Consider the following 48,900-nt stretch of genomic DNA (forward strand, 5'->3'; position numbering starts at 1 on the left):
TTACGTGGGGTGGTGTCCTCTTCTCTCCCTAGTGACGGTCACCACTACCGCCGAACTGCCGGGGGGGAGAAAAAGAGCCCCCCCCCTTCCACCTTCCCCCGCACCTGTAGGAGCGCATGCGTCGGCTGTGCTCCCGTAAAATCTGTAGACCGGTCTGCATATTTTTCCCATGCCCCAGGAACCGCGCACAGGAAGTCGGCTGGGTCGACTTCTGGTGCGCGAGGGGCTCCCGGAATGGGCGAGTCTCCGGACCGGTCGGCCGGGTGTGTGCGCGAGAAGTCGGCCGGGCCGACTTCTCGCGCGGGCAGGGGGCGGGAGCCGCGGGTGGGCTCAGGTGCGCAGGAGTATGCCGGTGACGGCGGTGGCCTGGGTGAGGGCGGCGGGGCGGTGGGCGTCGGGGAGGCCGATGGCGATGGGGACGGCGAGGCCGTCGAGCAGGGCGCGGATCTGCAGGGCGCGGTCGGCGGCGGGGCCGGGGGTGAAGTGGCCGGCGGCGGCGCCCTCCTCGACGAGGGCGACCAGGTCGGCCTGCCAGGGGGCCTCGATCTCCTGCTGGCCCTGGCGGATCTCGGCGCTCGCGGGGGAGCGGCCCCACACCTCGACCCAGAGGATCCAGCGCGGGTCGCCAGCGCCCTCCGGCAGGTAGAGGCGCAGGTAGGCGTCGAGGCGCTGCCAGGGGTCGAGGGCGGGGTCGGCGAGGGCCTCGCGGCGGCGGGCGCCGAGCTGCTCCTCGCTCCAGCGGAGGGTTTCCAGCAGCAGCTGGTCCTTGCTGCCGAAGTAGTAGAGCAGGTGCCCGGCGCTCATCTGGAGCTGTTTGCCGAGACCGGCCATGGTGAGTTTGGCGAGCCCGTGTTCGGCGATCGCGGCCCGGGCGGTGGCGAAGACCTCCTCGCGGGGGCGGGCCGGCCGGCGCGGGCGGGGGTCGGCCATGTGCGGGTCTCCTCGGTGGAACGGGGCCTCGGAAGCCGTCCGGGCGGGGGCGCGGGGCCCCCGCCCGGACGGGGCGTCAGAGCGCCTTCGGCTGCTGCTGGGTGATGCAGTGGATGCCGCCGCCGTTCGCGAAGATCTCGCGGGCGTCGACGAGTTCGACGGTGCGGCCCGGGTAGGCCTCGGCGAGGATGGCGGCGGCCTCCTGGTCGCGCGGGTCGTCGAAGGCGCACAGCACGACCGCGCCGTTGGCCACGTAGTGGTTGATGTAGGAGTAGTCGACCGGCTCGCCGTCCTCGTCCAGCAGGACGGTGGGGGCGGGCAGTTCGACGACCTCCAGCGGCCGGCCCCGGGCGTCGGTCGAGGCGCGCAGCACGGCGACCAGTTCGCGGCAGACCTCGTGGTCCGGGTGCGAGGGGTCGGGCTGGACGTGGGCGACCACGACGCCGGGGCGCACGAAGGAGGCGACGATGTCGATGTGTCCGCGGGTGCCGAACTCGTCGTAGTCGCGGGTGAGTCCGCGCGGCAGCCAGATCGCCTTGGTGGTGCCGAGGAAGGCGTGCAGCTCGGCCTCGACCTCCTCCTTGGTCCAGTCGGCGTTGCGGCCCTCGCCGAGCTGGACGGTCTCGGTGACCAGCACCGTTCCGTCGCCGTCGACGTGGATGCCGCCGCCCTCGTTGATCAGCCGGGAGGCGAAGCGCTGCACCCCGGTCAGTTCGCCGATGTGCTCGGCGATGTGCTGGTCCTTGTCCCAGCGGGCCCAGGACTGCGCGCCCCAGCCGTTGAAGATCCAGTCGGCGGCGGCCAGCGAGCCCTTGCCGTCGATCAGGAAGGACGGGCCGATGTCGCGCATCCACGCGTCGTTCAGCGGGCGCTCGACGATGTCGACCCGCTCGGAGACGTACTTGCGGGCCTCCTCGGTCTCACCGGTGTTGACGATCAGCGTCACCGGCTCGTACCCGACGATGGTGTCGGCGACGGCGGCCCAGGCCTGGCGGGCGGCGTGCAGCTGCTCGGGGCCGTCGAAGGTGGGGTTGGTGGTGGGGAAGGCCATCCAGGTGCGCTCGTGCGGGTGCCACTCGGCGGGCATCCGGTAGCCGAGGGAGGCGGGCGTGGGGGTGGTCGTCATCGAGTCCTCAAGAGGTCCGGGGCCTTGGCGCGGGGGGTCGGAATGCGGGGGGTCAGAGGAAGTAGAGGCGGCTGAGCGAGACGCTGTCCGCGGGTTCGGAGCGCAGCGGCGAGCCGTCGAGCGAGACCAGCCCGGTCTCGGTGACCTCGACGTGGCCGACGCGGGCGTTGCGCACCATGTCGCGGGGTCCGATGCCGCGGGTGCCCCGGACGCCGACCCGGCGGCGGCGGGTGGGCAGTCCGTCGGCGGCCCGGTCGAGGTACGCGCCGTCGGCGGCGGCCTGGGCGACGAAGGCCACCGAGATGTCGGCGGCGGTCGCGCCGTGGGCGCCGAACTGCGGTCCCAGGACGAGCGGTTCGCAGCGGTCGGTGGAGGCGTTGGGGTCGCCGACCACGCCGTACGCGGGGAATCCGGCCTTGAGGACCAGCTGCGGCTTGGCGCCGAAGTGGTCCGGGCGCCACAGCACGATGTCGGCGAGCTTGCCGATCTCGATGGAGCCGACCTCGTGCGCGAGGCCGTGGGCGATGGCCGGGTTGATGGTGAGCTTGGCGATGTAGCGCAGCACGCGCTCGTTGTCGTCGCCGCTGTCCGTCGTGCCGTACGAGCCGGTGCCGTCGAGCGGGCCGAGTTCGGCCTTCATCTTGCCGGCCATGGCGAAGGTGCGGCGCACCGTCTCGCCGGCCCGGCCCATGCCCTGGGCGTCGGAGGAGGTGATGCCGATGACCCCGAGGTCGTGCAGGACGTCCTCGGCGCCCATGGTGCCGGCCCGGATGCGGTCGCGGGCCATCGCGGCGTCGCCGGGCAGGTCGACCTTGAGGTCGTGCGCGGAGACGATCATGCCGAAGTGTTCGCCGAGGGCGTCCCGGCCGAACGGCAGCGTCGGGTTGGTGGAGGAGCCGATGACGTTCGGCACGCCGGCCATCTTGAGCACGTTGGGGACGTGTCCGCCGCCGCAGCCCTCGATGTGGAAGGCGTGGATGGTCCGGCCCTCCAGCACCTTCAGGGTGTCCTCGACCGACAGGCACTCGTTCAACCCGTCGGTGTGCAGGGCGACCTGGACGTCGTACTCCTCGGCGACCCGCAGCGCGGTGTCCAGGGCGCGGGTGTGCGCGCCCATGTCCTCGTGCACCTTGAAGCCGGACGCCCCGCCCTCGGCCAGCGCCTCGATCAGCGGGGCCTCGTCGGAGGACGAACCCCGGCCCAGGAAGCCGATGTTGACGGGCCAGGCGTCGAACGCGTTGAAGGCGTGGCGCAGTGCCCAGGGCGAGTTGACGCCGACGCCCCAGACCGGGCCGAACTCCTGGCCGATGACGGTGGTGACGCCGGAGGCCAGCGAGGCCTCCATGATCCGTGGCGAGAGCAGGTGGACGTGGGTGTCGATGGAGCCGGCGGTGGCGATCATGCCCTCGCCGGAGACGATCGTGGTGCCGGTGCCGACGACCACGTCCACGCCGTCCAGGGTGTCCGGGTTGCCGGCCCGCCCGATCGAGGCGATCCGGCCGCCGATCAGGCCGATCGAGGTCTTGCGGATGCCCTGGATCGCGTCGATCACCAGCACGTTGCTGATCACGACGTCGCAGGTGTCCCGGACCGCGGCGGGCTTGAGGTGCAGGCCGTCGCGGGCGGTCTTGCCGAAGCCGGCCAGGAACTCGTCGCCGGGCGCCTGGGAGTCGGACTCCACGCGGACGATCAGTCCGCTGTCGCCGAGCCGGACCCGGTCCCCGGCGCGCGGGCCGTGCACCGAGATGTAGTCGTGCGGGGTGATGGACGTCACGACTCGACCTCCGCGTCGTCGAAGTGGGTGAGGTAGCCGGTGGCGCGGGCCTTCGCCAGGGCGGCCTCCTTCGCGCCGGGCGCGTCCAGCGGGCCGTCCACGAGCCCCGCGAAACCGATCGCGACCCGCCCGCCGCCGATCGGCACCAGGCCGACCTCGACGGTGGCGCCGGGGTCGAAGCGCACCGAGGAGCCGGCCGGGACGGCCAGGTGGGTGCCGTAGGCGGCGGCGCGGTCGAAGGCGAGCCGCGGGTTGGCCTCGAAGAAGTGGAAGTGCGAGGTGACCGAGATCGGCACCGCGGAGGTGTTGTGCACGGGGAGCAGCAGTGTCTCCTCGACCGGGTCGTAGCCGGCCCCGTCGCCGATCAGCGCGCCGCCGGGGGCCTCGTCGCCGAGCGAGCCGGCGCCCTTGAACGGGTCGTTGACGACGGCGAGGCGGGTGCCGTCCTCGAAGACGGCCTCGACCTGGACGACGGTGACCACGTCCGGCACGCCGGGCAGGACGTCGTCGGCGGTCAGCACGGAGCGGCCGGCCTCGATGGCCTCGGCCAGGCGCCGGCCGTCGCGGGCGGCCTCGCAGACGGCGTCCGCGATCAGGGCGGTGGCCTCGGGGATGTTGAGGCGCACGCCCCGGGCGCGGCGGGCGCGGGCCAGCTCGGCTGCTGTGAAGATCAGCAGCCGGTCCCGCTCGGTGGGGGTCAGTCGCACGGTTCCTCGCTCGCGGTCGCCGGGGACGGGGTCGGCTCGGGGCCCTGGGGGCTGTCGGGGGCGATGTTAGAACATCGTTCAAACATCTCGGGTCATTGAACCCGCACCGGGCCGCCCTGTCCAGCGTTGCCGCTCCGCGGGGGTTCGGCTTGCTGGGTGGGGGATGGGGGTGAGGGGCGGCACGGGGGCGGCGGGCCGGGAGGGTCCGCGGACCGCCGCCCGGACCCGCCGCGCAGGCCCGGAGTGCAGGCCCGGAGTGCAGACCCGCCGCCCGGGGCCGGCGCGCGGCGGGAGCGGGGCGGGGGCGCGCGGTCGGGCGCACGGTCCGTACGGGCGCCGGGTGTGCGCGGGATCGGGTGACGGCGCCCTAGAAAATCGCCTCTGCGCTTCGCAAACCTGTCCGGCGCGGGCAGTTGGATCACGCGAACCACCCCGTGCCCCTTTCACCCCACGTGATCGGACGCACACTGTTGCAAACGCCGTCAACTGGGCATGAGGATGAGTGGTCAGAACGAGGGGGCCACCCGGCCGGCGGGGGATCCGGAGGCGGGGGCCCGGATTTCAGGGCGGGGGCATGGGTTGATGGACGGTCAGTCGCGATTCCCGCGGCAGCGGACGAGTTCCGGCGACGCCTACCGGTCCGGGCCGGTCCAGGGGCCGACCGGCAGCACCGGGACGACCCTGCCGGGTGCACCGGCTCCGGGTTGTGCCCTGCACCGGCGGTTGCACCTCACGCTCGACCCGGCGGACCTGGTCGGGGTGGGCGCGGTCCGGCGGCGGCTGCGTTCGGCGCTGAGCCACTGGGGGGTGCCGGAGCTGTCCGACACCGCCGAGCTGCTCTCCTCCGAGCTGGTCACCAACGCGCTGCTGCACACGGGCAAGGGCGCGGTGTTCGACGCGGTGCTCGACCCGGACCACCGGCTGCGGATCGAGGTGCAGGACGGCACCAGCAGACTTCCCGGGCGCCGCCGCGATCCGGAGGCCGAGTACGCGACCTCGGGGCGCGGCCTGCTGCTGGTGGAGGCACTCGCGGACTCCTGGGGCGTACAGCTGCGCGGCGACGGCAAGGTCACCTGGTTCGAACTCGCCACGCCCTGATCCCGGCCCCGGCGCCGGCACAGTCTCTCGTCGCCGGGTCGCCGGGTCGCCGGGTCGCCGGGTCGTCGGGTCGCCGGGTCGCCGCCGGGCCCGCCATCGGGGTCGTACGATTGTTCGCCGTCGATTGATTCGCTGTCGAAGGAAGCCCGGAACAGAAGGCGGAACGGAAGGTTTCCGGCCCGTTGGCATTGCCGCTCGGCCGAACATTGGCCAGGATGGTGGGAATGTGTGTCCACGTGCGGGAAGCAGCGGGGAGACCGAACCTCGACTGGCCACCGTCCGTCGCACCGTCCTATCCAGCACGACCCATCACACCGCCATGCGGCCCGTCCGGACGGTCGGCGCGGTCCGCCACGGCAGCGGCAGGAGCAGCATGCCCACTGAGCCCGAGTCGCCGGGGCCGGCACTTCCTCCCGGCGCGGCGCCCGCCGTCGAGCCGCGAACCGTGGAACCGCGAAGCGTGGAGCCGCGCACCGCCGACCCGAGAGCCGCCGGGCCGCGAGCGGTCGGACAGCGGGCCGTCGAGCCGCGCGTCGCCGAGCAGCCGGGCGCCCCGGAGCCGCGCACTCCCGGGCAGCCCGTCGGCGCCACCACCACCGGGACCGGCCGGGCCCGGCCGCCCGCCCAGACCACGCGCCGCGGCTCCGCGGTGCGCCCGTCGCCGAGCCTCGCCGCCGCCCGCCTGGCGCCCGTGCTGTCGGGCGGACTGCCGCCGTCCTCCGCGGACACCATGCCGGACTGGCTGGAGCCCGCGATGGCGGCCAACGGCATCGGCTCCTTCGACTGGGACATCCGCCGCGACGTCCTGGAGGGCGACCAGCGGGCCTGCACGATCGTCGGACTGGACGCCCTGGAGCAGGGCCGCTTCGACCGCACCGCCGCCTCCTTCCTGGCCCTGCTGCACCCCGAGGACGCGCCCGTGGTGCGCCGCCGGGTCGAGCGCGCGGTGGCCGAGCTGGGCCAGTGCGGCGCCTACTACCGCACGGTCGGGGCGAGGGGCGGCATGCGCGCGGTGCGCTTCCGCGGCCGGGTGCTCGCCGACGCCTTCGGCCGGGCCTCCCGGATGGTCGGCTTCGTCTGGGACGCCACCGTCGAGCTGCACAAGCGGGACCACGCCGACCGGATGGCCCTGCTGCGCGAGGAGCGCTCCCGGTTCATCAAGGAGGCGGCGCGCGCCCTCTCCGAAGCCGTCACCGTGCGTGACGTGGCCCGGGTGTTCACCGAGCTGCCGCTGCCCGGGCTGCCGCCGGACGGCCTGGTGCTGGCCTCCTTCGAGGCCGGCCGGGCGCAGATCCTCGGGGCCTCCGGCTACCGCGCCGACACGCTGGCGGTCTGGGACCGCACCGTGCTGCCGCCCGGGCACCCGGCGGCCGAGGCGCTGCGCCACCGTACGCCGGTCTTCGTCTCGACCCGCGAGGAGTTCCGCGAGGGCTACCCCGAGGTGTGGGAGCCGACCAGCCGCACCGGCCGGGGTTCCTGGGCGTACCTGCCGCTGGTGGCCAGCGGCCGGGCGATCGGCGTGTGCGTGGTCAGCTTCGACGACGAGCGCGAGCTCGACGCGGACGAGCGCACCCTGCTCACCACCCTGGGCGGGCTGGTCGCCCAGTCGCTGGCCAGGGCCCGGCTGCACGACGCCGAGCACGAGCTGGCGGCCGGCCTCCAGCGGGTGATGCTGCCGCGCACCGTCCCGTCCGTCCCGGGCGTGACCACGGCGGTGCGCTACCTCGCGGCCGGTTCCGGCCTCCAGATCGGCGGCGACTGGTACGACGTGGTGCCGCTGCCCGGCGGACACGTCGGCCTGGTGATCGGCGACGTCCAGGGGCACGACGTGCACGCCGCCGGGATCATGGGTCAGCTGCGGATCGCGCTGCGCGCCTACGCGGCCGAGGGCCACCCGCCCGCCGCCGTGATGGCCCGCGCCTCGCGCTTCCTCGCCGACCTCGACACCGACCACTTCGCGACCTGCGCCTACGCCGAGGTCAACGTGGACTACGGCGTGGTCTACGCCGTCCGGGCCGGCCACCTCGACCCGGTGGTGCGCCGCGCGGACGGCACCGCCGCCGTGGTGCCGGTGGCCGGCGGGCTGCCGCTGGGCATCGACCCGGACCAGGAGTACCGGGTCACCCGGTTCAGCCTGGACCCGGGCGAGACCGTGGTGCTCTGCACGGACGGCCTGGTCGAGGCGCGCGGCATGGACCTGGACGAGGGCGTCGCCCGGCTCACCCGGGCGCTCGCCCGCCCGCTGCCGGACGCCGCGCAGGCCGCCCGCGACCCGCTGGAGGAGCTGGCTGACCGGATCGCCTCCCAGGCCGCCGACTCCAGCGAGCGCGAGGACGACATAGCGCTGCTGCTCCTGCGCTGGGACGGCCCGGCCGGCGGCCTGACCGCCCAGCAGCTGCGCCGCCGGATCGGCCAGGCCGACCTGGCGCGGGTGGCCGAGGTGCGGGCCGAGCTGCGCGACGCGCTGCGCCGCTGGGGCGTGGCCGAGTTCATCGACACCGCCGAGCTGCTCTCCTCCGAGCTGGTCACCAACGCCATCCGGCACACCGACCGGGACGCCATGTTCACCGCCCGGCTCTACCGGGAGCCGGAGGCGGACGGCGGCCGGGCCCGGCTGCGGGTCGAGGTGGAGGACGAGTCGGACCTCTGGCCGACCCGCCGGACGCCGGGGGAGCAGGCCTCCTCCGGGCGCGGGCTGATGCTGGTGGAGGCGCTCGCGGACTCCTGGGGCGTGGAGCCGCGCGGCACCGGCAAGCGGATGTGGTTCGAACTCAGCGGGACGGCGGCAGCGGCCTGACCCCCCGTCCGGTTCCGGCTCCCCGGGGAGGCGGCGCGCCGCCCGGGGGGACCGGGCCGGAGGGGATCAGCCGAACTGCTGCTCCAGGTCCTTCAGTTTGCGTTCCAGCGAGTCCAGCCGGGGCAGGGTGACGGTGTCCTCCTCCATGGTGAGGTCGATGGTGCGCCGCTCCGGACGCGCCGGCAGGCCCGGCTGGACGACCGCGCCCTCGGCCGGCTCCACCTCGCGCGGCGCGGCGGCCCGCTCCACCCCGGGACGCTCGGCCCGGACCCGCTCCGCCGCGGACCGTTCCACCCCGGGACGCCCCGCTCCGGGCGCCACGGCGGCCACGGCGGGCTCCGGGCCTGCCTCCAGCCGCCGTGCCGTCGCACCGCCGACGCGCCGCCAGGCGCTGTTGGAGCGGTTGATCGCCCGGATCTCGGCCCGTTCCCGGCGCCCCGCCAGCCTGCGGCGCTGCTTCTCGACGGTGCGCTCCCGCCTGTCCTCGCGCACCTCGTCGACCGCCTCGTCCAGGCTGCGGACGTTCTCCAGCAGCATCAGCGACCAGGCCGCGTAGGTCTCGCGCGGGGCGCGCAGCCAGCGGACGATGCGGATCTGCGGCAGCGGGCGGGGGACCAGGCCCTGTTCGCGCAGCGCGGCCCGGCGGGTCTGCTTGAGCGCCCGGTCGAAGAGGATCGCCGCCGAGAGGGACATGCCGGAGAAGAACTGCGGGGCGCCGGCGTGGGTCAGCCCGCGCGGGGCGTGCACCCAGTTGAACCAGGCCGAGGCGCCGGCGAAGAGCCAGACCAGCAGCCGGGAGCCGAGCGCCGCGTCGCCGTGGCTGGCCTCGCGGACGGCGAGTACCGAGCAGAACATCGCGGCGCCGTCGAGCCCGAACGGGACGAGGTACTCCCAGCCGCCGGACAGGCCGAGGTTCTGCACGCCGAAGCCGACCAGGCCGTGGAAGGAGAGGGCGGCCGCGACGCCGGCGCAGCAGAACAACAGGGTGTAGGAGGCGCCGCCGTACAGGGATTCCTTGCGGCGGCGCCGTTCCTCGGAACGTTCCCAGGAATCGGGGCCGGCGGTGGAGGAGGTGGCCCCCCGGCTGCGGAGCAGGGCCACCAGGAGTGCGCTGACCAGCAGCCCCACGACCACGGTGATCGCCCATCCGAGCGGTATGTCGGACAATTTCATCGCCGGAACCAGCCTCGCTTTCCTGCGTCGCTTTTCTGCGCCGTGATGGCGGGGACCATCATGGCGGATTCCGCGCGGAGGAATGGCCGATTCGCCGTCAATGCGCTGAGGAGAGGGATTTCTGACCCGGTGACCATCGCATGGTCATAGGAATGCGACGTGGGTTTTTCCAGGAATGGCGGGCTTTTCGAACCCGATGTCGAACGGCTTTTCGTCAACGCCGCGTGACGCGCGGGCAGCCGCCGCACATGTCCCTCGGATCGGCGGTGTACACGAGGCAGCAGCTGGCCCGGGACCGGACCGGGGGCGGGGCGCTCTCCGCCCCGGGCGCCGGGGGCGCGAAGCCGGCGCCCGGGGTGAAGGGTGCCGGGGCCGGAGCGGGACGGTCGTCCGCGCCGGGCGTGCGCGCGGGGTCGAGGGCCCCGCCGGGCGCCAGCAGCGCGGTCAGTTCGGTGCGCGCCCGCTCCTGCTCCCCGAGCAGCCCGCCCGCGTACCAGAGTCCCTCCACCACCGCGTCGGTGGCCATCGCCCAGAGCACCCGGGGTCCGCGCCTGGCCTCCGGGCCGAAGGCGGTGAGCATCGGGGCCAGGAAGGCGCCCAGGGCGGACCGCAGGGCGGCGGCCAGCGCCGGCTCGTCCGGCACCGTCCGGGCCTGCCCGGAGCCGGCCGCCGGGTCCTCCGGCAGGCAGGCGAACTCCGTCGCGCGGACGGTCAGTTCGACCGCGTCGGGGCGCCTGCGCAGCGCGACGTCCCGCAGGGCGAGCAGCGGGACGCGCCGCTCCAGGAACCACGGCAGCGTGAACAGCAGTGAGACCGGCCAGACGAAGCGGTGCAGCCCGAAGCCGGCCGCGACGTCCGGGCGCAGCGGCTGCCCGTAGCGGGCGAGGCCCTGCCGGGCGTCGTGGGCGATCAGCTCGCGCACCGCCTCGGGGCGGGTGGTGAGGTCGGCGGCGGGCAGCCAGCCGTCGCGGCGCCGGGGCGGGGCGCAGCGCACCGTCAGAACGGGGGTGAGTCCGGACAGCCGGTGGTACGAGGGGGCGCCCGGTGTGGTGGGAGCGGGGGCGGGGACGGCGGTGCGCGTCCCGGTGGTGCGGGGGACGCGCGGCCTGGGGCCGGGCCGGGTGCTGCTCGCGGTCATGGGCGGCCCCATCGGGTCGACCGGGGCGCCCATGGTCCGCCCGGCGGTGCCCGGCGGCACGGGCCCGTCGGACGCGGCCGGACCGGGGCATGGCGGTGCCCGGGGAACGGCAAGGCGACCTGGCCGGGGTACTGCTCCCCCCGGCCAGGTTAGCCTCACCTTAGCTGATTGTTCCTCCGGTCTCGCTCGCGATGCGCCCGTCCGAGGGAGGCCCCGGCGCACGGGAGGCGGCCAACTGGCGTGCGAGCCAGACCGGCACGCCGCCCAGGCCGGCCACCAGCCGGGCCGCCTCGGCCCGCAGCCGCGCGGCCTCGGGCGGTTCGGACACCTCGGCGAGCGCCGCGAGCGCCGGTGCCACCCCCACCGTGAAGCCGAGTTGCTCGCGCAGCCGCAGGGAGGCCTCGAAGCCCTCCCGGGCGTTCCCGCGGTCCCCGCGCGAGAGCGCCAGCGCGGCCAGGTGCCGCCAGGTGTACGAGCGCAGAAGTTCGTCCCCGCGCTCGCCGGCGCCCTCGTGCGCCCGGCGGTAGGCGATCCACGCGGCGCTGCGGTCGCGCAGCAGGTTCTCGGCCACCAGTCCGCGCCGGAAGTCCAGCAGCGGGCGGCCCGGGGCGTCCGGCGGCAGCAGCGCCGAGGTGCGGCCGAGGGCGGCCTGCGCCTCGTCCAGCCGGTCCCGCGGGCCGAGCACGCTCGCCACGTACGCGAGGAAGCCGCGGGCGCAGGCGGCGGCCGCGCGCTGCTCGGTGCCGGAGGCCAGTGCCTCCGCCAGGCGCAGCGCCTGTTCCGCCTGGGTCCAGTGCGCCGCGGTGAACAGGCACTGCTCGATGAGGAGTTCGGCCCGCCCCAGGGCCGCTTCCGGGTCGTGCTCGGCGGTCGGCCGCAGCAGTTCGGCGGCCTCCTGCCAGCACCCCCGGGACCTCAGCCGCCACACGGTGTCGCCCGGTTCCTCCGCTGCCGCCCGCCCCCGCTCCTCCGGGCCGCTCGGGTTCCATCCGTGCTCCGACAACGCCACCTCCTTGTGTGCGCCATCCGGCAAGCGCGCGGACCCGCCCCTGAGGCCCTGCCGCCACGACCCGCACGCATGGCGACGACAGGGCGAAAGGCCCGCGCTGTGGCCGCAATTCAACACGGGGGTGAGCTTGTGCACCAGATCACGAGCGAAGGTTGTTGCTTTTGGAGGAAAAATGATCTAGGGGTGCGCACGGGAGGAGACGCCGGAGGAGACACGGGAGGGGGAGGTGGGGGCGGAGGTGGGGGCGGAGGTGGGGGCGGCCCGGCGGGCCGCCCGGTGGGTCAAGAGGTCCAGCCGGTCTCCATCAGGGCCTCGGCGGCGCCGTTCGCGGGCTGCGGCACACCCGCCAGGTCCAGGCTGAACAGGGCGACCAGCAGCTGTTCGCCGCGCACGGTGGCCTGGTGCGAATAACCCGCGAGGGTGAACATCGCGGCGGCCATCTCCTCGGCGTGCAGGGTCTGCAGCCAGAGGCACTCGACCGACTTCACGTCGGCGGGCTCGGTCCAGGTGTCCACCTGGGCGACCATCCGGCTGCCCAGCAGGGTGACCCCGTCGCGCTCCTGGGCCTCGGTCAGCTCCAGGTCGTCGAAGCCCAGCCACTCCAGGTAGCGGGCGGCGGTGAACACCGCGTCCTGCGAGGTGCGCACCGGATGGGGGCGGAACGGCGCGCGGTGGCGGAACGGGCGGGGGCGTCCGGCCGAGGGCGGTGCGGGCGGGGCCGGGGCGGGCGCGTTCATCGGGTGGGCCGGGTACGGGCGGGCGGCCTGCGGGCCGGGGGCGGCGAGCGGGGCGGCGGTGCCGCCGCCCAGCCGGGTGGCGCGGTCCACCGGCAGCCGGACGGTGGCGCCGCAGTTGCAGGTGAACTCGGGCTGCGGCCACTGGTCGGAGCGGCCGCAGTGCGGGCAGCGCATGCTCAGCCAGGAGTCCTCCCAGGACCGGAAGCGCACCTGCACCGGCACCCCGCCGCGCAGCAGCGGCACCTTGAGCGAGGCCCCGCACGGGCAGGGCAGGGAGGGAGGTTCGTAGAGGTGCTCGCGGCGGCAGGCGGGGCAGCGGATCGCCCGGGCGCCACCGCCCGGCCCCGGCCGCGTGGGGTCGTGTCCGGTGAAGTCGTCGGGCAGTCCGGCCATCGCGGGCTCCGTCCGTCGGGGGCGGGTGGGTGGGACGTTTCCCATGCTCCCCGAAATGTCCGGCGCCGGGCGCGGAATGAGGCAATCCTCAGGGACGGATCAGGGAATCCTGCCCGCTCGGGTGGGGGCGGAATCCTCCCCGAGGGGGATGTCCGGCGGGCCGGACCGGGACGTTCACCCGGCGGACCAGCGGGCCAGGTCGGCGGGGGTGTCGAGGTCGTCCGGGGCGGCGACGTCGGCGCACTCGACCAGGACGAGCTCCGCCGCGTGCGCCGTCAGCAGGGCGCGGGCCCCGGCGTCGCCGCGGGCGCCCGCCGCCGCCTCGGCGAAGTGCCGGGCGCCGATCAGCACCGGGTGCCCGCGCCGCCCGCCGTAGGCCGCCGCGGCCAGTTCGGCGCCCGCCCGGTGGGCGGCCAGCAGCCGGGCCACCGCGGCCGGGGTGACGCCCGGGGTGTCCACCAGCATCACCAGCGCCGCCGTGGCGTGCGGCGGCAGGGCGGCCAGGCCGGCCCGCAGCGAGGAGCCCATGCCCTGCGCCCAGTCCGGATTGCCGACCAGCCGGCAGCCCGGCAGGTGCGCGGTGGCCCGCACCCGCCCGCCCTGCGCGCCCAGCACCACCGTGACGTCCGCGCAGCCGCCGGCCCGGACCACCGCCACCGCGTGCTCCACCAGCGGCCGGCCCCCGTACCGGAGCAGGGCCTTGGGCCGCCCGCCCAGGCGCCGCCCGCCCCCGGCGGCCAGGACCAGGGCGGCGACCGGGCCCGGTCCGGCGGGTGTCGGCGCAGTCTGCATGGGGCCAGCCTGCCCGGTCGGGGCCGGGGCGCGCATTGTGGGAAGCCACAAGGGGAAGCCGCGCGCGGCGGCCGCGGCCCGGCGGTTCGGCCGCTGGCCGGGCCGGGCCCGGGCCCCCTGTACTGGGGCGATGAACACCGCACCCCCGCCCGCACCCGGGGCCGCGCCCCGCCCGCTGGTGGACCGCTTCGGCCGGGTCCACACCGATCTGCGGGTGTCGTTGACCGATCGCTGCAACCTGCGCTGCACGTACTGCATGCCGGCGGAGGGGCCCGCCTGGCTCGCGCGTGCCGAGGTGCTGGGGGACGACGAGGTCGTGCGGCTGGTGCGGATCGCGGTGGAGCGGCTGGGGATGCGCTCGGTGCGGCTGACGGGCGGGGAGCCGCTGCTGCGGCGGGGGCTGACCGGGCTGGTCGGGCGGATCGCGGCGCTGGGCGCGGAGTTGTCGCTGACGACGAACGGGATCGGGCTGGCGCGTACGGCCGCCGGGCTGCGCGAGGCGGGGCTGGGGCGGGTGAACGTCAGCCTGGACACGCTGCGCCCGGAGCGGTTCGCGGCGATCACCCGGCGGGACCGCATCGGTGACGTGCTCGCGGGGCTGGCGGCAGCGAAGGCGGCCGGGCTGGGGCCGGTGAAGGTGAACGCGGTGCCGGTGCGCGGGGTGAACGACGACGAGATCGTGGAGCTGGCCGCCTTCGCCCTCGCGAACGGGTACCGGATGCGCTTCATCGAGTCGATGCCGCTGGACGCGCAAGGCGCCTGGGAACGCTCGGCGATGGTGACGGCGGAGGAGATCCTGGCGCGCCTGGGGGAGCGGTTCGACCTGCGGCCGGTCGGCCGGCCCGGCAACGCCCCGGCGGAGGAGTGGCGGATCGCCGGCACGGACGCGGTCGTGGGGGTGATCGCCTCCGTCACCCGGCCGTTCTGCGGCGGCTGCGACCGGGTGCGGCTGACCGCCGACGGGCAGCTGCGCGCCTGCCTGTTCGCGACCGAGGAGTCGGACCTGCGGGCGCTGCTGCGCGGTGGGGCGGACGACGCGGCGATCGAGGCGGCCTGGCGGGTGGCGGTGGCGGGCAAGGGGCCCGGGCACGCCATCGGCAGCGCGCGGTTCGTCCGGCCCGACCGTCCGATGTCGGCCATCGGCGGCTGAACGCCCCGGTGGGGCGGGGCGGCTTGAGCGGGTGTGAGCTTCGACATGCTCCGGGCCGGCCCGTGGCGTCGGCTTGACCTGCTCTCGGGGCGGCTGATCTGCTGGTTCGCCGTCACCCCGCCCCTGATCCCGGGAGTTCTCCGTGCCCGCCCGCCGCACCACCCTGTCCGCCGCCACCGTGTTCCTGATATGCGCGCTCGCGCTGGTCGGCTGGCTGATCGGCGGCCGCGACCACAAGTCGACCGGCCCCAAGCCCGGTGGCGGCGCTGTCGCCGGGGCCACCGGCACCAGCCCGCTGCAGAACCCGGACGGCACCAAGCCCGGCCTGGCGCCGCTGACCACCCCCGAGGAGCGGAAGGCCGGCCGGGACGTCATCGCCAAGGTCGCCACCGCCGCCGTCGGCACCAAGGACGGCTACGACCGCAACGAGTTCGGCCCCGCCTGGACGGACAACGTCGACGGCGTCCCGTTCGGCGGCAACAAGTGCGACACCCGCAACGACCTGCTCGCCCGGGACGGCACCGGCGTCGAGCACAAGGACGGCTCGGACTGCACGGTCACCGCGATGACCATCTGGGACCCGTACACCGGCAAGAGCGTCCAGTGGACCAAGCAGCAGGCCTCCAAGATCCAGATCGACCACGTGATGCCGCTCTCCTACGACTGGCAGATGGGCGCCAGCAAGTGGGACAAGGCCAAGCGCGTCCAGATCGCCAACGACCCGCTCAACCTGATCCCCGCCGACGGCTCGCAGAACGCCTCCAAGGGCGACTCCGGCCCGGCCGCCTGGCTGCCCGCCGACACCGGGATCCGCTGCTCCTACGCGGTGCGCTTCGCCCAGGTCTCGCTGAAGTACCAGCTGCCCGTCACCGACGCCGACAAGAAGGCCATGCTCCAGCAGTGCGACGGCTGACGGGCCGTCGACCCCGGCCGGGGGCGGGTGCGATGTGCTTCGGACGCAGGTCGGATGGTATTCGTGGGCGGTGCCCCCGATCACTTCCCGGTTCCCCCGCTCGTCCGGGCGCGCCGTGCCCGCCCTCGCCGCCGTCCTCGCCCTCGCGCTGTCGAGCGGCTGCACGGGCGGTGTCGCCCGGCCTCCGCTGGACGAGCGGGTCGCCGCCACCGCGACACCCGCCCTGCGCGCGCTCTACGACCAGCACATCGACTGGCAGCCCTGCCCCGGCGACGACGGCACCGACCCGGACACGGCCGTCGTGCGGTGCGCCACCCTCAAGGTGCCGCTGGACTACGCCGATCCGGGCGGCCGCACCATCGACGTCGCTGTCACCGAGGTGCCCGCCGCGGACCGCGAGCACCGGCTCGGGGCCCTGCTGCTCAACCCCGGAGGGCCCGGAAACTCCGGTGTCAAGATGGTCCGTTGGGGCTGGAAGAACTATCAGGGGCCGCTGCACGACCGCTACGACCTGGTCGGCTTCGACCCGCGCGGCACCGGCGACACCGTCCCGGTCCAGTGCCTGGACGACTCCACCCGCGACGAGTGGGACGCCACCGACGACCCGGACTACGGCCGCGGCCGGGTCCTCGCCGAGGCCTGCGAGGCCCGGCACGCCGACCTGCTCCCGCACCTCGGCACCCGCGACACCGCCCGCGACCTCGACGTGCTGCGCGGCGCCCTAGGCGAACGCCGGCTGGACTTCCTCGGCTTCTCCTACGGCACCCACCTCGGCGCCCGCTACGCCGAGGAGTTCCCCGAGCGCACCGGCCGGCTCGTCCTCGACGGCGCCGTCGAGCACGGCGTCCCCACCGCCCGGCTCGGCATCGAACAGGCCGTCGCCGCCGAGGACGGGTTCCGGGCCTTCGCCGCCGACTGCGCCACCGAGGACGGGGACTCCTGCCCGTTCGGCCCCGACCCGGCCACCGCCCCGCAGCGCCTCGCCCGCTTCCTCGACGGCCTGCGCGAGCACCCGCTGCGCACCGCCGACGGCCGTACGCTCACCGCCGCGCTCGGCTGGGGCGCGGTCCTGGACGCGCTCGCCGACGGCCACCAGTCCTGGTCCGGGCTGCGCGACGCCATCGAACCGGCCGTCACCCGGGGCGAGGGCGAGAGCCTGCTCGCCCTCGCCGACAGCGTCTACGGACGCGGCGAGGACGGCCGCTACCAGAGCGTGGCCGACGCCTTCGCCGCCATCTCCTGCGCGGACGGCCCGCCGCCGCCCACCGACGCGGAACTGCGCCCGGCCCTCGCCGAACTCGCCGCCCGCGCCCCGCTGACCACCGGGCACGACCCGACGGGCACCCTGCTCGTCCCGGACTGCCGGGCCTGGCCGTACCGCTCGCCCGAGCTGCCGCAGCCCGTCCGGGCACCGGGCAGCGCGCCGGTCCTGGTGATCGGCTCCACCGGCGACCCGGTCACCCCGTACGCCTGGGCGCAGCGGCTGGCCGGCGGGCTGGAGCACGGCGTGCTGCTCACCCGGGACGGCGACGGGCACATGGCCTACTACCGGAGCAGCTGCGTCCGGGACGCGGTGGCCGCCTACCTGGTGGACGGACGGCTGCCGGAGGCGGGCACCCACTGCGCGACCGACTGAGGACGGGCGGCCGGGGACGGCGGCCGGGGACGGCGGAAGGGGACGGCGGAAGGGGCGCGCCGCGCGAACGCGGCACGCCCCCTCCGGGGTTGCGGGCCCACCGTCAGGAGGTGGGGGCCGTCAGGTCGTAGAAAGTGGTCGAGCCGATGGTCTTCGCGGTGAAGTGGGCGGCCACCCAGGACGCGATCCGGGCGGACTCGTTCTGCTGCCCGCCCTCGTCGCCGCCCGCGCCGCCGAAGCCGCGGTGGGAGCCGCCGGCGCCGATGAACCAGTGCACCTTGCCCTCCTGGACGTACGTCCGGAAGCCGTCCAGGGTCAGCGAGGGGTCGGTGCCGTTGAAGCCGCCGAGGGCCATCACCGGTTTGCCGGTGGCGAGTTGGTAGCCGGCGGCGGTCTGCGAGCCGACCGTGGCGGCCGCCCAGGTGTAGTGGTCGGCGTTCTCCTTCAGCATGGCGGCGACCTCGCCGGTCACCTTGGGGCCGTCGAGCAGGCCGCCCATGCCGCCGGGGGGCGGGCCGCCGGCCGCGGCGCCGCCGGGGAGGCCGCCGGTGCCCGTGCCCTCGGGGGCCTGCGCGCCGGGGAAGCCGGTGCCGCTGCCGGTGCCGCGCTCGTGGCGGCCGTTGCCGTGGTCGGTGCCCGCCCCCGCGCCGCTGCCCGGGAAGCCCTGGCCGCCGGGGAAGCCCTGGCCGTTCTGCCCGCCCGGGAAGCCCCTGCCGCCCTTGCGCCCCGTGCCGCCCGGTCCGGACGCGCCGTCCACGCCCGGCCCGGCGGTCACGATCGAGCCGGTGTGCGGCGTGTTCACGGTGTCCACCGCGTACGCCGCCGGACCGCCGAGTGCCGCCGCCAGGCCCACCAGGCCCGCCACCGAGGCGATCCGCGCGCCGGTCCGGCCGGAGAACCGCCCGGCCGGCGACCCGGCGGCCGGCGAGCCGACGACCAGCGGACCGGCGGCCAGTGCCGCCGCCGCGAGCAGCCCGCCGACCAGCACCGCCCAGCGCAGCCACGGCACGAAGTCCGGGCTGCGGCCGAGCAGCACGAACGCCCAGACCGCCGTCACCGCGAGCGTTCCGGCCAGCACCAGCGCCCGGGGCAGCCGGTGCCGGGCCCGCCACAGGCCGTCCACGCCCATGCCGACCAGCGCCGCGACGGCCGGGGCCAGCGCCACCGTGTAGTACTGGTGGAAGATCCCGGACATGAAGCTGAAGATCAGCGCGGTGGAGAGCAGCCAGCCGCCCCAGACCAGGAAGGCCGCGCGGGCGGTGTCGGTGCGGGCGCAGCGGCGGGTCGCCCAGAGGGCGGCCACCAGCAGGATCAGCGCGGCCGGCAGCAGCCAGGCGATCTGTCCGCCGATGTCGGTGCCGAACATCCGGGTCAGCCCGGTCTGCCCCCAGCCGTGGCCGCCGCCGCGCATCGCACCGCCCGGCAGGTCGAGCCCGGCCGGCATCCGGGCGCCGCCGCCCACGCTGCCGGTCTCGTCGCCGTTGATCCGGCCGAGGCCGTTGTAGCCGAAGGTGAGCGAGAGGAAGCTGTTGTCCTGCGAACCGCCGACGTACGGGCGGGCCGAGGCGGGCAGCAGCTCGACGACCGCAACCCACCAGCCGCCGGCCACGACCATCGCCGCGCCCGAGAGCAGCAGCTGCCGCACCCGCCGCCACAGGCCGGTGGGCGCGACGACCAGGTAGATCACCGCGAACGCGGGCAGCACGAGGAAGGCCTGCAGGGTCTTGGTGAGGAAGGCGAGGCCGAACACCACCCCGGTGAACACCAGCCACCGGGTGCCCGCCGCCTCGACCGCGCGCACCAGCCCGTACGCGGCCAGCGTCAGCAGCAGCACCAGCAGCGCGTCCGGGTTGTTGAAGCGGAACATCAGCGCCGCGACCGGGGTGAGGGCCAGCGCGGCGCCCGCCAGCAGGCCGCCGAGCGGGGAGAAGCGGCGGCGCACCGTCGCGTACAGCACGCCGACGGTGGCCGCTCCCATCAGCGCCTGCGGGGCCAGCACCGACCACGAGGAGAGGCCGAAGATCCGCGCCGACAGGGCCATCGGCCACAGCGAGGCCGGGGGCTTGTCGACGGTGATGAAGTTCGCCGCGTCCGAGGAGCCGAAGAAGAAGGCCTTCCAGCTCTGGGAGCCGGCCTGCACGGCGGCCGAGTAGAAGGAGTTGGCCCAGCCGGAGGCGCTCAGGCCCCACAGGTAGAGGACGGTGGTCGCGGCCAGCAGCGCCAGCAGGGCCGGGCGCACCCAGCGCGGGTCGTCCGCGCGCCCGCGCCAGGCGCGGGCCGGGAGGGTGCGCAGCCGGCCGGACCAGGACGCCGGACCCTTGGGGCCGGCGGGCGGCAGGGGCTGCTCGGGGAAGAGCGGCGCCGGGTCCGGCCGGGCCGGGCCGGGCGGCACCTCCGGTGGCGGGAAGTTCGCGGCCTCGGGCCACGGTTCGCCGGCCGGAGGGGAGTAGCTGCTCGTGGTCATGCGCCATACCGTCGGTGGCGTGCCTGAGAGAACCGTGAGACGGGGGTGTGAGGCGCGTGTGATCCGGAAAGTCAGGCGGACGGCGGTACGGCGAGGTGCTTGCCCAGCCACTCCAGGGCCGGGGGGATCTCCCGGGTCCAGGTGTGGAAGTTGTGGCCGGCGGTGTCCAGCGTGATGGAGGACATCGTGGTGGGGGCCTTGAAGGCCGCGATCATGGCCTTGGTCTCGTCGTAGTTGTTCTCGTCGTACGCGGTGGTCAGCAGCAGGTTGACCGGGGCGGGCGGCTGGTTCTTCAGCCGCCACAGCAGGTCGTTCTCCTGCTTCAGCCGGTCGTTGCCGCCGAACAGGTCACCGGTGGTCGCGTCGTGGGCGGCGCTGTAGTAGCCGGAGAGCGCGACCGCCGAGCGGTAGGCGTCGGGCTTGCGCAGCGCGAACTTGAGCGCGCAGTAGCCGCCGGTGGAGTTGCCGATCACCGCCCGGTTGGCCGGGTCGGTGCCGATCCGGTACGTGGTGGCGAGGGCCTTGGGCAGGTCGGTGGTGAAGAAGGTCTCCACCTGGGGGCCGTTCGGCACGTCCACGCACTCGGTGTCCCGGTCGCCGACCAGGGTGGGGCGGGTCATCACCAGGACGGTCGGCGGCAGCTTCTTCTGCTCGATCGCGTTCAGCGTGGACGCCGGGTACTGCATCAGCGAGATCAGCTTCTCCGGGGTGCCCGGGTAGCCGGTGAGCACCAGGGCCATCGGGAAGCGCTGCTTCGCGTGCTCCGGCTGGAAGTACTGCGGCGGCAGGTAGACGTACGCCTCGGTGGTCAGACCGCTGCCGGCCCCTTTGACGTCGACCTTCTGGATCAGGCCGGAGCGCTCCGGGTCCGAGCCCTGGGCGGAGTAGAACTTCTGCTCGCCGGTGACGGCCACCCCGGAGGCGTTGGGCTGGTGGTCGACCACCGTGCCGAGCCCGCCGCTGGTGCCGAGCAGGTCGGTCCAGGAGCTGTAGAAGCCGAAGTAGCTGTTGGCGATCAGGCCCATCGCGGCCAGGACCGACACCTGGGTGGCGAGGAACGCGCCGATCCGGCCCAGCCACGCCTTCCAGCCCTTCCCGCCGAACCGCGGCCAGAGCCACATGGTGGCGGCGAAGACGGCGATCGCGAGGAGGGAGGCGATGATCTGGAGCGGGAGTCCGGTGAGACTGAGCACGAGCCCGATCGTAGTTGACCTCCGTGGAGGCCCCGGGGCGGCCCCTTCCGATGATCGTCCTTATCGGGTTGACCCGGGTGGTTCGTGCTCGGCAGCATGTCGCCCCGACGCGTACGGGGAGTGCGCGGCGGATGACAGTGGGGTGGGGTCGTGAAGTCGATGCGGTTCGCGGGGTCTTCGGGTGGGGCGGGTCTGGCGGTCGGCGGGCTGCTGCTGCTCGCGGCCTGCTCCGGCGGGGGTGGGACGGCGGCGCCGAGCGCCTCGGCGACGCCTTACGGCACGGTGCTCGGTCAGGCCCTCGAACCGGTTGATAGCGGGTTGGGGAAGGCGGCGGCGGCCACGACCCCTGCCGATCTCGCGAAGGCGCTCGGTGTCGTCGGCTCCAGCGCCGGTCGTGCCGCCCGGAGCCTGAACTCCGCCGTGACCCCGGCGGGGGCGGAGGCGGCGCGCACAGATCTGGTGAACGCCCTGGAAGCGCTCACGCTCGAGACCTCGGCGCTCAGCGCCGACATCTGGAGCAAGAAGCTCTGCGGGCTGGGTGTCGCCCAGGCACGTCTCGGTGCCGGACAGGCGCTGCAGGGCGTCTCGGCGGCTCTGGCCAAGCTGACGACGGCTGGGTACCGGACCGCGTTCACCGTCCCGCAGCTGCCCGCTCCGCAGCCGCAGCCCAGGTCCCTTGAGAACGGGACCATGGTCCGCGAGGGCGGGAAGGGCGGCAAGGGGACGTTGAAGTTCGACAACCAGGGTTCGAATGACGCGGTCTTCACGCTCGCCCAGGGCGGGAAGTCGGTGGCCTCGGTGTACGCGGCCAAGGGCCGGCTGGCCACTGTCGAGGGTGTCGAGGACGGTTCGTACGACTTCTACTACACCACTGGGGTGGACTGGGACTCCGAGGCGAAGCAGTTCACCGAGAACCGTCAGTTCATCAAGTACCAGGAATCGTATGCTTTCACGCCGAGCGTGGCGGCCTGGAACGTGGTCATCGGCGTGAACGACGGCAAGGGCGGAGCCAAGATCGAGGGGCAGACCGTGAACTCCGCCCCGCAGCCGTAGCCCGACCCGTAACGGGCATACCGGGACGGGTCGTTGCCTTCGGATGGCACGACCCGTGCCGGGCAGTGGCGAGTTCGGTCACAATCCTTGACCTCTTGAAGTGGCCATGGCACTTTCGTGCGGCGCGGGCGTCGGCGACCAGTCGTACACCCCGCGATCCCCCACAAGGAGAGCCATGTTCAAGAGATTTGTCGCGGTGGCCGGTACCAGTGCCGTCGTCGCGGGCGGGCTGGCCTTCGCCGCCGCCCCCGCGCAGGCCGTCCAGGCGGCCGACCTGACGTCCACCATCGCCCTGAGCAACTGCTCGGCCTCGCTGGTCCGTTACCCCACCTCGGTGGCCGGCGACCGCGCGCTGATGCTCACCAACGGGCACTGCCTGCCGACCATGCCCTCGGCCGGCCAGGTCATCCAGAACACCACCGCCAGCCGCAGCGGCACCCTGCTGGACGGCGCGGGCAACAGCCTGGGCACCGTCCAGGCCGACAAGCTGCTCTACGCGACCATGACCGGCACCGACGTCGCCCTCTACCAACTCACCGACACCTACGGGTCGATCAGCTCCAAGTACGGCGCCACCGCGCTGACGATCAGCGACTCGCACCCGACCGACGGCGCGTCGATGTACATACCCTCGTCGTACTGGAAGCAGGTCTGGAACTGCTCCGTCAACGGCTTCGTGCCGACCCTGCGCGAGGACGCCTGGACCTGGCACGACTCGCTGCGCTACAGCTCCGGGTGCAACACCACGCACGGCACCTCCGGTTCGCCGATCGTCGACTCCGCCAGCGGGCGGATCATCGGCATCAACAACACCGGCAATGACGACGGCGCCATGTGCACCCTCAACAACCCGTGCGAGGTGGCCGCCGACGGCACCACCAAGGCCTACAAGGGCCAGAGCTACGGCGAGGAGACGTACTGGTTCACCACCTGCCTGAACTCCTCCACCCGGGCCATCGACCTCAACGTGGCCGGCTGCCTGCTCACCAAGCCGGCCGGCAGCGCCGTCTCGGTGACCAACCCGGGCAACCAGTCCACCGCCGTCGGCGGTGCGGTCAACCTCCAGATCAACGCCTCCGGTGGCACCGCCCCGCTGTCCTACGCCGCGACCGGCCTGCCCGCCGGGCTGTCGATCAACTCCTCCACCGGCGTCATCGCGGGCACCGTCTCCACCGCGGGCAGCTCCACCGTGACCGTCACCGTCACGGACGCCGCGGGCAAGTCGGCCTCCACCTCCTTCACCTGGGCGGTCTCCACCGGTGGCGGCAGCTGCACCCCGGCGCAGCTGCTGGGCAACGCGGGCTTCGAGACCGGCACCGCCACCCCGTGGACGACGTCGAGCGGCGTGGTGGACAACAGCTCCTCCCAGGCGGCCCACGGCGGCTCCTGGAAGGCGTGGATGAACGGCTACGGCTCGACCCACTCGGACTCGCTGTCGCAGACGGTGAGCATCCCGTCGGGCTGCAAGGCGACGCTGAGCTTCTGGCTGCACATCGACACCGCCGAGTCGGGCAGCACCGCGTACGACAAGCTGACCGTGTCGGTCAACGGCACCGCGCTGAAGACCTACTCCAACGTGGACGCCGCGGCCGGCTACCAGCAGCGCACCTTCGACCTGTCGGCCTACGCGGGCCAGACGGTCACCGTGAAGTTCGCCGGGACCGAGGACGCCTCGCTCCAGACCAGCTTCGTGATCGACGACACCTCCGTCCAGACCGGCTGACCGGGTAACGCCCAAGGGGCGGTGGCTGGTTCGACGGTCACCGCCCCCGGGTGCGCACCGGCCTATGCTGGTCGGATGATCAAGCCGATAGAGCTGGTGATTTTCGACTGCGACGGCGTCCTGGTGGACAGCGAGGTGATCGCCGTCCGGGTGCTGGTGCGCCTGGGGGCGGAGCACGGCTGGCCGCTTACCGAGGCGGAGGCGATCGAGCTCTTCGTCGGACGGTCCGAGGCCGCCAACCGGGCGACGGTCGCCGAACGGCTGGGCGCCGAGACGGCCGTCCTGTGGAGCAAGCGCTTCGTCGAACTGCACGCCGAGGCGGTGGACGCCGGGCTGACCCCCGTGGCCGGCCTCCCGGAAGCCCTGGCCGCGATCACCCTGCCCACCTGCGTGGCCTCCAGCGGCACCCACGAGAAGATGCGCCACACCCTGGGCCGCACCGGCCTCCACGACCACTTCGCCGGACGGATCTTCAGCGCCACCGAGGTCGCCCGCGGCAAGCCCGCCCCCGACCTCTTCCTGCACGCCGCGCGCTCGATGGGCGTCGACCCGGCCGCCTGCGTGGTGGTCGAGGACAGCCGGCCCGGCGTCGAGGCCGCCCGCGCCGCAGGGATGCGCGCGCTCGGCTACGCGGGCGGCGTCACGGTCGCGGAGCGGCTGGCCGGGCCGGGCACCGTGGTCTTCGACGACATGCGCCAGCTGCCCGGCCTGATCGCCGCGGGCGCGGTCCACCCGGGCTAGCGGCTCGCCCTCCGGCCTGGCGCGGCAATTCGGTTGCCCGGCCCGGCAGGCGGGTGGCAGGGTCGGGCACCATGGCCTCCTCCCGCAAGCTGCACGCCGACGAACTGGACATCGACGAGGCCCTGGTGCGCCGGATGGTCGCCGAGCAGTTCCCGCAATGGGCCGGTCTGCCGGTCGAGCCGGTGGAACCGGCCGGGACCAGCAACGCGATGTACCGGCTGGGCGCGGAGCTGGTGGTGCGCATCCCGCGGATCCCCGGGGTGGTCGAGGAGATCGCCAAGGAGGACGTCTGGCTGCGCCGCCTGGCCCCGCGGCTGCCGGTCCCGGTGCCGGTCCCGCTGGCCGTGGGCGGGCCGGTCGACGGCTGCCCCTGGCCCTGGTCGGTGCTGCGCTGGATCGACGGCGACACCCCGACGGCCGGCCGGACTGCCGAACCCGGTCTGCTGGCCCGGGACTTGGCGGACTTCGTGACCGCGATGCGCGGGATCGACCCGGCCGGCGCGCCCGCCGCCTACCGCAGCGAGTCGCTGGCGGACCGGGACACCGGGACGAGGAAGGCGATCGCGGCCGTGCCGGACCTGGTCGACGCCGCCGCCGTGGCCGCCGCCTGGGAGCACGCGCTGCGCGCCCCCGCGCCCGCCGGCCCCCCGGTCTGGCTCCACAGTGACCTCCAGCCCGGCAACCTGCTGGTCTCCCCGGACGGCCGGCTGAGCGCGGTCATCGACTTCGGCTGTGCGGGCCTGGGCGAACCGGCCGTCGACCTGATCCCCGCCTGGTACGTCCTGCCCGCCGCCGCCCGTGAGGCGTTCCGCGCGGCCGCGGCCCCCGACGACGCGGCCTGGGCCCGGGCCCGCGGCTGGGCCCTGTCGATCGCCCTGCTGGAGGTCGCCTACTACCGGGACAGCGACCCGAGGATGACCGCCATCGCCCGCCACGTCATCGCCGAGGTCCTGGCCGAGCACGCGTAGCGGGACGGGCGCCGCGCCCTGCGGCTCCCCGCCCGTCGTACGGGCGGAGAGCGGCGGGGCCGCCGGCGGGTCAGCCGATCGACAGCCAGCCCGAGTACGTGTTGGTCAGCACCAGCAGCCCGGTGTCGCCGTCGTAGAGGGCGTTGTTCAGCTGGATGTGCCCCGTCTCGCGCATGTCGTAGTTGCACTCCGCCCACTTGCCGACGCCGAGGGCGTTGCGGCACGCGCCGGTGCGGCCGTAGTCGGTGCTCCACCGGCCGACGGCGGAGAAGCCGTCCTTCGCGGTGTCGAGCACGAGCACCTTGTCGCCGGCCTTGTCGAAGCAGGTCTTCACCCCGGGGCTGGTGATGCACGGCAGGCTGTCCGCCGTGATCGCGGACTCCGACAGGGTGACGGGCGTCCCGAACGTGAGCGGGTCGGCCTGCGGCGCGGCGACGGCCTGGCCGCCGCCGAGGGCGGTGAGCCCGAGCGTCAGGGCGGCGATGCCGACGGCGGCGGCGGATCGCAGGGTCGTGCGGGGCCGGGTTCCGTTGCTGGACATGGATGTTCCCCCTTCGAGGGTGCTGGTGTCGGTCCGTGTCCACCGGAGGAGCCCCCGTGGTGGACACGACATCAGCTTGCCGACCCCCCAGTGGGGTTGTCGTTAGCAGCCGGTCCACGTCCGCTTCGCTCAGCGTCCACCCGTGGCCGTCGCGGCGCCGCCGTGGCGGTAGTCGCGGGGCGGCAGCCCGTACGCGCCGCGGAAGGCGCGGCTGAAGTCGGCGGCGCGGGGGAACCCGCAGCGGGCCGCGATGACGTGGACGGGGGTGGCGGCCAGGGCCGGGTCGGCGAGGTCGCGGCGGGCCCGTTCGAGGCGCTGGCGGCGGATCCAGGCGGCGACGGTCTCCTCCTCGGCCTCGAAGAGGCGGTGCAGGTAGCTGACCGAGATGTGGTGCGCGGCGGCGACGGCGCCGGGGTTGAGGTCCGGCTCGTGCAGGTGGGCGCGGATGAAGGCCCGGATCCGTTGGACCAGTGCTCGGCGCCGGCTCTCCGGTGGTACGGCGTCCTCGGCGTCGAGGTGGTGGGCGAGCAGTGCCGACACCAGGTCGAGGGCGGCGGCGCCCAGCCGGGGCGCGTCGCCGGTGCGGTAGGCGCCGGTGTCGGCGGCGATGCCGGCGAGCAGTTGGACGAGCAGGGCGCCCACCCCTTCGCCCCCGGGCATCCGGCGGGCGATCAGCTCGGCCACCTTGTCCGGGGGCAGCGGCAGCGCCTGCCGGGGGATGGTCAGCCAGGTCCCGTGGATCTGCCGGCGCGGATCGTCGGTGTTCACCTGGAGGGAGATGGGTCGGACGCTGTCGTACATCACCAGGTCCCGAGGGCGCCACTCGCCGTGGCCGTCGGACCTGGCCGCGGGGCCGGCGCCGGGGACGGGGAGCGAGAGGAGGTAGAACTCCGGGTCGGACGAGCGGATCAGGCGCGCCGGCCGGCGTACGGTGATCGGCGGGCTCTCCATGTTCCAGAGCTGTAGCTCACCGAGCGTCAGGACGCGCAGGTCCGCCCGGAAGTCGACGGCGTGTCCGGTGCTGGCCTCGAACGGAGCGCTCCTCTCGGCGAGTCGGTGCCGCCAGTACTCGAAGCGGTCCGGTGGATCCACGTCCTCGGTCCGGAACACCGACTCGTCCAGCATGCCCGCCCTCCCCGACTCGCGCTTCTGGTAAGGGCATTGTCACATCACGAACGGTCGCGTTCAGGACGGCCCGCGGGGCACCTGGTGCTGCCACTCCCGGGCGAACACCACCGAGCCGGCCTCCAGCGCCCGCAGCTGGACGACGCTGATGAAGTGTTCGGCGTCGCAGCGCAGTTGGGTGCGGGTCTGGACGGTGACGTCCCAGCCGATGTCGGGCCGCTCCAGCCGGACGGTGCGGTCGGTGCGGGCCTGGGCGCTGAGCGGGGCGCCGGCGAGCACCCGGTAGGCGGTGACGGTGTGTTCGTCGCGGACCAGGCCGTCGGGGTGGGTGCGGGTGCCGTCGGTGGCGGGGGAGAGCTCGGCGCGCCACTCGTGGCGGCCGATGTCGTGCACGGTGAGGTGTTCGGGCCGGACGGTGAGCGGTTCGGTGAGGTGGATGTCGAGCGGTGCGGGCAGCACCGGGGGCTCGAAGGTGACGGGCGGGGCGCCGACGTCGGCGGCGAGGTGGCGCACCGGCAGGCTCAGGGTGGAGCGGGACGGGTCGACGCCGTACCCGGTGTCCTCCGCGGGGGGCCAGACCCAGGGCCAGTAGACCGAGGAGAGGGCGAGCCGCAGCCGGTGCCCGGCCGGGACCGTCCAGGCGCAGGCCGCGAGCTCGACCTCGGCGTCGGGCCCGTCGGCGACCAGGAAGCCCCGGGTGACCAGCTCCGAGGTGCCGTCCGGGCCGACCGCGCACAGCCGGACCGTCACCTGGACGGGTGCCCCGTCCTCGCGCAGCCGCAGCCGGACGGTCGGGGCGCCGAGCAGCTCGACGGGTTCGGGCAGCGGCTGGGAGTCGAAGCAGACCGAGCGGCCGTCCTCCTCGCGCTGGTCCGGCGGCCGGTCGGCGGGACGGCCGTGGGGGACGTAGGCGCCCGCGTTCAGGCCGGTGTGCTGCGGGGACCGGACCGGGACGTACCGGTCGTGGGCGGCGGTGCCGGCGGTGCGCAGCGGCCCGTCCAGGCCGTAGTGGATCTCCCGGACGTCGGGGGAGGGCCAGGCCTCGTCCCCGGTCCAGCGGGTGGCGAGCCAGGTGCGCAGGGCGGGTTCCTTGAGGGCGCCGTTGTCGATGCCGCGCAGCCAGTGGTCCCACCAGCGCAGGGTGTCGGGCAGGGCGGCCTCGGGCAGGCCGTGCGGCCAGGGGCCGATCAGGGCGCGCGCGGTCGGGGACTCGGCGAGCAGCCGCAGCACGAAGGAGCAGGACGGGTCGCCCCAGCCGGCCACGGCGAGGGCGGGCACGGACACCGGGACGGTGCTCTCGCGGGGTGCGAGCCAGTCGTCGACGGGCGGCTGCAGCGCCTCCAGCCGGGCCAGCCAGGCGGCCCGCCAGGCGTCGCCGACGTGCCGCGGGTCCGGCGGCAGGGCGGCGTCGGCGACCAGGGCGGTGAGCCGGGTGTGCAGGTCGGCGGCGAGCACGGCCCCGCCGAGCCGGTGGCCGCCCTCGGGGCAGGCGGTGACGACGGCGCCGACGGTGCCGGGGGTGCGGGCGGCGAGCCGCAGGGCGGTGGTGCCGGCGGTGCCGGTGCCGAGCAGGCCGAGCCGGCCGTTGCACCAGGGGCGGCGGGCGAGCCAGTCGACCACGGCGGCGCCGTCGGCCAGCTCCTGTTCGCCGCCGGGTTCGCCGGGGATGCCCTCGGAGTTGCCGTGCCCGCGGGTGTCGACCCGGACGGCGGCGTAGCCGTGGCCCGCGTACCAGGGGTGGCGGCGGGCGTCCTCGGCGGCGGTCCGGTCGGTGAGGCGGCCGCCGGAGTACTCCAGCAGCGCGGGGCCGGGCTCGTCACCGACCGGCCGCCACAGCCGGGCGGCCAGCCGGGTGCCGTCGGGCAGCGGGATGCGCAGGTCCTCGCGGGTGGTGTGGAAGGGGTAGGACGGCATGGCCGCTCCCATCGGTCCCGGGCGTCGGCCTTCCGACGGTTCGGTATTTCCGACAGTAGGGGAGGGAGCGGCCCTTTTCCTGATGAGAGGGGCCTGATGAGGAGGCCTGGTGAGCGGGGGCCTGATGAGCGGGGCCCCGGTGGGGGCGCCCCAGGTCAGGCCTTGCTCAGCCAGGCGGTGGCGTTGAGGGCGAGGGCGGCGTCGGTGCCCGCCGGGTCGTCCCAGCCGTTGTACAGGGTGTTGCCGGACTGGCCGGTGCCGTCGTCGATCGGGGAGCTGTCGCCCCAGATCGCGACCCGGCCGGAGCCGAAGGTGCTGGTGACGAAGAACGCGCCGGTGTTGCCGCTGTAGCCGGTCCGGTAGACCAGGCCCTTGACGTTCGGGTTGTCGGCGGGCTTGAGGGTGAAGGTGGTGCCGTTGCGCAGGATGGAGCCGGTGACGGTGCCGAAGGGGCCGTGCAGCACCGGGTCGGTCGGGGCGTCGGCCGCGCGCGGGTTGTCGGTGGTGATGTTGAGCAGGTCGACCGAGAAGCCGAAGGGGTCGTTGTTGTTCACCCCGTTGTTGGTCAGCAGGTCGTTGATGATCTTCGGGGAGTCCCAGCCGTCGTTGTTGCGGTCGCTGTTGTTGTGGTCGGAGACCAGGAAGAGCCCGCCGCCGTTCTTCACGAAGTTCATGATCGCGGCCTTTTCGCCCGCGGAGAAGCGCGTGTTGGGCTCCGGGATCACGAAGGTGTCGAAGTTGGCGAGGTCGAGCGCGGCGCCGGTGCCGTAGCTGATGGTGGACCCGGCCGGGAGGGTCTTCAGGCTGTACTGGCCGGTCTTCTGGAGGGCGACGCCCCAGGCGGACAGGGCGCCGGTCCAGCTCTTCTCGGTGGTGGGGTTGGCGTTCTGGGCCAGCGGGTCGGGCTGGCTGGTGCTGATGATCCAGTCGGCGTTGCCCGCGGTCTCGGCCTTGCTGTTGTCGAACAGCACCCGGTGCGGGGTGGCGCCGACGGTGGCGGTCCCGGCGGCGGACGCGGTGAGTGCGGCGGACGCGGTGAGTGCGGCGGGCGCGGCGGGGCCGGGCGCGGCGGTGGCGGCGGGGGTGGTGAGACCGGCCGTGAGCAGGGCCGTTCCGGCGAGGGCCGCGGCGGTTCGGATGCGGATCGTCATGTGCCGTTCCTCCGTGGGGAGTTGAGGGGGCAGCGCTCAGGTTTTCGCGCGTAGAACGGGAGTATCCGCGCGTAGAGCGCAGGGTGAAAGCCCTCCGAGGTTACGAAGCCTTGTACGGGTCGTGACGATCTTCGGGAGGGGGGTGGAAGCCGGGGAGAGCGGGGGGAGACGAATCCGTAATTGCGCATGACTTGCAACTGCGCGCACCGAGGCGGAAAGATGGCCCAGCTTCCGACCGCCCGACCGAAAGGACACGAAGATGACTGCCCCCCGCTGGCGCGACCGGCTCACCCGTGAGGAGTGGATCCGCCTGGCCGGAATGGGCGGATTCATCCTCGCGCTCCACGTCATCGGCTGGTTCACCCTGCTCGCGGTGGTCGAGCCCGAGCACTACGACGTCGGCGGCCAGGTGTTCGGCGCCGGCATGGGCCTGACCGCCTACACCCTCGGCATGCGGCACGCCTTCGACGCGGACCACATCGCCGCCATCGACAACACCACCCGCAAGCTGATGGGCCAGGGCAAGCGGCCGCTGTCGGTCGGCTTCTGGTTCTCGCTCGGGCACTCGTCGATCGTCTTCGGCCTCTGCGCGCTGCTGGCCCTCGGCATCCGCTCGCTGGCCGGCCAGGTGGAGTCCGACGACTCGACGCTGCACGAGATGACCGGCCTGATCGGCGTCGCCGTCTCCGGCACCTTCCTGCTGCTGCTCGGCCTGATCAACCTGGGCGCCTTCAACGGCATCCTCAAGGTCTTCCGCCGGATGCGCGAGGGCGACTACGACGAGGCGGAGCTGGAGCGCCAGCTGGAGCGGCGCGGGCTGATGAACCGCATCCTCGGCAGGGTCACCAGGGCCGTCACCAAGCCCTGGCACATGTACCCGGTGGGCCTGCTGTTCGGCCTGGGCTTCGACACCGCCACCGAGGTGTCCCTGCTGGTGCTGGCGGGCGGCGCGGCGGCCTTCTCGCTGCCCTGGTACGCGCTGCTCACGCTGCCGATCCTGTTCGCGGCCGGAATGAGCCTGCTGGACACCATCGACGGCTCGTTCATGAACTTCGCGTACGAGTGGGCCTTCTCCAAGCCGGTCCGCAAGATCTACTACAACCTGACCGTCACCGGGCTGTCGGTGCTGGTCGCGCTGGTGATCGGCTCGATCGAGCTGATCGGCCTGCTCGGCGAGAAGCTGGACATCACCAGCGGTCCGGTCGCCTGGATCGGCGCACTGGACCTCAACTTCGTCGGCTACGCCATCGTCGGACTGTTCGTGCTCACCTGGGCCGCGGCGATCGCCTACTGGAAGCTCGGCAACGTCGAGGAGAAGTGGTCGGCGGGGCTGGCCGCCGGTTCCGCGGTCGGTGCCGCCTCCGCCTCCGCCTCCGCGAAGTCCGAGTAGGGCGCGCAGGACCGAGGGGCCGGTGACCGGGGGTTCGGTCGCCGGCCCCTCGGGGCTTTCCGGGGGCGCGCCGGGCGGGCGCCGCGCGGGCGGCGGTAGGGGCGCGGCACCCGCGCGCGCGGCGGTTCGGGCGCCGCGGCCGCGCTACTTCAGCGCGGCGAGCACCGCCTGGGCCATCACCTGCTCGCCGGTCGCGTTGGGGTGGAACGGCACGGCGGGCGAGCCGGGCAGCGCGCCCTCGATCCAGCGGTCGTCCGAGCAGACGTCGTGCCCGAGGGTCGGCGTCGCGGTGTCCACGTAGGTCGCGCCGTTCGCGGCCGCGGTGGACTTCAGCGCGGCGTTCAGCTTGTTGAGCACGCCGTGCATGTACTCGACGTCGCCCGGCGTCACCGGCTGGCGCAGGATGCACTTCGAGCCGTCGGCGGGCAGCACGGACGGGTAGCCGACCAGCAGCACCCTGGCCCCGGGCGCCTTGGCGTGGATGCGCTTGAGGGTGTCGGCCAGCTGCGGGGCGATGGTGGTGCGGATCCGCTCGGCCAGGTCGTCGGTGCCGTACTGCCAGGACATGCTGCTCCAGTCCCAGTGGCCGTGGTGGTAGACGTCCTTGCAGGGCGTGCCGAGCGGGTTGACGACGGCGCCGGCGATGCAGGTGGCGACCAGTTCGCCGAGGCCGAGGTCGCTGGCCGCGAGGTCGTTGCCGCCGATCCCGAGGGTGACCAGGTCGGTGTCGGCGGTCACCGCGTCCAGTTGCGGGTCGTTGACCCTGATGAAGGCGTCGTACTGGGGCTGCGTCATCGCCTTGATCTTGGCCGCGGAGCAGGTGACGTCGGTGTACCGGCCGGACTTGAGGGCGGCGGCGACCAGGTGGCCGTAGTTGCGGTCGGAGCGCAGGCACAGACCGGCCGACTGGCCCGGCACGCCGGCGCCGGCGGCGTAGGAGTCGCCGAGCGCCACGTAGTGCTTCGGCGCGGCGCCGGCGGCCTGGGCGCTGGTGGAGGTGAGCGCGAGTGCGGCACCGAGGGCGACGGCGGCGAGCGCGGTGGAATTCCGGAGGTGCCGGGATTTCCGGGCAGGGCGGAGCACGATTCCTCCTGGGGGAGAGAAACGACGGGTGGGGGTCGCATCGAGCCGGGCCACAGCTACTCGCAGGTAAGTTACTGCCAGGTTTCCCGGACGTCCATGGTTTGCGCGGAAATTGCCGACATTCCGTCAGGCCGGGCCCGGACGGAATTCCGCATTTCGCCCCACCGGATGCCGAACGGCTATCGCACGGCTCTCGAACGGCTATCGCGCCACTGCCGGCGGCAATTCCGAAACGGCCCGGAGCGGAATTCACGCGGGCGGTTGTTACCCGCCGGTTGACCGGACGTCACCGCAGACCGCAGTATCGGGCGCACAGCGGCGACGCGTCCCGGACGCGCCGCCACCGCGAGCCCCGACGGAGGACTGCGCATGGCCCTGGACGCCGACGTCATCGTCATCGGAGCGGGCCTCGCGGGCCTCGCCGCCACCGCCGAACTCGCCGACGCCGGACGGAAGGTGATCCTCCTCGACCAGGAGCCCGCCGCCTCCTTCGGCGGCCAGGCGCACTGGTCCTTCGGCGGCCTCTTCCTGGTCGACTCGCCCGAGCAGCGCCGGATGCGGATCCGCGACTCGCACGCCCTCGCCCTGCGGGACTGGCTCGGTACGGCCGGCTTCGACCGGCCCGAGGACGCCTGGCCGCGCCGCTGGGCCGAGGCGTACGTGGACTTCGCGGCGGGCGAGAAGCGCTCCTGGCTGCACGGCATGGGCGTGCGGTTCTTCCCGGTGGTCGGCTGGGCCGAGCGCGGCGGCTACCTCGCCGACGGGCCCGGCAATTCGGTGCCGCGCTTCCACATCACGTGGGGCACCGGGCCGGGGCTGCTGGCGCCCTTCGTCCGGCGGGTCCGCGCCGCCGCCGCGCGCGGCCTGGTGGACCTGCGCTTCCGGCACCGGGTCACCGGGCTGTCCGCCACCGCGGGCGCCGTCGACACCATCACCGGCGAGGTGCTGGTGCCGAGCCCGGCGGGCCGGGGCGAGGCCAGCTCGCGCGAGGCCGCCGGGAGCTTCGAGCTGCGCGCCCAGGCCGTGATCGTCACCTCCGGCGGCATCGGCGGCAACCACGACCTGGTCCGCAAGGCCTGGCCGGCCCGGCTCGGCACCCCGCCCGCCAGGCTGCTCTCCGGGGTGCCCGCGCACGTGGACGGACTGATGCTGGAGGTCGCCGGCCGGGCCGGGGCCAGCCTGATCAACGGCGACCGGATGTGGCACTACACCGAGGGCATCGAGAACTGGGACCCGATCTGGGCCCGGCACGGCATCCGCATCCTGCCCGGCCCCTCCTCGCTCTGGCTGGACGCGCGGGGCAGGCGGCTGCCCGTCCCGCTGTTCCCCGGCTTCGACACCCTCGGCACGCTCGAACACATCATGTCCACCGGGTACGAGTACACCTGGTTCGTGCTCAACCAGCGGATCGTCGAGAAGGAGTTCACCCTCTCCGGCTCCGAGCAGAACCCCGACCTGACCGGCAAGTCGGTGCGCGGCGTGCTCGGGCGCGCGCTGCCCGGCGCCCCCGGCCCGGTCCAGGGCCACCTGCGGCACGGCCGGGACTTCGTGGTCGCCCGCGACCTCGCCGACCTCGCCCGGGGCATGAACGCCAGGACCGGCGAACCGCTGATCGACCCGGACGAGCTGCGCCGCACCGTCGAGGACCGCGACCGGCAGCTGGCCAACCCCTTCGCCAAGGACCTCCAGGTCACCGCGATCCACGGGGCCCGCCGCCACCTCGGCGACAGGCTCATCCGCACCGCCGCCCCGCACCGCATCCTCGACCCGGGCGCCGCGCCGCTGATCGCCGTCCGGCTGAACATCCTGACCCGCAAGTCGCTGGGCGGACTGGAGACCGATCTGTCCTCGCGGGTGCTGCGGCCGGACGGCGAGGTGCTGCCGGGGGTGTACGCGGCCGGCGAGGCCTCCGGGTTCGGCGGCGGGGGCGTGCACGGGTACCGCTCCCTGGAGGGGACGTTCCTGGGCGGCTGCCTGTTCTCGGGCCGTACGGCGGGACGGGCGGCGGCCCGGGCGGTCGGGTAGCGGCGCCGGGGGCGGCGTCAGAAGGTGGCCGGCGGCTCCAGCCCCAGCGGCCGGGCGGCCCGGCCGCGGACGGCGAGGACGATCGCCGCGATCAGGCCGATGACGGCCAGCAGCAGCCCGAGCGCGGCCAGGACGAGTGCCCCGGCGAGCTTGCCGGGCAGCGCCTCGTCGCCGGCGCCGTTGTGCCACACCACCCGCTCGCCGACCTTGGCGAGGTCGACGGTGCCCTGCTGGTCGGCCAGGTTGATCCGGGAGTCGAAGGCGTCGGCGCGGCGGTCCCCCATGAGGAAGGCCCGGCCCGGCGGGACGGTGACGTCGAAGTCGAGGTAGCAGGTGTGGGCCTGCCGGGCCGGCGGCTCGTCGACCGGCTTCCCGTTGAGGCTGAACTGCCCGTTCGCGCAGGCGATGCGGTCGCCGCCCAGGGCCATGGCCCGCTGGACGACCATGCCCTGCAGCGTCCAGGGGGAGTCGACGGCGTAGACCTCGCCGTGGCGCACGTCCGCGGGCCGGACCCGTTCGGTCCAGAGCCCGGTGCCCGACCGCAGCTCCGGCGACATCGTCTCGCCCGTCATGCGGTGGTAGCCGTAGCCGGAGCCGACCACGGCGAACCCGAGCACGGCGCACAGGATCCCGACCACTCCCACGGCCACCGATATCCGTGTACCGCGGCGGCCCCTTCGCTTCGGCATCCGGCCGTCCTCCCCTTGTCGTTCGTGACTCGTGTTGCGGCCCGTGGGCCGTGCGCATCCTAAGGGTCTGGCGGGCGCCCCCTGGCCTGCGGGTACAGTGCGGGGGCCGGTGCGGAGCGCGCCGCCGACCACGAGGGGGAGCAGAGCCGATGAGCCGCCGAGAGCGCGACGGTGCCCGGGACCGCAAGCGGGGCGCCGGTGCCCCCGTGACCGTCACGGTCTGCCGGGGCTGCTGCTGCGGCACCGAGGCCAAGCACCCCGGGGTGGACCATGCGGGCCAGTACGAGCGGCTGCGGACGGCGGTGGGTTCGGCGGGCCGGGTCCGGGCGGTCAAGTGCCTGGACGTGTGCACCCAGTCGAACGTGGTGGTGGTCGGCCCCTCGGCGGAGGGCCGGGCGGCGGGCGGCCGGCCGGTCTGGCTGGGCTTCGTGCTGATGGACGAGATGATCGACGAGATCGGCGCCTGGGTGCGCGCGGGCGGCCCGGGCCTGGCCGATCCACCGGGGCTGCTGGACCTCCAGCTGATCTCGGTGTCCCGGCGGGTCCGCGAGGGCCTGCCGGAGTGAGGCCGGGCTCCGGCTGAGCTCGGCCCCCGGTCCTACCGGATGATCGTCGGATCATGTCTACCCGGGGCGAACCCGGGTCGGTCCGGGTGCCTTCACCACTACCATGACCGGTGGCGCCGGGCCCTCGCGGACGGCGCCGAGCCGATTCCGCGCGAGGGAGGAAGCCGATGACGACGGTCTGCCGCATCTGCGCGGGCACCGGCCGGACCGCCGGTCTCAGCTGCCGGACCTGCCAGGGCACCGGCACCACCGAGGTGGGCGGCGGGGGCGGCAACTGCTTCCTCTGCGACGGCACCGGGGTGTACGTGCGCTACCGGGTGGACGCGACCGGGGCCAAGCACGCCTACCGGGACGAGATCTGCCGCACCTGCGACGGCACCGGCAACCGGGCCGCCACCCAGTGGGACGAGCCCTCCGGCTGAGGACGGCCCCGGCCCGGGTCCGGTGACGCCCACTCAGCCCGGGGGACCGGTGGGGGCCATGATGCGGCGTCGAGACGGTACGGGTACGCCCTTTACCGAATCATGGTCGAACATTGGCGTTCGAATGACGGGTACGCTGCGACCCGTTCACCCGGCGTCCGTGCGCGATCAACGTGCCGCTGGAAGAGTCCCGCGCATGGATATCCCCAACATGGGCGTGCCGGCCAAGCTTGCCGACCGCATGAGCATGGCCGAGCAGCACGAGTACCTGCGGGCCCGTTTCTCCCGCCGCCGGATGCTGCGCGCCGGTGCCGTGACCGTGGGCGCCGTCGCCGTCGGCGGCGCACTGGGCAGCGGGACGGCCTTCGCCGCCCCGGCCGGCCCGCAGCTGCTGACCGGTGGCACGACCAGCGGCATCGACGGCGCGCTGGTCGCGCCGACCGGCCGTCACCTCCAGTTCGGCCCCGAGCCGGACACCCAGTTCCGCGTCTCCTGGCAGGTGCCGGCCCCGGTCAAGAAGCCGTTCCTGCGCTTCGGAAAGACCCCGTGGGAGCTGAGCCACAAGGTCCAGGCCGAGGTCCGCGCCCTGCACACCCCGGCGCTGACCCCCAACAGCCAGCCGGTGGACCAGTACTACCTGCACGTGGCGCTGGAGGACCTGCGCCCCGACACCGTCTACTACTACGGTGTCGGCCACGAGGGCTTCGACCCGGCCTCGCAGCAGCAGATCTCCACCCTGCACACCTTCCGCACCGCGCCCTCCCGCGACCACCGCTGGGGCAAGGTGTACGAGCCGTTCACCTTCACCGCCTTCGGCGACCAGGGCGTCAGCGCGCACGCGGCCGGCAACGACCACATCATCAAGGCCCAGAACCCGGCCTTCCACCTGCACGCCGGCGACATCTGCTACGCCGACCCGGCCGGTTCCGGCACCGACCCGGACAAGTCCGTCTTCAACGCGAAGACCTGGGACGACTTCCTGGTGCAGACCGAGACGGTCGCCGCCGAGATCCCGTGGATGGTCGCGTACGGCAACCACGACATCGAGGCCTGGTACTCGCCGAACGGCTACGGCGGCGAGAACGCCCGCTTCTTCCTGCCGAACAACGGCCCGGACCCGCGCGCCGTCCCCGGCGTCTACACCTTCCGCTACAAGAACGTCGGCGTCATCTCGCTGGACGCCAACGACGTCTCCTACGAGATCCCGGCCAACCTGGGCGTCTCGGCGAACAAGCAGACCAAGTGGCTGGAGCGCACCCTCAAGGACCTGCGCAACGACGAGACCGTCGACTTCGTCGTGGTCTTCTTCCACCACTGCGCCTTCTCCACCACCGTCGCGCACGCCTCCGAGGGCGGTGTCCGCGAGGCCTGGGTGCCGCTGTTCGAGAAGTACCGGGTGGACCTGGTCATCAACGGCCACAACCACATCTACGAGCGCACCGACGCGATCCTCGGGAACAAGGTCTCGAAGCAGGTGCCGAGCGGCGCCACCATCGAGCCGGCCAAGGACGGCGTGGTCTACGTCACCGCGGGTGCGGCCGGTCGCAGCCTGTACAAGTTCGACGTGCCGGACACCTACGAGGGGCACGAGAACCACCAGGACGAGGTCAAGACCTACTACTGGAGCAAGGGCAAGGTGAAGACCCCCGAGACCATCCAGTGGTCGCGGGTGCGCTACACCGGCTACTCCTTCATCAAGGTCGACGTCACCCCGAAGCACCTGGGCCAGAAGTCGGTCATGAAGGTCACCGCGCTGGCCGAGGACGGCACGCAGATCGACAACTACACGATCCTGCGCACGGTCGGCGAGGGCTGGGACTCGAACCGCGACGACGACGGCCAGGGCGGCGGCTGGGGCTGGTAGTCCCCGAGCGGCCGGCGTTCCCCGGACGCGCCCGACGGGCCCCGGCGGTGAGGGAGGACCTCAGCGCCGGGGCCCGTACATGATGACGCCGACCCCGGCCAGGCAGACCAGCGCGCCCAGGACGTCGTAGCGGGTCGGGCGGAAGCCGTCCACCACCACGCCCCACAGCAGCGAGCCGGCCACGAACACCCCGCCGTACGCGGCCAGCACCCGGCCGAAGTTGCTGTCCGGCTGCAGGGCGGCCACGAAGCCGTACGCGCCGAGCGCCACCACCCCCAGGCCGGCCAGCCACCACGGCCGCTGCTCGCGCACGCTCTGCCAGACCAGCCAGCAGCCGCCGATCTCGGCGACGGCGGCGAGGACGAACAGGGCGACGGAGCGAAGGACGGTCATGCCGTCGAGCCTAAGGGTGTGTCCCGGGGCGTCAGCTCTGGCGGTACGTGGCCAGGAAGCGCCCGATCCGGTTGACGGCCGTCTCCAGGTCGTCGGCCCGGGGCAGGGTGACGAAGCGGAAGTGGTCCGGGCGCGGCCAGTTGAAGCCGGTGCCCTGGACGACGTGGATCTTCTCGCGCAGCAGCAGGTCCAGCACGAACCGCTCGTCGTCGACGATCCGGTGCACCGCCGGGTCCAGCCTGGCGAAGGCGTACAGCGCGCCCTTGGGCTTGACGCAGCTGACGCCGGGGATCTCGTTGAGCGCCTTGACGGCGATGTCGCGCTGCTCGGTGAGCCGGCCGCCGGGCAGCACCAGGTCGTTGATGGACTGGTGGCCGCCGAGTGCCGCCTGCACGGCGTACTGGGCGGGCACGTTGGGGCACAGCCGCATGCCGGAGAGCATGGTCAGGCCCTCCAGGTAGTCGGTGGCGTGCTGCCGGGGGCCGGAGACGACCAGCCAGCCGCTGCGGAAGCCGGCCACCCGGTAGGACTTGGAGAGGCCGTTGAAGGTGAGGGTCAGCACGTCGTCGGCCAGGGCGGCCAGGCAGTGGTGCTCGGTGCCGTCGTAGAGGATCTTGTCGTAGATCTCGTCGGCCAGCACCATCAGGTGGTGGCGGCGGGCCAGGTCGAGGATGCCCTCCAGCAGTTCCTTCGGGTAGACGGCGCCGGTGGGGTTGTTGGGGTTGATGACGACGATCGCCTTGGTGCGGGCGGTGATCCTGGCGGCGATGTCGTCCAGGTCCGGGTACCACTCGGCCTCTTCGTCGCACAGGTAGTGCACGGCCTTGCCGCCGGCCAGCCGGACCGCGGCCGTCCAGAGCGGGTAGTCGGGCATCGGCACGAGGACCTCGTCGCCGTCGTCCACCAGCGCGGTGACGGCCATCTGGATCAGTTCGGAGACGCCGTTGCCGAGGTAGACGTCGTTGACGCTGACGCCCTGGACCCCGCGCTGCTGGTAGTACTGCACCACCGCCCGGCGGGCCGGCAGGATGCCGCGCGAGTCGCTGTAGCCGTGCGCCTTGGGCAGGTTGCGGATGATGTCCTGGATGATCTCCTCGGGCGCCTCGAAGCCGAACGGGGCCGGGTTCCCGGTGTTCAGCCGCAGCACGCTGTGCCCGGCCTCCTCCAGGGCGTTGGCCTGGTCGACCACCGGGCCCCGGATCTCGTAGCACACGTCATTCAGCTTGCTGGACTGTCGAAACTCCATCTGCGGCCTCCCGACCGTCACCACCGCTCCGTTGCTTCAGCTTTGTTCTACCAAGTGTGTACTTGGAAAGTCCAACCTCTTGGCTATGCTGATCCACATGTCACGCCGAAGCTACGACCAGTACTGCGCCGTCGCCCGCGCCCTGGACGCGGTGGGGGAGCGCTGGAGCCTCCTGATCGTCCGTGAGCTGCTCGGCGGCCCGCGCCGCTACACCGACCTGCACGCCGACCTGCCCGGCGTCTCCACCGACATCCTGGCCGCCCGGCTCAAGCAGTTGGAGGCGGAGGAGCTGGTGACCCGCCGCCGGCTGGAGCGGCCCGCCAGCGCGACGGTCTACGAACTGACCGGGCGGGGCCGTGAACTGCGGCCGGTCGTCGAGGCGCTGGGGCAGTGGGGGCTGGCCGCCCTCGGCGAGCAGCGGCCCACCGACGCCGTGCGCGAGCACTGGTTCACGCCCCGCGGGGCGGAGGAGCCGGCGGCGGTCGCGGCCGGCTGACGACCGCGGGCGTGCCCGGTCACCCGGACGGGGCGGCGGCAAGGCCCCCGTCGCCGACCGCCGCCCCGTGTGCCCTCAGAGTGTCCCGGGCCGATAAACGAACGATCGGCGTGCGATGAGCGCCGGGGCCCGTCGCCGCCCCGGACGGGCACGCACGTACGATCGTCGGACCGTCGGACCGCCGGAGTCGTTCCAGGAGAGCGGAGGCCAGCCCGTGCCCACCCCCTACCGCAGCTATGTCGCCGTCGGCGACTCCTTCACCGAGGGCATGGGCGACGACCTGCTGCCGGACGGCCACTACCGGGGCTGGGCCGACCGGGTCGCCTCGGCACTGGCCGCCGAGCGCACCGACGCGCAGCCCCCTGACGCCGGCTTCCGGTACGCCAACCTCGCCGTCCGCGGCAAGCTCATCGGCCAGATCCACGACGAGCAGCTCGCCGCCGCCACCGCGATGGGGGCCGAGCTGGTCACCCTGGCCGGCGGCCTCAACGACGTGCTGCGCCCCGGCTGCGACATCGACGCGGTGGAGCGGCTGCTCGGTCGCTGCGCCGCCGGGCTGCGCGCCACCGGCGCCACCGTCGTGCTGTTCACCAGCACCGACCCCACCCGGCGCATGGCCGGCAGCGCCCGGCTGCTGCCCGCCATCCTGCGGATGAAGGCCTTCGTCCAGGAGCTGGGCCGGCAGGACGGCTTCGCCGTGGTCGACCTGTTCTCCGCGCCCTGCTTCGACGACCGCCGGCTGTGGGCCGAGGACCGCCTGCACCTCTCGCCCGAGGGTCACCGCCGGGTCGCCGCGGGAGTGCTGGAGGCGCTCGGCCGCCCCGCGGCCTTCGACTGGCGCGCCCCGCTGCCCGCCGCCGCCCCGGCCGGCCGCGCCGAGCGGCTGCGCGAGGACGCCCGCTGGCTGGGCACCCACGTCGGCCCGTGGATCGGCCGCCGCCTCACCGGCCGCTCCTCCGGCGACGGCCGCCCGGCGAAGCGGCCGGAGCTGCTGCCGTACCGCTGAGGCCCGCTACTCCCCGGCGCCGGCGCCCGGCGCGTCGAGGACCAGGCTCGCCATCGGGGCGTGGGTGGTCCAGCCCATCGCCTCGTAGAGCGCCCGTCCCTCCGGCGTGCCGACCAGTACGCCGGTGTGCGCGCCCCGCTCGTGCGCGGCGGACTGGAGCGTTCGCATCACCAGGACGCCCAGGCCCCGGCGGCGGTGCTCGGGCACGGTGGTGATCTGGTCCGGTACGGCCACCGGGCCGGCCAGGCCCGCCTGGCCGCGCGCGGCGAGGTGCCCGTCCCCGGTGCGCACCAGCGCCCGGAGGACCCCGCCCCGCTCCCAGGCGGTCACGGTGTACCCGGCCGGGACCTCGGGCCGCTCGGCGGCGAGCGGCACGCTCATCAGGAAGCCCGGCGCGTCCAGGCGCCACCGCTCGTCCAGCCAGGGGCGCACCGTGGCGTCCTCGGCGAACAGCTTCAGCCAGGTGGTCGGCGCGGTGACGGTCTCGGCGAGCTTGCGGACGTCGGCCTCGGTCGGTTCCGGCAGCACGTGCCGGCCCACCTCGCCGGCCGGCGCGCCGACGTCGATGCTCCAGCCCCAGGGCTGGTCCACCGGCTCGGCGGAGCCGCGCGAGACGGCCCAGCCGGAGATCCACATCCGGACCAGGTCCCTGGTGTCCGGTTCCCGCATGTCGCCCACCCCCGTGTGTAATGGTCTCAAAGGCAGTGCACAGCTTACCGGCAGCGAGGGTCGTCGGGCCAGTAGGATTTCCGGGTTCACGGCGCCGCCCGGCGCCGACTGCTGGAAGGACCCCGGAACGTGCGCGAGACCGAGCCGCCGCAGGACCCCACGGCGGCCGCGCCGACCCCGCTGGAATCCGACTGCGGCAGCTGCTTCGGCCTCTGCTGCGTCGCGCTGCCGTTCGCCGCCGGCAGCGACTTCGCCATGAACAAGGCGGCCGGCAGCGCCTGCCACAACCTCCGGACCGACTTCCGCTGCGGCATCCACGCCCAGCTGCGCGACCGGGGCTTCCAGGGCTGCACGGTCTACGACTGCTTCGGCGCCGGGCAGCGGGTCTCCCAGGTGACCTTCGGCGGCCGCAGCTGGCGCGAGGAACCGGACAGCGCCAAGGCGATGTTCGACGTCTTCCCGGTCGTGCGGCAGCTGCACGAGCTGCTCCGCCACCTCACCGAGGCGCTCACCTTCGCCGCCGCCGCTCCCGTCCACGACGAACTGCGGCAGGCGCTGGCGCAGACCGACCGGCTGGCCGGCGGCACCCCCGAGGAGATCCTCGCCGTCGACGTCCCGGCCCACCGGCAGCGGGTCAGCGAGCTGCTGCTGCGCGCCGGTGAACTGGTCCGCGCCGCCGTCCCGCGCCGCCGCGAGCTCCGGGGCGCCGACCTCTTCGGTGCCCGCCTGCGCGGCGCCGACCTGCGGGGGGCCAACCTGCGCGGCGCCCTGCTCGTCGCGGCCGACCTCTCCGGCGCGGACCTGCGCCTCGCCGACCTGGTCGGCGCCGACCTGCGGGACGCCGACCTGGCCGGCGCGGACCTCGGCACGGCCCTCTTCCTCACCCAGGCCCAGCTCAACGCCGCCCGCGGCGACGCCACCACCCGCCTCCCGGACGGCCTCACCCGGCCCGCCCACTGGCCCGAGACCGCCCCGGCCCCGGCGGCCGGCGGCCGGGCCGGAGGAGGGGCCGGGCCCCGCTCCGGCAAGGGCGGCAGCCGCCCCGCCCGGGGCGGACGCCGACGCTAGGGCGTCTCCGACACCTCCGGAAGCCCCGGCGGGCCGGCCGACTTCCCGCGCGGGGAGGCGGGGCTCAGCCGGTCAGCAGGCGGGCGCGCAGAGCGGCGGTCTGCTCCCGGTCGATGCCGAGGGTGCCGGTGAGGTAGGCCTCGACCGAGCCGTAGCGGTCGGCGAGGCCGGCGAGGGTGAGCCGGATGACGGCCTCCGGGGCGCGCCCGAAGGCGGGCCAGCGCAGGGTGCGGCCGGGGTGGGCGGCGTGCCAGTCGGCGACGAAGCGCGGGGTGGCGAGCTCGGTGAGGGCGAAGTCGGCGGCGATGTCGTCCTCGCCGGCGCCGAGCAGGGTGAGCAGCAGGGCGGCGATCAGCCCGGTGCGGTCCTTGCCGGAGGCGCAGTGGAAGACCACCGGGGCGTCGGCGGCCGTGATCACGTCCAGGGTCTGGCGGATCTCCTTCACCCCGTCCTCGGCGACCTCGGCGAAGCGGTCGGCGAGGTAGCGCCACGGGTCGAGCTCCGGGTCGATCTCGGCCTGGTCGTACGGGCGGTGCTCGATCGAGAGGTTGTGGTACTCCAGGCCCTCGAACGCGGGCACCCGGCCCTTGGCGGCGATCTCCCAGGGGTAGCGCAGGTCGATCACGGTCCGCACGCCGAGGGCGTGCAGCCGGTCGAGGTCCGCGGGGGAGTCGAGCTTGCCGAGCGAGTCGGAGCGGTACAGCAGCCCCCACCGGACGGAGCGTCCGCCGGCGGCCGCGTAGCCGCCCAGGTCGCGGAAGTTGTGCAGGGCATCGAAGGAGTGGTGACGAGTCGTCATGCGCGCACTCTAGTCAGCGGCGGGCCGCTCGCCGCGGGGTGGGCCGTAGCCGTGGGCGAGCAGGCCGAAGGCGCCGGTGGCGTCCCCGACGGCCTCGGCGTACAGCTCGTCGGCGGTGCGGCCGTCCCGGATGCGGCGCCAGTTGTGCAGGGCGAGGACCCGCTGGGTGGCGGTGACCTGGGCGGCGAGCAGGGTGGCGGTGAGCTCCTGCGGCCCGGGCAGGCCGGGGCTCGCGCGCAGTGCCTCGGCCAGCGACTGCTCGGCGCGGGCCACGTACTCGCCGACCCGGGCGGCCAGGCTGGGGGTGCCGTGGACCAGGCCGGTGAAGGCGAGCACCGCGGGGTGGTCGTTGAGGCCGGTGACCGGGTCGCGCCGGGTGAGCCCGGCCAGGAAGTCCCGCAGCAGCGCGTCGAGCACCGGTTCGCCGGGCGGCCGGGCGCGGACCACCTCGGCGGCCTGCTCCTGGTGGTCGGCGAAGCGGTGGACGACCAGGTCCTCCTTGGTGGGGAAGTAGGAGAACAGCGTCGGTTTGGAGACCTCGGCGGCGGCCGCGACGTCGGCCACCGACACCCGGTCGAAGCCGTGCTCCAGGAACAGCGCGATGGCCGCCTCGGAGATGGCCCGCCGGGTCCGCTCCTTCTTCAGCTCCCGCAGTCCCGTCATGCGCCTCAGGCTAGCAGCGGGGATTGACCGGGACAGGTTTTGGACCCGGTCCTCCGGCGGGCGTGTCCCGGCCCGGGAGGGCCGCCACCGCGTACGGCGGACGCCCCTAGACACCGCGGTCGGCGAGCACCTCGCGGACGACGTGGCGGGCGTTGGCGGTCAGCGCCTGGTCGGTGTGGCGGTAGTACGGGATCGTCACCAGGGCGATGGAGAACGCCCAGGCGCGGCCGCGGGCCCACATCGCCTCGTCCGCGCGCAGGGCGGTGCGGAAGGCCGGACGGGCGGCGGCGGGCAGCAGGTTCCAGGCGACGATCAGGTCGGCGGTCGGGTCGCCGACGCCCATCAGGGCGAAGTCGATGACGGCGGAGAGCCGCCCGGTGGGGGCGAGCAGCAGATTGCCCGGGGTGAGGTCGCCGTGCATCCAGACCGGCGGGCCGGCGTACTCGGGCAGCCGAAGCGCCTTGTCCCACAGGGCGGTTGCGGCGCCCGTGTCGATCGAGCCGGAGAGCTGGGCGATGGCCGCGCGGGTGGCGCCGTCCCGGGAGGCGAGCGGGGCGCTGCGCTGGGAGGGCGGGGCGCCGGCCGGGTCGACGGCGCGCAGCGCGTTGACGAAGCCGGCCAGGTCGCGGGCCAGGGCCTGGGGCGCGGCCAGCGCGTTGACGGCCGGGTTGGCGCCGTCCAGCCAGTGCAGCACCGACCACTCCCACGGGTAGCCGGCGGCGGGCCGGCCGACCGCGAGCGGCGCCGGGACGGGCAGCGGCAGTCGCGGCGCCAGCCGGGACAGCCACTGCTGCTCCCGCCGCAGGCCCCCGGCGGCCCACTCCACCCGGGGCAGCCGGACGGCGAGTTCGGGCCCGAGGCGGAACATCGCGTTGTCCGCCCCGGGGGCGGGGACCGGGGTGATCGGAAGGCGCTCCCACTGCGGGAACTGGACGGAGATCAGCCGACGGACCAGGGCCGCGTCGACCACCGGCCCGTCGGGGTGCATCCGGGTGGCAGCGCACATGCCCGGCAGCGTACAGCGCTGGTCGTTACCGTTCAGCCCGATTCCCGAACTGCGCACATTCCGAAGGCCATTCGAAAGCGATCGGCGGGCGATCAGTCGAAGGTGACCCGCACCCCGATGGTGCCGCCCTTGCCGAAGCGCAGCACGTTGGCGGTCAGCGCCACCGCGCACAGCAGCCCGTACTTGCGCCGCAGCAGCTTCCGGTAGGCGGGCGCCCGGTCCGGGTCCAGCACCGCGGCGGCCGGCACCTGGGCGCCGAGCAGGTTCCCGCGGATGTCGCTCGGCCCGACCAGCACGTCCGAACGGTTGCGCAGGCGCTTGACCTTGCCCGTCTTCGTGACGGTGGTGAAGACCAGCGCGTCACCGTCGCGCGCGACCCACACCGGGGTGGCGACCGGAGTGCCGTTCCTCCGGTACGTGGTGAACAGCAGGTACTTGGCGGCGGCGAGCCGCTCCAACTCGGCGGCGGCATCCAGAGTGTCCATGCCCGCCAGCCTAGGAAGCGGCAACTGGGCCCCGCTCAAGCCTCGGTGGAGCCGCCCGGCACGGCACCGGACGGCGCGCCACGCCCGGCCGTCCCGGGTGCGGCCGGGCGTCGTCGTCGGCACCTGCCAGAATGCAGGGCGTACGGCGCAAGCACTGATGGAGAAGGTGACCGGCTTCGTGACCACGGCAGTCGAACAGGTGGCCCGGCAGGCCCAGCAGGCGATCGAGCGGAAGATTGCCGAGGAGCTGGGTGTCCGCGAGGGGCAGGTGAAGGCTGCCGTCGACCTGCTCGACGGCGGCTCGACCGTCCCCTTCGTGGCCCGCTACCGCAAGGAGGTCACCGGTTCCCTCGACGACGCCCAGCTGCGCGCCCTGGAGGAGCGGCTGCGCTACCTGCGCGAACTGGAGGACCGCCGGGCGGCCGTCCTGGAGTCGATCGAGGCCCAGGGCAAGCTGGACGACGCGCTGCGGGCCCGGGTGCTCGCCGCCGACTCCAAGGCCCGGCTGGAGGACATCTACCTGCCGTTCAAGCCGAAGCGGCGCACCAAGGCGCAGATCGCCCGCGAGGCCGGCCTGGAGCCGCTCGCCGACACCCTGCTGGCCGACCCGGGCCAGGACCCGGCCGCGCTGGCCGCGCGGTACCTGAACGAGTCGGTCGCGGACGGCCCCGCCGCGCTGGAGGGCGCCCGGGCGATCCTGGTCGAGCGCTTCGGCGAGGACGCCGACCTGGTCGGCTCGCTGCGCGAGCGGATGTGGACCCGCGGCCGGCTGGTCGCCCGGGTCCGCGACGGCAAGGAGGGCGACGGCGCCAAGTTCGCCGACTACTTCGACTTCGCCGAGCCGTACACCAGGCTCCCCTCGCACCGCATCCTGGCGATGCTGCGCGGCGAGAAGGAGGAGGTGCTCGACCTCGACCTCTCCCCGTACGACGGCGAGTCCGAGGGCGACCTGCCCGGCGGGAACGACTACGAGCAGCGCATCTCCGCCCGCTTCGGCATCGCGGACCGCGGCCGCCCGGCCGACAAGTGGCTCGGCGACACGGTCCGCTGGGCCTGGCGCACCCGCATCCTGGTCCGGCTCGGCATCGACCTGCGCGCCCGGCTGCGCGCCGAGGCCGAGGAGGAGGCGGTGCGGGTCTTCGCCGCCAACCTGCGCGACCTGCTGCTCGCCGCCCCGGCCGGCACCCGCGCCACCATGGGCCTGGACCCGGGCTTCCGCACCGGCGTGAAGGTCGCCGTGGTGGACGCCACCGGCAAGGTCGTCGCGTACGACACGATCTACCCGCACCAGCCCGCCAACAAGTGGGACGCGGCCCTGGCCACCCTGGCCGCGCTGGCGGCGAAGCACGGCGTCGACCTGGTCGCGATCGGCAACGGCACCGCCTCCCGGGAGACCGACAAGCTCGCCGAGGACCTGCTGGGGCGCCACCCCGAGCTGAAGCTCACCAAGGCGATGGTCAGCGAGGCCGGCGCCTCGGTGTACTCGGCCTCCGCGTTCGCCTCGCAGGAGCTGCCGGAGCTGGACGTGTCGATCCGCGGCGCGGTCTCGATCGCCCGCCGGCTCCAGGACCCGCTGGCCGAGCTGGTCAAGATCGACCCCAAGTCGATCGGCGTCGGCCAGTACCAGCACGACCTGAGCGAGGTGAAGCTCTCCCGCTCCCTGGACGCCGTGGTCGAGGACTGCGTCAACGCCGTCGGCGTGGACGTCAACACCGCCTCGGCCCCGCTGCTCACCCGGGTCTCCGGGATCACCGGCACGCTGGCCGACAACATCGTGGCGCACCGCGACGCCAACGGCCCGTTCCGTACCCGCAAGCAGCTCAAGGACGTCTCCCGGCTCGGCCCCAAGGCCTTCGAGCAGTGCGCCGGCTTCCTGCGCATCCCCGGGGGCGCGGACCCGCTGGACGCCTCCAGCGTGCACCCCGAGGCCTACCCGGTGGTGCGCCGGATCCTGGCCGCCACCGGCGGGGAGCTGCGCGAGCTGATCGGCAACGGCGAGCGGCTGCGGGCGCTGCGTCCGGCGGACTTCGCCGACGACACCTTCGGCGTCCCGACCGTCACCGACATCCTCGGCGAGCTGGACAAGCCGGGCCGCGACCCGCGCCCGGCCTTCCGCACCGCGACCTTCAAGGAGGGCGTCGACAAGATCGGCGACCTGGAGGTCGGCATGGTGCTGGAGGGCGTGGTCACCAATGTGGCCGCCTTCGGCGCCTTCGTGGACGTGGGCGTCCACCAGGACGGGCTGGTGCACGTCTCGGCGCTGTCGAAGAACTTCGTCAAGGACCCGCGCGAGGTGGTCAAGCCCGGCGACATCGTCAAGGTCCGGGTGCTCACGGTGGACGTGCCGCGCAAGCGGATCGGGCTGACCCTGCGGCTGGACGACGAGGTCGGGCGCGAGCGCGGCGGCGACCGCGGTGACCGGGGCGACCGGGGCGACCGCCAGGGCCGCCCGCCGCGCCAGGAGCGCCGCGGCGGCGGTCAGGGCAACCAGGGCGGTCAGGGCGGCCGTGGCGGCCAGGACCGGCGCGGGAGCGGTGACCGGGGCAACGACCGGGGCGGCTCCGGCGGCGGTGCGCCCGCCAACAGCGCCATGGCGGACGCGCTGCGCCGTGCGGGCCTGACCGGCGGTGGCGACGGCGGCCCGGGCGACCGGCGCTCCGGGCGGCGCTGAGCCGGGACGGACGGATCACGGCCGGGGGGGGGGGGGGGGAGGGGGTTTTTGGGCGTTTGTTTCCCGCTCCCCTTCTTGTGTCGGGGGGTCCCCCCCCCCCCCCCCCCCGCGAC

The 48,900-nt window shown here is 74.2% G+C and carries 39 protein-coding genes and 4 pseudogenes; 19 read left to right on the forward strand and 24 right to left on the reverse strand.

Annotated features, from left to right (window positions below; genetic code table 11):
* Window positions 1–330: 330 nt before the first annotated feature.
* The 4 genes from ACFVGO_RS32165 to ACFVGO_RS32180 form a co-directional block, all read right to left on the reverse strand.
* Window positions 331–930 carry a TetR/AcrR family transcriptional regulator gene (locus tag ACFVGO_RS32165; protein ID WP_359908024.1) on the reverse strand — a complete coding sequence of 200 codons (600 nt, stop codon included), beginning with the start codon at window positions 928–930 and terminating at the stop codon, window positions 331–333.
* Window positions 931–1,006: 76 nt separating this feature from the next.
* Window positions 1,007–2,056: an agmatine/peptidylarginine deiminase gene (locus tag ACFVGO_RS32170; RefSeq protein ID WP_380635605.1), complete on the reverse strand. Its 1,050-nt coding sequence runs from the start codon at window positions 2,054–2,056 to the stop codon at window positions 1,007–1,009.
* Window positions 2,057–2,108: 52 nt separating this feature from the next.
* Window positions 2,109–3,830: an urease subunit alpha gene (locus tag ACFVGO_RS32175; protein WP_380635607.1), complete on the reverse strand. Its 1,722-nt coding sequence runs from the start codon at window positions 3,828–3,830 to the stop codon at window positions 2,109–2,111.
* A complete protein-coding gene (locus ACFVGO_RS32180) occupies window positions 3,827–4,537 on the reverse strand; it encodes an urease subunit gamma (protein ID WP_359908019.1) in 711 nt (236 codons plus the stop codon). The genes ACFVGO_RS32175 and ACFVGO_RS32180 overlap by 4 nt, the downstream gene beginning before the upstream one ends.
* A 723-nt stretch (window positions 4,538–5,260) precedes the next feature.
* Here ACFVGO_RS32180 and ACFVGO_RS32185 point away from each other — a divergent pair.
* Both ACFVGO_RS32185 and ACFVGO_RS32190 read left to right on the forward strand, forming a co-directional pair.
* Window positions 5,261–5,635, forward strand: coding sequence for an ATP-binding protein (locus ACFVGO_RS32185; protein ID WP_359908016.1), 375 nt, complete (start codon window positions 5,261–5,263; stop codon window positions 5,633–5,635).
* Between the two features lie 373 nt (window positions 5,636–6,008).
* Complete coding sequence (locus ACFVGO_RS32190; RefSeq protein ID WP_380635609.1) at window positions 6,009–8,432, forward strand: SpoIIE family protein phosphatase; 2,424 nt, start codon at window positions 6,009–6,011, stop codon at window positions 8,430–8,432.
* A gap of 66 nt (window positions 8,433–8,498) precedes the next feature.
* Here the strand turns inward: ACFVGO_RS32190 and ACFVGO_RS32195 are convergent, their stop codons facing one another.
* The 5 genes from ACFVGO_RS32195 to ACFVGO_RS32215 all read right to left on the reverse strand — a co-directional run bounded on the left by ACFVGO_RS32195 (window position 8,499) and on the right by ACFVGO_RS32215 (window position 13,674).
* Window positions 8,499–9,605 (reverse strand): DUF2637 domain-containing protein, encoded by a 1,107-nt coding sequence (locus ACFVGO_RS32195; RefSeq protein ID WP_380635611.1) that lies wholly within the window; start codon window positions 9,603–9,605, stop codon window positions 8,499–8,501.
* Window positions 9,606–9,819: 214 nt separating this feature from the next.
* Window positions 9,820–10,743 (reverse strand): (2Fe-2S)-binding protein, encoded by a 924-nt coding sequence (locus ACFVGO_RS32200; protein WP_380635613.1) that lies wholly within the window; start codon window positions 10,741–10,743, stop codon window positions 9,820–9,822.
* Window positions 10,744–10,903: 160 nt separating this feature from the next.
* Window positions 10,904–11,746 (reverse strand): hypothetical protein, encoded by an 843-nt coding sequence (locus ACFVGO_RS32205; protein WP_380354328.1) that lies wholly within the window; start codon window positions 11,744–11,746, stop codon window positions 10,904–10,906.
* A 287-nt stretch (window positions 11,747–12,033) separates the two neighbouring features.
* Window positions 12,034–12,882, reverse strand: a complete 849-nt coding sequence (locus tag ACFVGO_RS32210; RefSeq protein ID WP_359908005.1) for a hypothetical protein — start codon at window positions 12,880–12,882, stop codon at window positions 12,034–12,036.
* 174 nt (window positions 12,883–13,056) lie between these two features.
* Window positions 13,057–13,674 carry a nucleotidyltransferase family protein gene (locus tag ACFVGO_RS32215; RefSeq protein WP_359908002.1) on the reverse strand — a complete coding sequence of 206 codons (618 nt, stop codon included), beginning with the start codon at window positions 13,672–13,674 and terminating at the stop codon, window positions 13,057–13,059.
* A 130-nt stretch (window positions 13,675–13,804) separates the two neighbouring features.
* On the opposite strand from ACFVGO_RS32215, the gene moaA reads away from it, so the two are divergent.
* The 3 genes from moaA to ACFVGO_RS32230 all read left to right on the forward strand — a co-directional run bounded on the left by moaA (window position 13,805) and on the right by ACFVGO_RS32230 (window position 17,373).
* On the forward strand, window positions 13,805–14,824 hold the full coding sequence (gene moaA, locus ACFVGO_RS32220; RefSeq protein ID WP_380635616.1) for a GTP 3',8-cyclase MoaA: 1,020 nt from the start codon (window positions 13,805–13,807) through the stop codon (window positions 14,822–14,824).
* Between the two features lie 142 nt (window positions 14,825–14,966).
* Window positions 14,967–15,737 carry an HNH endonuclease family protein gene (locus ACFVGO_RS32225; RefSeq protein ID WP_359907996.1) on the forward strand — a complete coding sequence of 257 codons (771 nt, stop codon included), beginning with the start codon at window positions 14,967–14,969 and terminating at the stop codon, window positions 15,735–15,737.
* A 70-nt stretch (window positions 15,738–15,807) separates the two neighbouring features.
* The gene (locus tag ACFVGO_RS32230) at window positions 15,808–17,373 is read left to right on the forward strand and encodes an alpha/beta hydrolase (RefSeq protein WP_380354335.1); all 1,566 of its coding nucleotides are present in this window, start codon (window positions 15,808–15,810) and stop codon (window positions 17,371–17,373) included.
* A gap of 103 nt (window positions 17,374–17,476) precedes the next feature.
* On the opposite strand, the gene ACFVGO_RS32235 is transcribed toward ACFVGO_RS32230, so the two are convergent.
* Complete coding sequence (locus ACFVGO_RS32235; protein WP_380635619.1) at window positions 17,477–19,837, reverse strand: glycosyltransferase family 39 protein; 2,361 nt, start codon at window positions 19,835–19,837, stop codon at window positions 17,477–17,479.
* Window positions 19,838–19,908: 71 nt separating this feature from the next.
* Entirely contained in the window at window positions 19,909–21,030 is a 1,122-nt protein-coding gene (locus ACFVGO_RS32240; protein ID WP_380354340.1) for an alpha/beta hydrolase, read from the reverse strand.
* 150 nt (window positions 21,031–21,180) lie between these two features.
* On the opposite strand from ACFVGO_RS32240, the gene ACFVGO_RS32245 reads away from it, so the two are divergent.
* The 5 genes and pseudogenes from ACFVGO_RS32245 to ACFVGO_RS32265 all read left to right on the forward strand — a co-directional run bounded on the left by ACFVGO_RS32245 (window position 21,181) and on the right by ACFVGO_RS32265 (window position 25,515).
* Window positions 21,181–22,083 (forward strand): hypothetical protein, encoded by a 903-nt coding sequence (locus ACFVGO_RS32245; protein WP_380635621.1) that lies wholly within the window; start codon window positions 21,181–21,183, stop codon window positions 22,081–22,083.
* A gap of 175 nt (window positions 22,084–22,258) precedes the next feature.
* Window positions 22,259–22,876 (forward strand): annotated as a pseudogene (locus tag ACFVGO_RS32250) (serine protease); the annotation flags it as partial.
* A gap of 204 nt (window positions 22,877–23,080) precedes the next feature.
* Window positions 23,081–23,806: pseudogene (locus ACFVGO_RS32255) on the forward strand (putative Ig domain-containing protein); the annotation flags it as partial.
* Between the two features lie 75 nt (window positions 23,807–23,881).
* Window positions 23,882–24,547: an HAD family hydrolase gene (locus tag ACFVGO_RS32260; RefSeq protein WP_380354345.1), complete on the forward strand. Its 666-nt coding sequence runs from the start codon at window positions 23,882–23,884 to the stop codon at window positions 24,545–24,547.
* A 71-nt stretch (window positions 24,548–24,618) separates the two neighbouring features.
* Window positions 24,619–25,515, forward strand: coding sequence for an aminoglycoside phosphotransferase family protein (locus ACFVGO_RS32265; protein WP_380635623.1), 897 nt, complete (start codon window positions 24,619–24,621; stop codon window positions 25,513–25,515).
* Window positions 25,516–25,585: 70 nt separating this feature from the next.
* Here the strand turns inward: ACFVGO_RS32265 and ACFVGO_RS32270 are convergent, their stop codons facing one another.
* The 4 genes and pseudogenes from ACFVGO_RS32270 to ACFVGO_RS32285 form a co-directional block, all read right to left on the reverse strand.
* Entirely contained in the window at window positions 25,586–26,056 is a 471-nt protein-coding gene (locus ACFVGO_RS32270) for a hypothetical protein (protein ID WP_380354351.1), read from the reverse strand.
* A gap of 129 nt (window positions 26,057–26,185) precedes the next feature.
* Entirely contained in the window at window positions 26,186–27,181 is a 996-nt protein-coding gene (locus tag ACFVGO_RS32275) for a helix-turn-helix domain-containing protein (protein WP_380635625.1), read from the reverse strand.
* Window positions 27,182–27,241: 60 nt separating this feature from the next.
* The gene (locus tag ACFVGO_RS32280; RefSeq protein ID WP_380635627.1) at window positions 27,242–29,095 is read right to left on the reverse strand and encodes a CocE/NonD family hydrolase; all 1,854 of its coding nucleotides are present in this window, start codon (window positions 29,093–29,095) and stop codon (window positions 27,242–27,244) included.
* 158 nt (window positions 29,096–29,253) lie between these two features.
* Window positions 29,254–30,246: pseudogene (locus ACFVGO_RS32285) on the reverse strand (hydrolase); the annotation flags it as partial.
* Window positions 30,247–30,505: 259 nt separating this feature from the next.
* On the opposite strand from ACFVGO_RS32285, the gene ACFVGO_RS32290 reads away from it, so the two are divergent.
* Window positions 30,506–31,636 (forward strand): HoxN/HupN/NixA family nickel/cobalt transporter, encoded by a 1,131-nt coding sequence (locus tag ACFVGO_RS32290; protein ID WP_380354358.1) that lies wholly within the window; start codon window positions 30,506–30,508, stop codon window positions 31,634–31,636.
* A gap of 144 nt (window positions 31,637–31,780) precedes the next feature.
* On the opposite strand, the gene ACFVGO_RS32295 is transcribed toward ACFVGO_RS32290, so the two are convergent.
* Entirely contained in the window at window positions 31,781–32,719 is a 939-nt protein-coding gene (locus ACFVGO_RS32295; RefSeq protein ID WP_380635629.1) for an SGNH/GDSL hydrolase family protein, read from the reverse strand.
* A 369-nt stretch (window positions 32,720–33,088) separates the two neighbouring features.
* Here ACFVGO_RS32295 and ACFVGO_RS32300 point away from each other — a divergent pair, with 369 nt between their 5' ends.
* Window positions 33,089–34,744, forward strand: a complete 1,656-nt coding sequence (locus tag ACFVGO_RS32300; protein WP_380635631.1) for an FAD-binding dehydrogenase — start codon at window positions 33,089–33,091, stop codon at window positions 34,742–34,744.
* Between the two features lie 17 nt (window positions 34,745–34,761).
* On the opposite strand, the gene lepB is transcribed toward ACFVGO_RS32300, so the two are convergent.
* Window positions 34,762–35,394, reverse strand: coding sequence for a signal peptidase I (lepB, locus tag ACFVGO_RS32305; RefSeq protein WP_359912279.1), 633 nt, complete (start codon window positions 35,392–35,394; stop codon window positions 34,762–34,764).
* A 188-nt stretch (window positions 35,395–35,582) separates the two neighbouring features.
* Here lepB and ACFVGO_RS32310 point away from each other — a divergent pair, with 188 nt between their 5' ends.
* The 3 genes from ACFVGO_RS32310 to ACFVGO_RS32320 all read left to right on the forward strand — a co-directional run bounded on the left by ACFVGO_RS32310 (window position 35,583) and on the right by ACFVGO_RS32320 (window position 38,285).
* Window positions 35,583–35,999: a (2Fe-2S) ferredoxin domain-containing protein gene (locus ACFVGO_RS32310; protein WP_359912276.1), complete on the forward strand. Its 417-nt coding sequence runs from the start codon at window positions 35,583–35,585 to the stop codon at window positions 35,997–35,999.
* Between the two features lie 167 nt (window positions 36,000–36,166).
* Complete coding sequence (locus ACFVGO_RS32315) at window positions 36,167–36,421, forward strand: hypothetical protein (RefSeq protein WP_359912273.1); 255 nt, start codon at window positions 36,167–36,169, stop codon at window positions 36,419–36,421.
* A 196-nt stretch (window positions 36,422–36,617) separates the two neighbouring features.
* Window positions 36,618–38,285, forward strand: a complete 1,668-nt coding sequence (locus ACFVGO_RS32320) for a metallophosphoesterase family protein (protein ID WP_359912270.1) — start codon at window positions 36,618–36,620, stop codon at window positions 38,283–38,285.
* A 60-nt stretch (window positions 38,286–38,345) separates the two neighbouring features.
* Here ACFVGO_RS32320 and ACFVGO_RS32325 read toward each other — a convergent pair whose 3' ends face one another.
* Together ACFVGO_RS32325 and ACFVGO_RS32330 are read right to left on the reverse strand one after the other, a co-directional pair.
* On the reverse strand, window positions 38,346–38,678 hold the full coding sequence (locus tag ACFVGO_RS32325; RefSeq protein ID WP_359912267.1) for a YnfA family protein: 333 nt from the start codon (window positions 38,676–38,678) through the stop codon (window positions 38,346–38,348).
* A gap of 31 nt (window positions 38,679–38,709) precedes the next feature.
* Complete coding sequence (locus ACFVGO_RS32330; RefSeq protein WP_359912264.1) at window positions 38,710–39,924, reverse strand: pyridoxal phosphate-dependent aminotransferase; 1,215 nt, start codon at window positions 39,922–39,924, stop codon at window positions 38,710–38,712.
* 97 nt (window positions 39,925–40,021) lie between these two features.
* Between ACFVGO_RS32330 and ACFVGO_RS32335 the strand changes: the two are divergent.
* Window positions 40,022–40,375 (forward strand): annotated as a pseudogene (locus ACFVGO_RS32335) (winged helix-turn-helix transcriptional regulator); the annotation flags it as partial.
* A 259-nt stretch (window positions 40,376–40,634) separates the two neighbouring features.
* Complete coding sequence (locus ACFVGO_RS32340; RefSeq protein ID WP_359912261.1) at window positions 40,635–41,426, forward strand: SGNH/GDSL hydrolase family protein; 792 nt, start codon at window positions 40,635–40,637, stop codon at window positions 41,424–41,426.
* A 6-nt stretch (window positions 41,427–41,432) separates the two neighbouring features.
* Here ACFVGO_RS32340 and ACFVGO_RS32345 read toward each other — a convergent pair whose 3' ends face one another.
* Complete coding sequence (locus tag ACFVGO_RS32345; protein ID WP_359912258.1) at window positions 41,433–42,095, reverse strand: GNAT family N-acetyltransferase; 663 nt, start codon at window positions 42,093–42,095, stop codon at window positions 41,433–41,435.
* 129 nt (window positions 42,096–42,224) lie between these two features.
* On the opposite strand from ACFVGO_RS32345, the gene ACFVGO_RS32350 reads away from it, so the two are divergent.
* Complete coding sequence (locus ACFVGO_RS32350) at window positions 42,225–43,163, forward strand: pentapeptide repeat-containing protein (protein WP_380635636.1); 939 nt, start codon at window positions 42,225–42,227, stop codon at window positions 43,161–43,163.
* A gap of 64 nt (window positions 43,164–43,227) precedes the next feature.
* Here ACFVGO_RS32350 and ACFVGO_RS32355 read toward each other — a convergent pair whose 3' ends face one another.
* The 4 genes from ACFVGO_RS32355 to ACFVGO_RS32370 all read right to left on the reverse strand — a co-directional run bounded on the left by ACFVGO_RS32355 (window position 43,228) and on the right by ACFVGO_RS32370 (window position 46,116).
* Entirely contained in the window at window positions 43,228–43,962 is a 735-nt protein-coding gene (locus ACFVGO_RS32355; protein WP_380635638.1) for a tyrosine-protein phosphatase, read from the reverse strand.
* A 9-nt stretch (window positions 43,963–43,971) separates the two neighbouring features.
* Window positions 43,972–44,625 carry a TetR family transcriptional regulator gene (locus ACFVGO_RS32360; RefSeq protein ID WP_359912249.1) on the reverse strand — a complete coding sequence of 218 codons (654 nt, stop codon included), beginning with the start codon at window positions 44,623–44,625 and terminating at the stop codon, window positions 43,972–43,974.
* 106 nt (window positions 44,626–44,731) lie between these two features.
* Window positions 44,732–45,631: an aminoglycoside phosphotransferase family protein gene (locus ACFVGO_RS32365; protein ID WP_380354378.1), complete on the reverse strand. Its 900-nt coding sequence runs from the start codon at window positions 45,629–45,631 to the stop codon at window positions 44,732–44,734.
* A gap of 92 nt (window positions 45,632–45,723) precedes the next feature.
* The gene (locus ACFVGO_RS32370; protein WP_359912243.1) at window positions 45,724–46,116 is read right to left on the reverse strand and encodes a PPOX class F420-dependent oxidoreductase; all 393 of its coding nucleotides are present in this window, start codon (window positions 46,114–46,116) and stop codon (window positions 45,724–45,726) included.
* Window positions 46,117–46,294: 178 nt separating this feature from the next.
* Here ACFVGO_RS32370 and ACFVGO_RS32375 point away from each other — a divergent pair, with 178 nt between their 5' ends.
* Entirely contained in the window at window positions 46,295–48,787 is a 2,493-nt protein-coding gene (locus tag ACFVGO_RS32375; RefSeq protein ID WP_380635642.1) for a Tex family protein, read from the forward strand.
* Window positions 48,788–48,900 lie beyond the last annotated feature (113 nt).

The organism is Kitasatospora sp. NPDC057738, assembly GCF_042798815.1.
Lineage (GTDB): Bacteria > Actinomycetota > Actinomycetes > Streptomycetales > Streptomycetaceae > Kitasatospora > Kitasatospora lactacystinica.

Excerpts from the sequence above, each read along its gene's own strand:
- ACFVGO_RS32165 (WP_359908024.1), bottom strand. The coding sequence starts at position 930 with ATGGCCGACCCCCGCCCGCGCCGGCCGGCCCGCCCCCGCGAGGAGGTC.
- ACFVGO_RS32170 (WP_380635605.1), bottom strand. The coding sequence starts at position 2,056 with ATGACGACCACCCCCACGCCCGCCTCCCTCGGCTACCGGATGCCCGCC.
- ACFVGO_RS32190 (WP_380635609.1), top strand. The coding sequence starts at position 6,009 with ATGCCCACTGAGCCCGAGTCGCCGGGGCCGGCACTTCCTCCCGGCGCG.
- ACFVGO_RS32195 (WP_380635611.1), bottom strand. The coding sequence starts at position 9,605 with ATGAAATTGTCCGACATACCGCTCGGATGGGCGATCACCGTGGTCGTG.
- ACFVGO_RS32200 (WP_380635613.1), bottom strand. The coding sequence starts at position 10,743 with ATGACCGCGAGCAGCACCCGGCCCGGCCCCAGGCCGCGCGTCCCCCGC.
- ACFVGO_RS32210 (WP_359908005.1), bottom strand. The coding sequence starts at position 12,882 with ATGGCCGGACTGCCCGACGACTTCACCGGACACGACCCCACGCGGCCG.
- ACFVGO_RS32215 (WP_359908002.1), bottom strand. The coding sequence starts at position 13,674 with ATGCAGACTGCGCCGACACCCGCCGGACCGGGCCCGGTCGCCGCCCTG.
- moaA (WP_380635616.1), top strand. The coding sequence starts at position 13,805 with ATGAACACCGCACCCCCGCCCGCACCCGGGGCCGCGCCCCGCCCGCTG.
- ACFVGO_RS32235 (WP_380635619.1), bottom strand. The coding sequence starts at position 19,837 with ATGACCACGAGCAGCTACTCCCCTCCGGCCGGCGAACCGTGGCCCGAG.
- ACFVGO_RS32260 (WP_380354345.1), top strand. The coding sequence starts at position 23,882 with ATGATCAAGCCGATAGAGCTGGTGATTTTCGACTGCGACGGCGTCCTG.
- ACFVGO_RS32265 (WP_380635623.1), top strand. The coding sequence starts at position 24,619 with ATGGCCTCCTCCCGCAAGCTGCACGCCGACGAACTGGACATCGACGAG.
- ACFVGO_RS32270 (WP_380354351.1), bottom strand. The coding sequence starts at position 26,056 with ATGTCCAGCAACGGAACCCGGCCCCGCACGACCCTGCGATCCGCCGCC.
- ACFVGO_RS32275 (WP_380635625.1), bottom strand. The coding sequence starts at position 27,181 with ATGCTGGACGAGTCGGTGTTCCGGACCGAGGACGTGGATCCACCGGAC.
- ACFVGO_RS32280 (WP_380635627.1), bottom strand. The coding sequence starts at position 29,095 with ATGCCGTCCTACCCCTTCCACACCACCCGCGAGGACCTGCGCATCCCG.
- ACFVGO_RS32290 (WP_380354358.1), top strand. The coding sequence starts at position 30,506 with ATGACTGCCCCCCGCTGGCGCGACCGGCTCACCCGTGAGGAGTGGATC.
- ACFVGO_RS32300 (WP_380635631.1), top strand. The coding sequence starts at position 33,089 with ATGGCCCTGGACGCCGACGTCATCGTCATCGGAGCGGGCCTCGCGGGC.
- ACFVGO_RS32310 (WP_359912276.1), top strand. The coding sequence starts at position 35,583 with ATGAGCCGCCGAGAGCGCGACGGTGCCCGGGACCGCAAGCGGGGCGCC.
- ACFVGO_RS32315 (WP_359912273.1), top strand. The coding sequence starts at position 36,167 with ATGACGACGGTCTGCCGCATCTGCGCGGGCACCGGCCGGACCGCCGGT.
- ACFVGO_RS32320 (WP_359912270.1), top strand. The coding sequence starts at position 36,618 with ATGGATATCCCCAACATGGGCGTGCCGGCCAAGCTTGCCGACCGCATG.
- ACFVGO_RS32325 (WP_359912267.1), bottom strand. The coding sequence starts at position 38,678 with ATGACCGTCCTTCGCTCCGTCGCCCTGTTCGTCCTCGCCGCCGTCGCC.
- ACFVGO_RS32330 (WP_359912264.1), bottom strand. The coding sequence starts at position 39,924 with ATGGAGTTTCGACAGTCCAGCAAGCTGAATGACGTGTGCTACGAGATC.
- ACFVGO_RS32345 (WP_359912258.1), bottom strand. The coding sequence starts at position 42,095 with ATGCGGGAACCGGACACCAGGGACCTGGTCCGGATGTGGATCTCCGGC.
- ACFVGO_RS32355 (WP_380635638.1), bottom strand. The coding sequence starts at position 43,962 with ATGACGACTCGTCACCACTCCTTCGATGCCCTGCACAACTTCCGCGAC.
- ACFVGO_RS32360 (WP_359912249.1), bottom strand. The coding sequence starts at position 44,625 with ATGACGGGACTGCGGGAGCTGAAGAAGGAGCGGACCCGGCGGGCCATC.
- ACFVGO_RS32365 (WP_380354378.1), bottom strand. The coding sequence starts at position 45,631 with ATGTGCGCTGCCACCCGGATGCACCCCGACGGGCCGGTGGTCGACGCG.
- ACFVGO_RS32370 (WP_359912243.1), bottom strand. The coding sequence starts at position 46,116 with ATGGACACTCTGGATGCCGCCGCCGAGTTGGAGCGGCTCGCCGCCGCC.